Genomic DNA, 55,085 nt, shown 5'->3' on the forward strand with positions numbered 1-55,085 from the left:
CAAGGGTCTTGTGCTACACACTTGCGGTCGCCATGCGTGAGCGTACTGATCGAGCAAGGAGGGCAACATGTTCAAGCATCTTCTGCTGGCGGTCGATGGTTCTGCGTTGGCCGAAGCGGCCTTCCACAAGGCGCTCGTATTGGCGCGCGAAATGAACGCCCGCGCCACCGCGGTGCGAGTCTGCCCGAATTACCACGTGCTGACCTATCAGGTTGAAATGCTGACCGACACCCGCGAGGAGTATGTCAAGGCGGCGTGGGAGGAAGCGACGCGATACCTGAATGGCATCGCACGGGAGGCTGGCGCCGCCGGCGTACCTTGCGAAACGACCTATGCGGTCAACGACCACCCATATGAGGCCATCATCAAGACCGCCGAAGACAAAGGCTGCGACCTGATCGTGATGGCATCGCATGGCCGGCGCGGGGTACAAGGCGTGCTGATCGGCAGCGAGACACTGAAGGTGTTGACCCATAGCAAGATCCCCGTACTAGTTTACCGCTAGAGCCATGGCATTCAGGCACGTTCGTCGTTCGCTGCAAGAAGACGGCTTCGCGCTGAGCACCCATCCGATAGACGGTGCGCCACGGCTGGATGACGAGTCGATACGAGGAGCAGCCTCTTGCACCGAGCTTGGGAAGCAAGGAGAAGCGACGATGGAACTGCTCGTGGAACAAGTGGAAGTCTGGGTGGCGAGTATCCCGGACAAGCCGGGCGGCCTGGCCGGGGCCCTGGCGACCTTGCGCGATGTAGGGGCCGACCTGCAACTGATCATTGCACGGCGTAGTCCAGACCAGCCCGGCGATGGCGTCGTGTTTGTGACACCGCTGCAGGGGGATCGGGAAATGGTGGCGGCTGCCGTGGCGGGGTTCAATGTCGCGCAGAAGCAGCACTGCGTTCGCGTCCTGGGCAGCAATCAGCCGGGGCTCGCCGCTGCGTTGACCGAGGATCTTGCGGAGGCGGGGATCAATCTCCGTGGATTTTCAGCGGCGGTGATCGGTACGCAATTTGTCGCCTACGTGGCCGTTGATTCGCAGGCGGAGGCGGACCGGGCAGCGGACGTCCTCAAAACGGTTGTTTGAAGCAGCGGCCTCACGCACGACACGCGCGTGAGGCTGAACTGTTCCCCAAGCTTATCCAACGTGTAATCGGTCCGCAGCCCGGAGGTGAAGATTCGGTCGGCATCGGCGACCGCTGCGCACGCATGTCAGTCTTGTGATGGCAAATTGCCTACATCCTGGCGTGTCCTTCGCGCGTGGAATAACTTGGTAATCCGCTTACTCAGCCATGAAGCTCTTCCTTCTTATGGCTTCAGCGCCTGCGTCTCGTTGTTATCCTCCGCTTGTGGCCTCTTGCTTCAGACCAGCACGTGACGCGCCTCTACAAAGAAGCGCTGAATCTGTTGCTCAATGTCCGGATCGATCATTTTGTCAGGGCGGTTTCCGTTCGGGCAGGCAAGCCTTGGGGTCGTTCCAAACAAGCGACAAATCAACGGGCGCTCCGCATACACGCTGCATCCCTTGGTATCTAGATGAGGGCAACTCAGGTTTGCCAGCGCAGTCTCGTGCTCGGTATCGCTCTTAACGGGAAGCCTCGACATCTCTTCCGTAGAGGTTGTCACGGGTCCACAACAGTCATGACATCCTGGGGTGCATTCGAATGCGGGAATTTGTGAGCGAAGAAATCTGATCTTTCGACTATTCATTGGTGCAGGTATTAGACAGTCGGTAAGGGACGAGCTGACGTAGTGGAGGTTGCGCGCTGCGTATAACCGCACGGTGTGCCGCGGGCTTGCTCAGCTATCGTTCTCCGGTGGTAGTCCGAGGAACGCCGACGCTTCTTGCATGGCGCTCTCGGCCAGTTCGCGGGCCCCTTCGCCTCCACCGGGTGTCATTACGCCGACCAGCGCTGCGTAGAGCAAGTGGATCATGTCAACGGCACAGTGGTACTGTTCTTCGCTCATGCTTTTCCCTCTACGAAACCATCGAGCCGTGCTGTCAGCTCAGGTTTGCGCAACTTTCGCAATGCCTGCGATTCCAGTTGGCGGATGCGCTCGCGCGTCAGGCCGAACTGCGCGCCAATTTCATCCAGCGTAAAGTCCGTCTGCAGCCCAATGCCAAAGCGCATGCGCAGGATCTTTGCCTCGCGCGGTTTTAGTCTTGCCAGGAGGGCTTCCAGTTCCTGCTGGAGCGCCTTTTGGATCGTCGCGTCCACTGGGGAGATCGTCTCCTCGTCAGCCAAGGTGTCTCCCAGTAGGGCGTCCTCGCTTTCACCCAATGGTGTTTCCAGCGAGATCGGCTGCTTGACGACATTCAGGATAGATTTGATCTGCTTCTCGCTCATCGCCAAACGGGCGGCCAGCATGGCCGGCGTTGGCATGGCGCCGGTTTCCCTGAAGATCTCGCGCGAATGCCGGTTGATCTTGCCAATGGTCTCGACTAGATGCATGGGGATCCGGATGGAGGGTGCCTTATCGGCGATGGCACGGATGACCGCCTGCCGGATCCACCAGGTGGCATAGGTTGAGAACTTGTAGCCGCGCCGGTAATCGAATTTGTCCACCGCGCGCATGAGTCCAAGATTTTCCTCCTGGATGAGATCGGGCAACGGCAAGCCGCGATTCTGATATTTCTTGGCAATCGAGACCACCAACCGGAGGTTGGCCCCGATCATCTCTGTCCTGGCTTGTTGGGCTTTCTTCTTCGCTTTCGCGACCCGTTTGGCGGTTTCCCGCAAATGTCCCGGCGGCATCGCGGCGCGAGCTTCCATGGCACGCAACTGTTGCTGAAGCGCTCGCACTTCAGGCGCCCATCTGACCAGGTGAGCGCGGATGGCAGGGTTCTCGGCCGCGAGCGCCTTCATCCAGTCATGATTCGCGGCTTGATCCCTGAATTGCTCTAGAAACACTTCGCGCGCCATGCCACATTGGTCGATCAGGATCTTGGCGACGCGGCGCTCCGTTTGACGAACCTCCTCGATCAACGCCTCAAGGATCTGAGTGAGGTCCGCAATGGCAGGCGGGCTAAAGCGAAATGCCGCGAGCTCGGATTGGATGGCGGCCAGCACCCTGACATATAGGAGGGGATCGGGCTTCGGGCAGCGAGCGACACTGGCGAGCTCACCGGCCCGGCACCGGATCGCCGCAAACCTTTCAAGGGCAATGCCCCGCCAGCGCAGTGATTCGCTATCAGAAGACTTCGTCGGCACCGGATCGCCATCGTCGAGCCCTGTGTTGTTCTGCACCTGCGCTCCTGATTGCAGGCTACCGCCTGCCTCGGCTTGCGGCTCAACCATGTGGTCGACCAGATCATCAAATGCCATCTCATCGCAGGCAACCCGGTCGGCCATCGCCAGGAGTTCAGAAAGCACAACGGGGCAAGCCGCCATCGCCGCCATCATTTCCGCCAAGGCATCTTCAATTCGCCTGGCGATCGCCACTTCCTCTTCGCGCGCGAGAAGGGGGATCGCACCGATTTCTCGCAGGTACATCTGCGTGGGATCCGTCGTGCGCGTCATTCGACCGTCGCTTTGGATGATGGCTGCCGCGGCCTCCTCTGCGGCATCCTCGTCGTCCGTCGAGGGGGCCGCGTCCTGCGTCAGCCAAGCTGCGCCTTCCGCTGGCGCACGGTCGACGACCTCGATGTCGAGATCTGCCAAGATCTCCAGGGTCCGCTCAAGAATGCCCGCCGCGTCTTCGCAATCGGAAAGCTGATCGCTCAGCTCGCCACGCGTTAGAAAACCGCGCTCTTTGCCAAGGGCGATCAGTGCAAGCAGGTTGGTGCGTAGGTTCTCGCTCATTTCATGCGCGCTCACCGCGCGATCCTGGACCTTGCACCCGCCTGAAGCGGGCGCAAAGCGCGTCATTATTGCCGCCGGCGGCGGCTAGGCCGTAACTTGGGTGTGGGAATGGAGACGGCTGCGCCTGATCGCGCCATCGTTCCTGGAGCCTCACCGCCCGGGCAGATGTCGCACGAGCCAGACCGATGCCGACACCGCAGCAATGGCCCAGAGCGCCACGATCACCATCGCCGCAACGTAGCTGACGGGGCGATTCGCGGCGGCTGCAACGGCCGCACGATGCTCGCGCATCACCTCAAGCGGAATCCATCGTATCGCCAGCAACAAGCCGAGAGGCACCACCACCACGTCGTCCAGATAGCCAAGCACTGGGATGAAATCGGGAATCAAGTCAATGGGCGACAAGGCGTAAGCGGCGACCAGCTAGGCCAGCGCCCTCGCATACCATGGCGTGCGGGGGTCTTGCGCGGCCAGCCACACCGCGTGCACATCTTCTTTGACTGCGCAAGCCCAACGCCGGGAACGCGCGGTCAAATGCGGCAGAAGGTCCCGGCGCCACAAGTGCAGACGCACATCGTCGAGCACCGGGACGGCAGCGAGGGCGAGCAGCAGGGTTGCCAGCATCAGCGTGGCGCTGAACCCGACGTGCTTGAACCCCAAGGCGCCGACGACGCCACCGGCAAAGAACAAGGCGACCAGCGTGATGAGTACCCGTAGCTTGTGCCGATTGGCGAGCACCAGTGGCTTACCGGGGTCGGCTCTGGACAGGTTGCAATAGAACAGCTTGCCGAGTTCGATACCGATGTCGGTGACCATGCCGGTCACGTGCGTGGTGCGGATCTCGGCGTTCGACAGCTTGGTGACCATGGCATTTTGCAATCCCATGATGAAACAGAGCACCATGACCGTTGCCGGTACGAACAACCATTCGTGGTGCTCGAGATTGCTGCCAAGCAGGCCAAAACACACCAACAGCGCAGCTTCCAGCATGAGCGGCAATGCGTATTCGCTATGCAGCCGCTCGCGCCGAGCCCAGTTGATCAGCACTGCTGAGCAGGCGGCACCCGCCAGAAACGACAGCAGGGCCCCAAGGCCGTCCAGCATCAGCCAGAAACTGCCCAGCGCCAGGTTGTCGGCCATGGCGGACACGATCCCCGACATGTGCGAGGTGTACTGCTGAACGGCCAGGAAGCCGCCCGCGTTGGTCGCTCCGGCAACAAAGGCCAGGTAGCAGGCCAGTTGCCGGTTGATTCCGGGATCGCGCTCCTTCCCAGTCAGCTTACGCAAGTACAGGATTGGCATGATTGCGTTGGTAAGGAGGTCTGCGCGTGGTGGAGGGGCCTGTCAATACCGGACTTGCGACCTTGCCGGGTTGGGCCAGGAGGCGCGATCGGACGCTAGGCGCTCGCCGCGTTTCAGGCGGCGAGCGGCCGCAGTCAGGTTCAGCGAATGCGCCGTTTGCAGGATGCGCGCACGCGCCGTCAGCGCGTCCAGGGAGGGCAGCTTGCGCACGCCTTTCCAGGCGAACAGGGTGTAGTTAGCACTGTCTTCGGCAAGGGAAAGCGCCATCGACTTACCGAACACGGCGCTGACTTCCTCCAGGTAGAGCGGAATATCGGGATCGCTCTTCCCCCCTGAGCAAGGCGGCGATGGTGACGATCGCGGCGGCCTCGTCCACGCCGTCCGCCTGGATGCACAGGTGTGTTCCCACGCGGGCGGTCAGGCGCATGACCTCAAGCACGTTCTTGGCGTTCGCGATCCAGGGGCCGCTGGTGAGTCGGATCTCGCGCTCGAACTGATTGGCCGTGAAAGCCAGTCGCGCGGAATTGCGTCCTTGAAATCCGTCCCTGGCAGTTGCCTCTAATGTCACCTCTACCACTGTGCCCTCATCAAAGAATAGTGAACTCCAGGACTCCTACGCGCAGGCACCGCCTGTGCGCTACTCGGCACGCGTCTAATGCCTGGACTTTCAGAGTCATGGCGGGATGGCATCCGGGGAGCGCGGCCAGTGTCGTAGTTGTATGTAATGATAATGCAGTTATCACACAATGACACTCCAGCACGTATGGAATCCAAGACTGCCCGCCTGACCGTACTGATCGATCCGGTGAAGAAACAGGCCTTTGAGGCGCTGTGTGCCGCCCAGGACCAGACACCGTCTCAAGTTGTTCGCCAGCTGATTCGCGACTATTTGCAGCAGCACGAGGCCACCAGGCCGAGGGTCGGAATACCCAGGGCGGCGATGCAGGAAGGCGAAAGCTAGCCAGCAGAAATCAGCAGCCGGCACTTAACTGTGGCTGTTCTCACGCATTGTCTGGATCAGGATGGTGTCGCGGCGTGGGCGACGCCATGCATCGGGCCTACCGCTATCGCGGACCAGACGGGGTGCTAGGGAGATGGGGCGGGGCCCCGAAGGGGCGTGGCTTCACCCCGACCACGACGTAGGGGGCTGCAATGCTGCGCTACCCTGTACGAATTGAGCCGGACGGCGACGGGGTTCCTGGCGACCTTCCGCGACATCCTGGAGGCTGCCACCGGCGCCCCCACGCGCGAGGAGACGCTCGAGTTGGCCGAAGACGCGCTGGTTACCGCGATAGATTATTACTTCGAGGATCAGCGCCAGGTGCCGCTGCCTTCCGCTGCGGAACCGGGCGAGAACCTGGTGGCGCTACCGGTCAGCCTCTAGGCGAAGGTGCTACTCTTGAAGCGGATTACCCGGGCCGATCTCGCGCGGCGCATGCACCCCCGTCCGCGTGCCGCAGTCACTTGGTGGGGGCGAGCGAGCCAATCGCACAAGCGCTCAATCTCCGCCGTAGTCTTGCCTAGCCGGGATCACCCCTCGCACACCGCCGCGCGGGTTGCCCACATCGCCCGCATAGCGAGGAATCAGGTGGATATGAACGTGCATGACGGTTTGTCCGGCGTGCACGCCTATGTTGACCCCGACATTGAATCCGTCGGGATGGAATTCGGCCTCAAGGCGTGTCCTCATTTCCCGCACCAGCGCATGCAAGGCGGCAAACTCCGCTTCCGTCGCATCGAAATAGTCAGCGAAATGACGGTTCGGGATGATCAGCGCATGGCCAGGCGCGACCGGGTACCGGTCATACCGGACGTGGGCCAACGCGTTGCTCGCTATGATCCCATCTGACGTGCAGAACGGACAGGGGTCTATGTGCAGGTCGGCCTGTGAGAGATCGTTTGGCATGAGCAAGTCTCCCTGTCATCTGTTGAGAACTCGTTGCCAACGCGGCTCGGGAGTTCGCGGCGGCAACCCTATCGATCCCATGGTAGGCCAGGCAGCCGACAGCGCCAGAGGGCTCCTACTCTCATAATCCGGAGTCAACCGGTTGAGCCCGATCGCGCCATATGGGCTCAAACGTCTAAATGCAATTAATCGCCAGGACTGCCAGCCAACACCCTTGTGGAGCTAGCAAGCGGCTTTCCGACCGGTCACCGTGTCAATCTACGGCAAAGGACGATCCCCCCTAGTTGCACGCGGAAGGCTGGCCTCGGGCTGGCTGTCGCGGCAGCGTAGCAGCGCCTGGTCGCTGCCGGGCGTGGCCATGGCCGCCACCTGCGGCGCAAGGTAGCGCAACACCCTGACCGCCAGCGCGCTGGTAAAACTGTAGCGCGCCGCATAAGGCTCGCGCACATGAACCGTTACGGTGCCGAAGTAACGCTCGCCCAGCGTGAACACAAAGGTGGCTGAACGTGTGACCGAGCGCGACGCGATCAACCGTCCGCCCGGCCCGTACACCTGCAAGCGCTGGTCACCCGTGCCGGTCTTGCCGGCCACCGGCAGCGGCGCCGCGCCCTTGCCCGGCACCACGAAGGCACCCAGGATGGACCTGGCGGTGCCGCGCTCTACCACATCAAGCATTGAGCGCCGCACCACCGAGGTCAGCTCCGGCGGCAGGAGGCGCTTGCCCGGGCCAGGCTGCAGCACGTACCGCGTCGAATACGGCGTGTTGGCGGCAAAATCGAGGCTGCGCACGCTGGCCGATTGCGTGGTGACGCCGCCATTCAGGATGATGCCGGCCAGCTCCGCCAGCGCCGCGGGCCGGTCGCCAGAGGCGCCGATGGCGGTCGCATAAGACGGCGTCAACGAATCGAAGGGATAGCCCAGCCGCTGCCAGCGCTTGGCAATGCGCTGGAATGCGTCCTGTTCCAGCAACGTGCGGATGCGGTTGTCCTGCCCGAACTTGCTGTGCGAGCGGAACAGCCAGCGGTACACGTACTGCCGCTCGGCGGTGCTCTCGTGCAGGATCTGCGACAAGGTGGCATCCGGATGCTTGCCCAGGTATTCCACCATCCACAGTTCCAACGGGTGGATGCGCGAAAGGTAGCCGCGGTCGTTGAGGTTGAACCTGTCATGGCCGTACTTGCGATAGAGCGCTGGCAGGTCTTCTCCCGCGAGCTGCTTGTCCGACAGGCGCGAGCGCATGATCCGGATAAAGCTTTCCTGGTCCAGCTCCGGGCGGGCGCTGAGCAGCGTCACCGACATGCGCACCGCGCTCAGGTGAGGCGAGCTCATTTTCACGCGGCCCAGCAGGGTGGCCAGCCTCTGTTCCGAATCCCTTCCGCGGTAGCGCTGGTAGAAGCCTATCATGTAGGCGCTGCCTTCCTGGTCCGCAAAGCGCTCCAGGTAGGCGCGACGCTCGGGCGAACCGAGGTCCTCGAAGATGTTTCTGACGTCCGGCCGGGCATGGAAAATCTCGTAGCGCACGATGTCGCGCATGATCCGGATGAAGACCAGGTTGACCGAGTGCTGGAAGCCCTCGCGCACGGTCATGTTGCGCTCGCCCTCCCAGCGCTCGAAATTGGAGAAGCTCTGCATCCCGCCCCCGGTGAAGAAGCCTTCACCGGTGCTGCCCGAATACTTACGCTCCATCGCCGCTTCCAGCATGGGCGTCAGCTCGCGCTCGGCCGGCGTGCCGGTCTTGACAAGGTAGTCGACGGCCCAACGGCTGAGCACATCCTGCTTCGCCAGCTGCACACCAGCCAGTTCGGCGCGGCTCATGCCGGCATAGCGCGCGTGCAGCTCGGTGATGATCTCCAGGTAGGTCACCAGCGTGCGCAGCTTGGCGGTGGACCCCAGGTTGAGCCGGCCACCGCTGTTGATGTCGAAAGGCTGTTCGATGTTGTCCGCCTGCACCCGCACGACACTTGCATTGCCCATGCGCTCGTACAGCGTGAAGCTGGCGATCAGTTGCGAAGGGTCGTCCTGCTCGCGCAGCAGGTTGTGGCCATACAGCCCCATGGTGTGCGCGTCGGCCTTGTCGTGGATGCGCATCAGCACGTCGGTGGCAATGCGCTGGGCTTCGCGGTTGATGGTGCTGTCCACGGTCAGATCCAGGCGGTCCATGTCGTAGCGGCTGTCGACCCCGGTGAGCCGGCCAACGTCGGCGCGCACCCGGTTGACCGCCTTGCGTGTGACGAAGGGCTCCTGCGCGGGCTTCTCTGGCGGCGCAGCCTTGTCCAGCGACTGCTGCAGCGCGGCGTCGCGCAGCTCGGGCGTGATGACGCCGTTGGCCGCCAGCAGGCGCAGGTAACTGCCGGTCAGCGTCTCCAGGTTGGTGTCGTCGCGGCGCAGGTGGTACGAGGGGCGGCGCTGCGAGATGATCAGCGACAGCGCGCGCTTGAAGGCTTGGGCCTCGCGGCCGGTGGGCGCGCGCAGGTCCATCTCCTTCATCAGCCGGTTGGCCTCGCCGAAGTCTTCGCCGTACCATACCCACAGTGCATCGCCGATGCCGTTGACCTCGCCGAAACCCACGCGCGCGGACAGCGGCACCGTGTTGAGGTAGTCGACCACGATGCGTTCGCGCGCACGCCGCGTATCCGGCCCGTCCAGATAGGCGCGAAGCGAGGCCGACGCCATCTGTCGGAATTTCTCGGAGATGGATTGCGTTCGGCCCTCCGGCGAATGCCGGTATTTTTCGATCTGGGTGGCCAGTGTGCTACCGCCTGGGGATTCATAGGCCTTGTCGACCAGCCGGACGGCCTGGTCCATCACCGCGCGCGACAAGCGCTTCCAATCCAGCGCCGGGTTCAGGTTCGGGTACTCGGGGTTGAGCAGCCCCTGGTTTTCCACGAACAGCAGCGAGTTGACCAGCAACGGCGGCACCGCGACAAAGTCCTCGTATTGCCGCTGCGGGTAGCGCTCCAGCACCAGTGTCAGGCCGTCGCAGTCACGCAGGACGAGGCCGGCCTGGTTCTTCTCGTGGTACGGGGGAAAAATGCCATGGTCCATCAGCTGGACCAGCTCGGGCGACATGCGCGCCTGTTCGGCCGGCACATAGCCGTGCCGCCCGAGCCGTTGCGCGAAGGCCGGCAGGCGCCCGTAGCCCAGGCGTACGTCGTAAGGACCGGAATGCGGGAAGCGAATGCTGTCGCTGGCGCCTGGCTGGACCTCGAACGTCAGCTGCCTGGTGAAGCGGCCGAAGTAGTACGCCTGCCATTGCGAATTGCGCACCTCACTGATGGCGAGGCTGTAAACGACATACCCGCCTCCACAAACGGCGGCCGCCAAGCCAGCGAAAATCCAGCCACGTCGTGACACGTTTCGGCAATCCCATAATGCCGAGCCCCGCCGCCGGGGTGGTCATGCCGCCGGCTCCAAGCGCAAGCGAGGCGCGCCGGAGACCGGCGCGCACCGCTCTATTTATATATTAGCAGGAGGGGGCGCTGTTATAAGATAAGCGTGCACGTGCAAGCACTGTTGCTAGCTCAGTCAAGGCCGGCTGGCGTTCACGCGTCGGCCCGCATTTGCGGCAAGTCGTGTCCGACCCGACCACAGCAAACCTCGCGGCAATTTCACTGTTGCTGTAGCGACATGCGTTCATGGCTTGAATCGCGTGGCGGTGGCTGGAGGGAAGGTAGCAATGCAGGTAGCTTGCCACGATGGTGCCGTGACCATAGATGGCTTTGCCCTGTGCGGTTTGGCGATGCTGGCTCATTCTAGGGATGCTCTGCACAAACGCGAATCGAGTGTGCTTGGCCGTTTAACAGGAAGCTGAATGCGCCACGACGCCAACCTGTCAGCCCGGGGCGAAGCTGTCTGGCACGCGCGGAGCAGCACTCGCGGGCTACGCGCGAGGCATCGGCATGAGCCTGAAACGCGCTCATGCCTCAGCAGCCAGCAGTTTGCCGCGCGCCATCCACAAGTTGGACAGCGCGAACAAGGTCATGACTTGCGCGGTGTTCTTCCTCAGCCCTCGATAGCGGACCTTGGTGTAGCCGAACTGCCGCTTGATGACCCGGAACGGATGCTCGACCTTGGCCCGGATGCCCGCCTTGATTCGCTCGACTTGATCGACGAGCGCGCCAAGCGGTTTGCTTTGGTCCAGAACGCGACGTTTGCCTGGCTTCATCGCCACGTGCCAGTTCACGTCCGCCCGCGCGTCAGGACGCTTCTCCACGCCCTGATAACCCGCATCGCCAAACGCGTCGGTTTCCTCGCCATGCAGCAGGCTGTTGGCCTCAACCACGTCGTTGATGTTGCCAGCCGTGCCCCGCACCGTGTGCACCAGCCCGCTTTCGGCGTCCACGCCAATGTGCGCTTTCATGCCGAAATACCACTGGTTTCCTTTCTTACTCTGGTGCATCTCCGGGTCGCGTTCGCCCGACGCATTCTTGGTCGAACTCGGTGCGCTGATCAGCGTCGCGTCCACCACCGTGCCCGCGCGCAGCATCAATCCCTTGTCGCGAAGGATGTCGTTTACCAGCGCGAGAATCTGAGCGGCCAGCTTGTGCCTCTCCAGCAGGTGACGGAACCGCAGGATGGTGCTCTCGTCGGGCAGCCTCACCGTCCAGTTGTCCAGCCCGGCGAACTCCCGATACAGCGGCACGTCGTGCAGCGCTTCTTCCATCGCCGGGTCCGACAGGCCGAACCATTGTTGAAGAAAGTGGATGCGCAGCATTGCCTCGACCGCGAACGGGGGACGGCCGCGCTTGCCCTCCGGGGCGTACGGAGCGATCAGCATCACCAGATCGGCCCACGGCACCACGCGGTTCATCTCGTCCAGAAATTCGCGCTTGCGGGTGCGCTTGGTCGACAAGTTCAGTCCAAGGTCAGTTTGCTTCATGCGCTACATGCTCGCTGGCTCGACGATTCATTGCAAGCACATCCGCCGGCTAATTGTGCAGAGCATCCCTAGGTCTTGCTGGTCCAGCCGATGCGGTGCCGTTCCCTGGGTGGCCTCATGCCGCGCATCCTCTTCGCTGTGCAGGTACGCGCTGGTGGTGGCGATCGAGGCATGACCAAGTTGTCGCACACAAAACCCAGGTCGACCTCCTGGTCGGTCATGTGCGAGCCGGCAGTGTGGCGCAGCCAGTGCGCGGAGGCGCAGGCCAGCACCGCAGTCTGCCCCCCACTCGGGCCCTCGCGCCCGCAGGCGTGCGGCCGCCATGGCAAACACCTCCTTGAGAATCAGGAGCAGCGCCCCGCGTGACAGGGCCTTCTCGCGACCCTCGCGACCCGTCTCACGGCCGATCACCGGCAGCACTAGCAGGCGCGGCTCCCCTGGCTGCGGGCTAGGCCGCGCAGCTGCTGACAGAACTGCTGCAGCACTTCCGCGGCCGTGCCCATGCTGCCCTTACGCACTGGGCTGTAGAGCTTGTTAGCCGTGGGCGTGACGCCGTCACGGAAGAACAGGAGGCCGCAGACCGCGCGGTACAGCGCGCGGGTTTCGGGGAAACGCCCGCGCAGCTCGGCCCAATCGGCCTGCAGCGCAGCGTCGGTCAGATCCAGGTCGGCAGCCGGCATCGATCATGCGGCGTGTCCAGAAGTCACCCTGGAGTTCTTGACGCTGCCGGCTCGACGGGCGGAGACGCACTCTCGTGCTGCGCGACTTTCTCTGGGAGCTGATGGCGCCACTGCGCATAGCATTCCAGCCCGCAGAAGTAGGCGACGTAGTCGCATGCCTCAGGGACGATCGCCTCGGACTTCGGTACCTCCTTCATGCAGATCTCGCAGGGGACGAGTTCTATGGGTGGGTCAGGCTTGCTCATGGCGCTACTCCCAGCACCGCGGCGGAGATACTTCACGGCAACGGCGCATTGACGTCGACGGCCAGATGGCCAGCCAACGGATCCAGGTTGGGCGAGAAGATCGAGTTCGTTATCGATCAGTGAGCCTGTATTCCATATTAAGCATCCTCTTTTGAGGAGCGCCGTGGTTGATCTGCGTCAAAGCGAGGCCTGTGCGAGCAATCGGGGCGTCGTGCTGGAGTGGGGGCCTGATCCTGGAGGACGCCCGCCAAGGTTCCGACCCCAATGCCCTGGTCGTTTCAAACCACGCGGGCTGGCAAGCCCCGGGAGCGACAAATCGGCGCCGCTATTGCTTCGTGAGTGAGCACTTGGGGCACCGACTATGTTGCGGCCGTCTAGCCGAGGCCAGTGGTGGCGAGGGCACCCCACGGTGCCCATTGCGTCCGATTGACGCGGACCGGGGCTGTCGAGGCGCCGGGGCCCTGGCCGGCCGGAATCACGGCTGCTCCTTTGCGCTGCCCCCCTGCACGGTGTCCAGGTCGCCCGCCGCTTTGCGCTGCGCCTGCTCGGCAGCGGTAAGCCGATCGGCGAGCGCCGCGGCCTGGGCTTCAAGCCGGGCCCGAGCTCTGCTGAGGTTCGTGCCCTCGGAACGTCCGATGCTCGAGCCATGCCGAGGCTTCTGTGGACCACCTAAACCCGAATGACGAGGTCGGAATACTTCCAGACGTGTTCGTCTGCCGATAGCAGTCGCAATGGTTCAGTGATCGCCTGGGCGATCAGCAGCCGATCAAACGGATCTCGATGGTGGTTTGGCAGATGACGCACTGCGGCGGCATGCGAGTTCGTCACAGGAAGCTCGCGAAAGCCTGCGGCGGTGATTTCAGCGATAAGTTCGTCGACATTGACGTCGATCTTTTCGAGGCCTGCCTTGATGGAGATCTCCCAGATGCTGGCCGCACTGATGAAAACCTCCTCGGCATCCAAGATCAGTCGCTCCGCGGCCTGGCTCAGTTTGGGGTCATTCGTGACCGCCCAGAGGAAAACATGAGTATCGAGAAGGATGCGCATTACCGTCCTTCGAAGGCCGCGAGCAAGTCGTCAGGGAGCGGGGCATCGAAGTCGTCCGCCATGCGGATCTTGCCCTTCAGCCCACCAAGGCGCCGCGGGCTCTTTGGCTTGTCGAACGGCACGATCCGGGCCATGGGCTTGCCTGCCTTGGCGATCACGACCTCTTCGCCTGCCGCCACCTCTTCGATGAGCCGCGAAAGGTGCGTTTTCGCCTCATGAATGTTCACCGTCTGCATGTTTCACTCCCGTGAATGGACTTAGTCTAGTTTAGTCAAGCCGGTTCGACAAGATCCTGTCAGGGCCATTAACCGAGGGCTTGGATTCCCCGAATTCACTAGACATAAGCGCAGTTATGTCTAAAGTATCCTCGCTGGAATTAGCTTTCATGCGTATTACGTAGTAATATTTATCATCATTTGCCCGGATTTTTATCCCATGCCCGCTGCCGACCTGGATCTGACCGACGCCGCGCTACAGGCCGCGATGGCCCACGACATTGCCGAGCTGCGCAGCCGCTTCCCCGAAACCCGTGCGCTCTATCGCGAGGTCTGCGGGCTGCTGTTTTTTCGCTACGGCGTGACGCCCACCGCCAACAAGCTCTACAGCCTGGTGCGCAAGGGCAGCATGGGCACGCCCGCCGAGGTGCTGCAGGCGTTCTGGCAGGAGCTGCGCGGGCGCACGCGCGTGACCATCGACCATCCGGATCTGCCGGACGCCCTCAAGCAGATCGCCGCCGGGGCGGTCCAGACCATCTGGCAGGCGGCCAACGAGGCCGCGACCGCGGAACTCGCGACGCTGCGCGCGGAGGCGCGTCACGCCGCGAGCGAAGCGGAAGCGCAGCGCGATGCGGCGCGCGTGGAGACGGCCGGCGCGCGCGAGGATGCCGCAGCGATCGCCGCCCAGCTGGCCGAAGTCCGGCAGGCGCACGATAGGGTGCAGGCGGACCTGGCCGCCGAGCGGCAGGCCCATGCGGCGACGCAGGCCCGGCTCGAGGCGGGGCGCACGGAACTGGAGGCGGGCCGGCGCCAGCTGGACGCCTTGCGCACCCAATTCTCGACGGAGCTGGAGCGGGCGCGCGAGGCCGTGACGCTCGCGCAGGAACGGGCCGAAGCCAGCGAACGGCGCAGCTTGCGTGAACTGGACCAGGAGCGCACCGCGCGCCAGAAGAGCGAGCGCACCGCCGAAGACCTGCGCGCCGAACTGGCGGCGGCACGCAGCGAAGCGCGCGATGCGGCCGTGGCGCAGGCGGAGGGCCGCGCGAAGCTCGAAGCGCAGGCCGCGGCGCTGGCTGAGCGGCTTACCGAGCGGCTCGCGGTAGCCGAGCAGGCGCAACGCAAGGCCACGGGCGACCTGGAGGTCGTGCAGGCGGAACTCGCCGCGGCGCAGCGCCGGGCCGAGCGCGGCGAGGCGGAAGCGGCGCTCGCGCGTCAACTGCTGGCCACCTTGCGCGTCGCGCCGCGCGAACGTGGCGGAGTACGACGGCGCAAGGCCGGCAGTTCGGCGGCGACCGCACAGGATGATCAGGGCGTAGATCAGGGGGAAGGGCCGGGCGAAGAACGGGACGACGAGCAGGGGGCGCTGGCGCGGCCCGGCCACCCGGAGGACGTCAACGTCAGCCGCGACGGTAACGACAGCAGCGATGACAGCAAAGACTGAGCGCGCGGATGCGATCCGCTGGATCCAGGCGCAAATGGCCGACTACGGGCTGACCCTGGAAGACCTGGACGCAGTGGGGGGCTTCGAGCCGCCGCCGCCGCCGCCGGTGGTCTGCTATCGCAACGCGGAAGGGCTGACCTGGGACGGGCAGGGCGAGATGCCATCGTGGCTCAAGCGGGCGGTCAATGCGGGGCAGAGCGTGGAGTTTTTCCGGGTCGACTAGCCCCGACCAATTGCACCATGTGATTTCATTGCGGGTGCACACGCAGTGTGTAAGGTTGCTGGCGCATTTATGTGAACGGGAATTCTCGGGGGCGGCCAAGGAACCCAGCCTGCGGCAGCTCGCACTCATCGCCAGGCTGCACAACAGCAGCGCGACCAAGTTGCCCAGCGACTACGAGGTGCCAGTTAGCGCCAACCGGCGCGCCCATAGTCGAGTGCGAGGATCGACAGATAGGAGTGTGAGGCGCGCGCATCTGGGCAATGCAGCACGCTCTCACCCTAGCCAAGCTGCAAAACTTAGTCCACGAACTCGACAGCTCCGTTGCCTGCGGCCGCGATGCGGACAAGGCTGTCGGTGCCGTGAATCGAGGCTCCTACTACTGTGACGCGCGATCCCTTCGCGCCTGCTGCCGCAGCGATTCTGATCAGGTTGTCGAGTGTATGGACGGTAGCGTCAACTCGAAACCCACCCCCTGCCGTAGCTATGCGGATCAAGTCGTCAACCGCGCGCGACGAAATGTTCATGTCTTCTCCTCCATGTGGCCTGAAGAGGGATGCTGCCACGTTAGAAGCCGCCGCACCAATAGGCCTGCGACCGAGATTCGCCCAATCCGCTATCGTAAGCTTTCCAGTTATGAGGAATCGATCGAGTTGCAGGTTTTTGATATAAGGCGTGGCAGGATCGCGGCCGCGTGATTGAGAGGCCAATGAGGCACCCAGAATGCGCGCATGGCTTCCGATCCTGGGCCCGCGATCTCCGTCCTTCAATTTCGAATTGCTCTGCGCGGTCTGAGCCCGCCGGTTTGGCGACGCGTCCTCGTTCCTGAGCACTTGACGCTCGGACAATTGCACAATGTCATCCAGGTAGTCATGGGCTGGGCCGACGAACATCTGTACACATTCAGCATTCGTGGCAGGCGTTACGGCGAAGCCCATGAGGGCGTCTTGCAGTTCTCCACCGTGGCAAACGAACTGCCGCTGACCGCGTTTCGTCTCCGCGAACACGAAGGATTCGTCTACGTGTATGACTTCAACGCGTGGTGGTGCCACGAGATTCGCATGGAGCGGCGTTTGCTGCGGCAACAGCCTGGCCAGTTGCCCCGTTGCGTGGCGGGTTGCGGGCCTTGCCCGCCCGAGGACATTGGCGGGATCGAGAGGTATCTGGAGGCCAGGGACGAACACAATGAATATGAGTCCCTCGATTGGCTCGAGTCGCTGCGCGAGCGGCCTATCGTGTTGGAAGACCTACGCGACGAGGTCGGCCGGTGGCTGACTTGGCTGGATCGTCGCTTTGATCGTCAGATGGTCAATGATCGGTTGCGAGAGCTCGAGGGGTAGACTGGTCGGCGCAGCTTCCAAGGGGGGAGGGCGGCCATGCGTATCAGCTTGCAACTCGTAGTGCAGGACGATGGAGGCGTGCCAGCCACCGTCACCGAGATTGCCCAGTTCGAGAGAGACGGCATGGATGTGGGCTCGCTGGGCCTGCATCTGGAAGAGGCGAATCATTGCTGGGTCGGCTACAGCGCACGATGAGGCCACCGACGCCCGGCAGCAAACGGAGGTTGCTGCGAGCGTCCGCTCGCCCAAGATCCCGGAGCCCAGTCCGGTCCGCGCGGTCGGCATTGACGGCGGCTACCTTCGGCGGGCCGGCCACCGGCGCCGCCAGGATGGCTGGTTTGAAGTGATCATCGGGAAGTCCCTGCGGGATCAGGATGGCGCCGTTAGCCTTATTCACCTCGCCGAGTGGCGCCGCATGCGTCAGTAAGCCATCCGGGTCCGCCGAAGCGCAGCGTGGACCAGCGTGTACAGGTTTACCACCTCCAGCCGGTCGTACTTTCCGGCCAGCGCCCGCTGCAGGCATCGGGTGATGGTCGGATCGTTGACCTCGTGGTCGGCGGGTTGAGCATGATGAAGCCCAGGCTCCGCCGGCTGGCATCCCACTCGCGCCAGAGGCGATAGCGGTACTGCTCGCAGTCGGACACGATGGCGCCGGCCTCGCCGTCGAGTGTGTGGCTGGTCAAGTGCTTCATGCTACGATTTCCCCATCCAGAGCGGAGGTCGTCATGACAATCGAAAGCTACCAGGGCTACACCGTCCGCGGCTTTGCAAAGCAGCTTGGCGATGGATCCTTCGAGGCATCCGGTGCAGTTGAAAAGGATGGGCGCCAGCTGGAAGGCTCTCGGACCCCTTGGGGTACTACCCCTCGTTTGAGCGGGCTGCGGCAGCCGGGATTGTCTGGGCGAAGGCCTGGGTGGACGCGCACAGTTGAGCCTGGCAAGGTCCCGATCCGCTAGGCAGCGGGGGCAGGCATGAGCGAACGGATTCGCTGGATCACTGAGGAGTACCGCGGCATGTATGTCCACGCGATCGCCTTTGAGATCGCGGAGATTGGCCGAATGGAACCGCCCCCAGGGCAAAAGTGGGCTACATGATTGCCATCCGCTACACGGCTGACCGGGACGACGACATGATCTACGGGCCGGCAGGAGACCGCAGCGACTACTTCACCCGCACGGCGGCGGAGCAGGCCGCGCTCTATTACGGCAAGCGGGCGATCGACATCATTCAAGATCTGCCTAACACGCTCATGCTACGATTCCTCCATCAAGCCAGAGGAGTTGAAAAATGCCAAATTCCTTCTCGATACATTCGCCGAAGCCGTCCGACGACGGGGAGCGGGTGTACTTCACCATCGAGGCGGATGGAGCTAAAAGTAAAGGCTATATTTCGCGCTCGGCTCTTGATGAACTGGCCGGTGGCCATATTGGCGACCTCGGGGAGGTCTTCGACAAGCATCGAGATCGGATCAAGGAAGCGGCCCACCTTAAGTGGTTGGTGAATCCTTCACTCGATCCCATCGTGCTCAGTAGCGACGATTTTTGAGTGGCTCAATATAGCCTCATGAACTCCACCACATGGATCAAGCCTTCCGCAATCGTGTCCGCGTCGCTGCAGTCGTTCAGCCGCCCCACACGGACGTTGGTCCCCCAACACCAGGCGGCACGCACCGCGCGGTATGTGGATTGACGGCTTCCAGCGGATGGCTTCGACAGGCGGGATGTTTTGGTATCCAAGCGGTACGCACGTGGGGTAGACCGCTCGGAAGACGGTCGGGCCGGGGTCGAGAGCGGCTGGCTTTGCCCGCGTCTCGCGCGCCCAAAGTCGATCGCCGGCATAGGCGTAGCGGCAATATCCGTTCTCGCGAAGCGCAACATAGTCGGGCGTGAAGCCGTCGCGCCTCGTCTGCGTCTTCCAGCCGTCCAGGATGGCGCGCACCATGGCGTCGGTGAACAGGATGGGGTGTTCTTTGGTCATGCTAGGATCCTTGGCAGCATTGGGAGACAGCCATGGACCGCGTTACCGAATATCGAGGATTCGAGATTCATATTGACCTTGTGAGCACATCCGAGGACATGTTCGATGTTTGGTTCCAGATCGAGGGCCCGATGAGGCCTCCGGGAGTTGCTGCACTCGGCAAGCGAATCAAAGTCCACGGCGGCCCGTATTCTCGTCGCTGGGCATATCTTGTCGCCGAGGTAGCAGGCAGAGCCGCGGTGGATGTAGTTCTTGGCGTGGAGGAATAGGTTCACCCCGCAATCCCCATCCGCCTTGCTTCCTTCGCGTGCTACGCTCCTCTGGAGCGATAGGGGACAAACCATGGCGAACTTCGAGACCGATGCCGAAATACTCGAGTGGATTGCTAAACACAGCGAGGACGAATTCCGGCAACACGTAGAGCGCCACACGTTTGGCGACAGGCGTTTAGAGTACGCGCGTGCATATCTCGATAGGATCGACAGCCAGCGAGCGCAGAGGCGCGAGGAGCGAGCGCTTCTGGCGACGGAGCAGGCAGCGGGGGCGGCGCGGGACCAAGTCGAGACTGCGCGACAAGCGCTCCGCATTTCGAAATGGGCTCTCGGTATAGCTATCGTTTCCGCATTTGTGGCCGTGGCCGGTTTGGTCGGAAAATAGGCCTCCGCAGTCTGTGCCACCGACAGAGCCACCGCCACCGGCCGTACCCACACCGGCGTGGCTGACAGCATGAACGTCTCGCCTGACTCGGCCAGCAGCAGGGTGGTCCCCATCACCTCCGTGATCGCGCGCGCCGCGTCCGGCGGCACAGCGTTGCCGATGCGCTCGCGCCAGCCCTGATCGCTCAGGCCGTCCAGCTCAAGATATTCCTCGGGCTCAACGAGGGACTGCAGGCAGGCCAATTCCATCGTTGTGAAAGGGCGGTGCCAGGTGCCGTCCAGCGCGCGGACGATGGCGATCAGCTTGTCGTTCGCGGAAGGAATGCGCGCGTCCGCCACCGACCACCGGCCGTTGTCGTGGCCAGCCGCCGTCGACACCGCGCCGCTTGGCTGATCCCACGCACGCCACCACACCGTAATGCCCGCCGGTCAGGTAGTTGTCGCCGAGCTGCCCGCGCATGCCCGGTCGCGGGCCCGCCACGGCGTAAGCACCTTGGCCCGGGTCATTGCGCGCGATGATCGTGCCGGCAGGTTCGTCGAAACCTGTCACCTTGTACTTGCCAGCACCCTCGAAGCCGGATGATGCGCGCGGGTCCTGAACGCACTGGCCGGTGCCGTGCGCGCTGGTGATGGCCCCGGCCTGTGCCCACGGCACGATCCTGAACTCGTTGTTGTGCTTGGCTGGGCCAGCGTGGCGGGTATCGGCGACGCTGAACGTGCCCTGACCTGGCGAGGTGCCGGCCGTGATCGCACCCGATGCTTAGCCCCAACGGAGGCCCCCGTGCTGCCGATACTGCGCAGCATTTGCCGGTCTGCGCGGGTCCGCGATTGATAATGTGCCGTTGCTGGGCAGCGATTCTCCTGCCACAGCGCCAGCATGCTCGTGCCAGTCCAGCACACCCAGGGCGCTATTTCGACGCTCGGGCACGATTAGGTAGTCGCGCAGGTGTCCGTCTTCCACCGCCAGCCGATTTAGGCTGCGCCAATCGCTGCCGGCCTCGACAAACGCCAGCCGCACCCAGGTCTTCCACTGGAAGGGACGGCACGCGGTGCATCGGGCCGCCGACCAGGTCTCCCGGCAGGGGCATACGGCCAAGGGCCGTGCCAACGCCCTGCAGGCAGTGGGTATGCGGCTCGTAGCGGAAGGCCGGCACCTTGGCGATGTGCCGGGGCCACCAGCAGGAAGCGCTACCGGCTCTGCGCCAGGCCGCCGATCTCGCCGCAGTCGTGCGTCGCCTCGTTCACCGCGTAGCCGTAGTGGCGTAGGATCTGACCGATCTGACCCAGCAGGTGCCGGCCGCGCGTGGCCAGTCGCGGGACGTTCTCGAACATGATCAGCTCGACCGGGTCATCCTTCCAGGCCTCGCACATCAGCCAGACGAAGCGCAGCGTCAGCTCGTTCAGCGCCTGATACTTCGGCGTGCGGCTGAGCGACTCGGAAAGCAGGCCGGAAGCGCCTTTGCATGGCGAGGAGATGAGCACGCAGTGCGGGTGCTCATGGTTGGCCACGATAGAGCGATTTGCTCTTCTTCATCGCTCCATCTTATCTGAACGACCGGCCAATGTGACATCACCATTGCACCCCAGCCTGACGCCCCTACAAAATGGCCTGGCAGGCATTGCGCCGCGCACCCGCCGCCCGCAAACGCAAACCGGTCCTCCACCGCTGGCACTACACTGAAATGGCAATCCACAGCAGTCTTCGCTGTCCGGATCTCTTTGCTTTTCTTCGGATCGTCGTCAACGCAAGGCTTGAGATGAACCGTCTCCGATACTCGGTGAGTCTGTCCTACGAAGTCATGGATCCCATGGCGGACTTCCTTCTGAACATTGAAGCCGCCAGGACTTCCCGGCAGGTCGTCGTTGCCGAGCAATTGACGCTCCCTCCGTCAATTCAGACCACCCACTACACGGATGCGGTGCTGTGCAACCGCCTGCTTAGAATGCGCGCACCCAAGGGTCACCTTGCCATCCGCTATGAGGCAGTCGTCGATATCGATCATCGCCTGGACGACTGCGATCAGTTGTCAGAAGTGCCTGTCGCCGAACTACCGTTCGATGTCTGGCACTACCTGGCGCCTAGCCGATATTGTGAATCTGACCGCCTAATGGAATTTGCGATGCGTGAGTTCGGGGGCATGCAGCGCGGCTATGCCCGCGTCTACGCAATTCGGGAGTGGGTGCGCAATCACGTGCGCTTTCTCTCGCGCTCCACCAACGAGCGCACGTCGGCGGTCGATACCATCGTGGAACGCACCGGTGTCTGCCGCGACTTTGCTCACCTGATGATTGGGATCTGCCGCGCCCTGAGCATTCCGGCGCGCATGTCCAGCAGCCTGGACTATGGGGCAGATCCGACAATGGGGGCGCCGGATTTTCATGCGGTGGTAGAAGTGTACTTGTCCCACCGGTGGTACCTGCTCGATCCCTCTGGCGTATCGATCCCGACGGGGTTGCTTCGTATTGGCACCGGCCGGGATGCCGCTGACATACCTTTCGCGGCGATATTTGGCAAGGTGGAATCGAAGCGACCCTTTGTCGAAATCCAGGCTGTGACAGAGACAGCGGCCGGGATCGAAATGCCGATGTTTACTGCAAAGGCTATCTCCACCTGGTAGCCGGAGCTAGTTGGCCGCTGCTACCGGCCTCGTGGTCCGTTGCGCATCAACGCTTGTTTCCCTTCATGCTCTCGGTTTCCATGGCGGCCTTCCATTCCTCATAGGCCTCGATGGGCTCCATGGACTGATCGACGAACGCGGCGGCGCGCTCTGCGGGCGACCTGCTTCGTGTCGGGTGCGTTACTCCTAATCCGGTGCAGATACCGACAGGCGCTGATCGACCATAGCGCCGCCGACGGCAAAGTGATACAAGCTTTGCCAAGCGTGATCCTTGATTCCGAGCATGGCGTGCATTTCATCATCGAAAAAGCAGCCAATCCCCGTGGCCCGCTTTCCGGTCGCTTCGGCTTCAAGATAGAGCGCTTGGCCGAGCATGCCACATTCCCAGAAAAAATGGCGATAACGCCATGGTTGTTTCAGGGCGATTTCGAAGTTCGCGAGCATCCCCAGCGCAAAGGAATCGGCGGCAATATCTTGGTGACAGCAGATCAACTTTGCCACCTCGCGCAAATCGTATGGCAGCAGAAAATAGAGTGGCAGATGGTCCGGTCCAGTCTTTTGCCACAGCCATTCCGGCCGCATAGCCTGTTTGAGGCTCGGCAGCGCCCCAGGGGTCCTCACTAGCACATACAAGCCCGGCTCGAGGCCGTCCACGCGGTGCACCAATAGCGCCGGATGCACAGCGACAGGAGACACCAGCGCATTCCACGGCGGCGTGTCGCGACGTACCAACAGGCACGCTAGCATGGTAAACAATGCCGCAGTGGTGATGCGCGTCGTACCGTCGAAACTCGTAGCGCTGCGGCGCTGCCGAGCGATCTGGGCAAAGCTCAGATCGAGGGCGGGCGTCGCAGACCACGGAGACCACAGGTGCGGCTCAGGACTTGGAAAGGTCGATTCGCAAGTACGAGACTTGTGCGTGGCGCGATGGATCGAATCGATATCCGGCCACCTCTCATGTCCCGCGCTTAGCCGATTCGCGTATCCGTGCCAGTGTGCCTTATCCAAAGCAACCCACAGGCGCTCTAGTTCAGGTTGTGCTTCAGGATTGCCGATCCAAAGCAGGACATCCGGCACCTCTGGTTCGGCTGCTCCGAAATCCTCGCTGCGGTCCAATCCAAGCAATGTGGCTAACGCATCGTCCGCAACCGCCTCCACCAGCCGCGTCTGCCAGCCGAGAGCCGCCGCCGCGTAACTTACTGCGGCGATAGCATGCCCGCAGTCATGCTGGCAGTAGCGCCAGGCGCGCATTCCGTATTTCCACGCCTCGCGCCAGTGGATCGAGCTGAGGCCGACCAGGATACCGCCGTTCGAAAACGCCTCGGTCCATCGCGGATCATCGACTCCAGCGCGATGTTCAAGCACGTGGTCGCGGCTCAGGTAATGGTAGACCCCGCCAGACAAGCCCGGCAGCGCTGGACACAGGAGATAGCCCTCGGTCGGATGCAGATTCCCACTCGAAGGGTTGCAGCGCAGTGCCCACCGCTGAGCGCCATAAGATTTCCACGCTGACAGGCCGAGCGAGAGTTCGAAAAGGATTGCCAGGGTACGAAGACTGAATCTCTGCGCGGGCGGAAGAGTGCCGGAGCGCAGCTCGTTGTAGCGTGCGGCCAGGGTGTCCGCAGCGAGCGGCAGAGCAATCCGCGGTGTGCCGTGAAACACCCGGAACGGGTCTGGCTGGGTTGCCCAGTCGAGTCCTCGGGGGCCAGGGGCATAGCTGTTGACACGGTGCTTGCTGCGTTCGTGATATTCAAGCAGCGCCTGCGATAATCGGCCCATGTTCCTTCAGCCCAAGAATGCGCGCCGCACCCCGCTACCATGCCAGATGGCGCGACGTTGCCGCGCGCGGTCGTCATCAAGTTGGACAGGGCGCGTTGAGGCCGGCTGCTCTAACCGTCGCCGCTCCTGCCTGGCGCCCAGCTCTGGCCCAGTCTCCACAAAGTCCGAAAGAACTCCCCCGGGGGCAAATCGCTTGAGGTGGTTTTCGGTGTTCTAGGCTGCAGACGTAAGATTGCGCAGCTTTCCAGCCTGAGCCACAAATTGCCTGACCCGGTCATCTGCGCTGACGGTCTTACCTCAAGGCTGGGCGAGCGGTGACGATGGTCTTCCCGCGGCCGGCCGATTGGGTCGATATCGCATCAGTGTCTACACGCTTCCTGATTAAAAAGGGGGCGTCGCGTTATGCTTCTCGTGGGGTGTTGAGAGATAGCATACATCGCGTTACCGAGTATCGTGGGTTCTATCGAGTCAGCCGTCAACCAGGTGGTCAGCAAGCGGTTCGTCAAGCGGCAGCAGATGGCTTGGCAGCCTCGGCACGCACACAACCTGCTGCAGGTCCTGACGACCGTGCTCAATGACAAGCTCCGGTCGTACGTTGAACGCTGGTATCCATCGCCGGAGAAGCAGACCACCGCCTTGCCGCTTGGTCAGCCCCCGATTTGACGCAGTCCCTAAATGAACCGTACGACTTTCCTGGATTCCCCGCTTGGGGTGCTCCCTACGCAGGCAAGTGCCGTTGGGGCAATTCCTTGGAACGCTGGGTCCTTCAAGCCTGATCGCCTTTCTGGATCATTTCTCTGTCAGGGTCAGCAAGATGTCGGCATACCAGGCGGAGTTGAAGCCGAGGGCTTCATCCAGTTCGAAGTCTCGCGAGCCAACGTCCAGCCGCGCCGAATGAATGCCGAGCAGCATCCACGGCAGCGTGCGCATGAATGAATCGGTTCTGGACGTCCGCATGACCACCGGTGCTCCACTCGTGCCGCGATGCGTCCTGGCATCGGTCAGGAAGTAGCCTTTCCCCTGAAAGCGCATCCCGAACGAAGATGAGATGACCGCCTGCCGTACCACGGGCAAATGATGAAGCGTGTCATGAAAGTCCAGCGGGAAGCCGACAATCAGTAACGAGGTGCCCGCTTCGATCCGGTCGCGCGGCCGAATTGTGGCCGGGCGGAGGGGGGCGCCAGCCAATTTGATCCGAAAAGCGCCAACTATAAATTTGTGCGATGCAAAAAAGGCGGTCCGGACACCTATACTGGAACTGAAGAGTAGAGGGGGAACAATAACCACCTAATAGGAGGTGGAACCATGTTTAAGAAACTCGTACTGTTCGCTGCTTTGGGTACCGCACTTGGCGGCGCGGGGCCTTATGCCGGAACGATGGGGCCGCGTGACCCCTATACCGATGGAGGGAAAGCTACAAAGTTTGACGTCTACACCGATGGCGCGGCGGTCACGGACAAGCGCGATGTGTTTTCCGATGGGGCACGAATCACCAACCGCGACGGGTACAACGACGGTGCATAACTAGATGGCTGTCCGGGAACGCTTTTGAAGGCTGTGTTCCCGGAACAGAAGTTGAAACAAATGACGTAAGTGGATCGCCCGCACGCTCGCCCCCAATGCGCGCTGGCTTTGCGCCAGCACGGCACGCCCGCAGAGCCGCGCGACCTGCTCGTCCACGCAATATTCGTTCGGCGTTGAGATCGTTCAAAGGTGGCCGCTGAAATGCGGCGCAGGCGGTCGCAATATGTAGTCCTCCTTGTCCGCTATCGTACCGACCGCGGACCGGAGTGGTGTCAGCCTTTGTTTGTTGACACTCTCCCACGGCGTAGAGTCGACGACGAATCATCGGACGATCCAGGATGATTTTACGCGTCGGAGTATCGCCAATCTCAGGAGTGGGATCATGAACCCCTACAATCTCGACGTCGATAGCGAAAGCCCGCGCGCGGCGATTCTCGGCACCATTGATCCGCAAAAGTCGGGGCCAGGTCCATTCGTGATGGCTGCGGATACGTTGGAAGACAACCTTGTCATCGGCCCCGGTGGCGATACGCTTGGTACGGTCAATCACATCATGCTCGACGTGGTCAGTGGGCGTGTCGCGTATGCCGTGCTGTCCTGCGGTGGATTCCTCGGGCTTGGCGAAAAGCTGTTCGCAATTCCATGGTCTGCGCTGACGCTCGATACGGAACAAAAGTGTTTCGTGCTGGGCGTTGATAAGGCGGGGCTTGAAGCAGCGACAGGCTTTGATAAGGAGAACTGGCCCCGTACTGCAGATCCTCAATGGGGTACCAATATTCACGACTACCGCGGCAAGTCCCCGTACTGGAAGAACTACCGGTACGAACGTGGGGCGCATCCCTGACTCCCGGTCGGATCACCACATTTTCCCAGGCGCCGGTGGCGGATGACCAGGCGCAGCCCAAATTTCGCAAGTTGAATCATGCGCACGGTGCTGTACTTCTGGCTTCATGATGCTGTGATCGCAAGAAGTATTCAGGCTGAACTCATTACGCCCCCAGCGTCCCCAGTTCGGATAGTCAGGCCACGTTTTGGCATGATCTCGCGTGGGAAGGAGTTCCTTTATCGTCATCCGAACTCTTGCGGATGCAGCGCCAGCGCCCCGCGTGACAAGGCCTTCTCGTCGTTCTGAGGCCGATGACCGGCAGCACCAGCGGACGGGTCTCCCCGGGCTGCGGCGTCGGCGGCAGCCCGTGCGCGCCGCGGTAGCGCGCCAGCTCGGCGATCAGCTCGTCGGTCGCGGGCACCAAGCCCGGTCTTGTTGCCCTTGCCGGTCACCTCCAGCCACCAGCGCTCGAGGCAGAATTAGTGGGCGCCACGACATGGAGGGGCCGGAGAATCTGATCCCCAACGTGGGCGACTTCGTGTCCCTACACCTACCCGATGAACACAACCAATTCTCCGGCAAGGTGAAGTCCCGGCTCTTCCGCTACATCCAGCCGGTCGAGGGCCAGGAGATCTTTTGCCATGTCAATATCGTCGTCGCGGAAAGCGTGACGACTGGGGACAGCTGATCAAGGCGTAGCGCCTAGCGCTTTTTGCCGGAGACGAGCGACGCACTGCTTGCGTCCTACGGCATCGAGCGCAAGCTCCAGATCGAAACCCAGGTGTCGTGGAGCATCTGTGCGTTCGTGGAAGCGGGGCTTGCCGTGGCGCTGATCGATTCAATTACCGCACTGGACTATCACGGCACCGGCGTTTGCTTCCGGATGTTCGAGCGCCCGTTGACGACGGAGTTCTCCGTCCTGTTCTCGGCGCAGCGGGCGCATTCGATCCTGCTCAAATCCTTTGTTGCCCATACGCGCGAATTTGCTGTCTTGGGGTCAGCTCGGACCGGCCCACTTTGTTTTAGCGGCGTACCGTATATTTCCGAGGCCGTACATCGGCAGATTCGTTCTGGCAATCATACCCACCTGAAGTTCGGCATCACGTCGCTGTGCTCGTCAATACTGACGCAGCCCAGTTCGTTGACCATCCGCTTCGTGGATTCCTTGGATTTCGAATCGCAACTGGCAATCATCAGCAACTGGCCCGGTGCCATTTGCGCTTTCTGCCGCCCCAACTCGAGGCGACCGACTTTGACGCCGACCAATCCGCCGATCCACCAGCCAATCATCGCGCCTAGCGCGATAGCACCAACATACGCAATGGCAGTGGCGCCCGTACCGGCAGAGACTCCGTATTTGAAAATTACCAGCGCCGCGACAATCGCGCCGACAAAAATTCCGGTGATCGCCGCTTCTTCGCGATACGTGGTCTGACCGACGTCAACCCTCGGCAATCCGTCAACTGGCTGATTGTCGCGCTGGACAAACCACGGTCCCGCGACTAGTGCAGATGTACCGGCCAGCTCGTCTAATCGAGCTTGCGCCAGCCTCGCCGTGATGGCGTCCTTCAGCCTGAAATACAGCAGCGTACGCATGGTGTTACCTCACTCAATTTCAACTTCCACTTCCGGCGAACCGGCGGATGTTTGCGGAATGATTACGGCCCAGGCCCGAGGTTTCAGAGCAGAGCCCCTTGACCGTGGGGCAGGACGGCGACCGCAGGTTGGGCCAGCCTTCGTTGACAGCGCGATCCCAGTCAATCAGTAGCATGGCTGCCTGATGCCATTGGGTTGCCACCAAGCGGATGAATCCAAATCTCCGGATGCTTCCCTTCGGCAACTGGCCGACCTGTCGGTCGCGCAGTAGGCGCGTGGCGGGAATGGCCCGGTAGGTGGTTTTCGCAGAATTGTTTGGCACGATATTTCCTTTACTGCTTGCAGGGCTGGCTGTGTGGCGGCCGATGTGACCAAGCGCCACCGCTGTGGGCTCCGATCTTCCATTGCGAACGGGTAATCATTTCCATCCGTCCCGAATTGCCGAGGATCTTTACGGCATCATCGTCACGATGAGATCGCGGCCCGGCCGGCCCGAAACGCGGAAGAGCAGCAAAGAAGGCGGCAATCAACCTGGCGATCGGTATTGCGGCAAAGGATCCCAATCGCCGGACATCGATTGCATCGATTCTGGCGAACGACCGAATTCCTTGGTTACTGGGGGAGCGAGCGAGCAGCGGTCGCCGCGTGGCATCTTGCATGAAATTTCCAGGAATCCCCGAGAGTGACTTCAGGAGTCACCAGTCCTAAGACGTTGTCGAGGGGGAAGGCCCGGAAACGAGTGGTAGGCGAACCAGAAGCACGTAGCTTCAGGGACGCCGCGACTATTAGTATAGATGTCCGTTGCATCTCAGCCCAATGCCCTTACAAAACGGCCTGGCAGGCGTTGCGCCGCGCACCCGTGGCGCACGCAAACGCGGACCGGTCGTCCACCGCTGGCACTACACTGGAATGGCAATCCACAGCAATCTTCGCTGTCCGGATCTCTTTCCTTTTCTTCAGATCGTCGTCAACGCAAGGCTTGAGATGAACTGACTCCAATTCTCGGTGAGCCTGTCCTGCGAGGTCATGGATCCCATGACGGACTTCCGCTGAAGATTTAAGCGGGCCAGGACTTTTCGGCAGTTCGCCGCTTCCGAGCGATTGACGAGGCGCTTGTCCTTCGCACCGATCGGTGAATCGATTAACACCACTGGCGAGGGGGGATACCGTGTCGGTCGCCCCGTTGTGAAAGTGGCTCGCAAGGCCATGCTTGCCATGCAAGCGCTACGACACCGTGCGCAAAGATTTGGCTTTGCATGCTTGACACCCACTTGACGCTCCCCGTCAGTTTTGCCAGTTGTCGACTGGGATCGCGCCGTCAATGAAGGCCCGAGGGGAGTAACGGCCAGGCCGGAGTGAGGTAACTCTATGCGTACTCTTCTATATTTCACGTTGAATGATGTGGCCACCGCAAAATTGGCACAGGCGCGGCTCGGCGAGCTGTTCAACAGGTCTGAACTCGTCGGAGGACCGTGGTTCGTCCAGGGCGACAATCAGCCCGTTGAAGGGCTGCCGAGGACGGAACTTAGCCAGACCACGTATCGTGAAGAGACAGCGATCGGTGGCTTTGTTGTGGGTGTTATCGCGGCAGTGCCAGTGATACTCGCGTACGGGGTTCCCGCCGACCCGGCTGCGAGCGTTGTCGCCTTCGTGGGTGGCCTCATGTTTGGCGGCATGATTGGCTGGTGGATTGGCGGGCTGGTTGGCGCCAGGATCCGGCGCTTCGGTCTGGCGAGTAAAAAGCTAAGACTCACACCTGGAGAAATGCTGATGGTCGTCAGCTGCGATTCGAAGTCCAAGGACCTCATGAAGCGTACTATTCAGGAACTGGGTGGGGTCAACGTCGACGAGCACAACGACTTGCTTCCGAACTTCAGATGGCTATGAGCGCCGGTGAGGTGGGTCTTACGCCGCTCCGAGCCGGAGTCCACTGTAGCGAGTTCGCAAGTGACGTGTGTTTTTGCTCTGCCGAAATCCGGGGAACATAGTTCTGGGGGTGATACGAATGGTGAGTGATCTCGGCTCGACTATGGATTGGCTTACTGAATACCGAGGATTCGAAATCCGTGTTGCCCTTGTCAACACGTCCGAAGATATGTTCGACGCCTGGTTTCAGATTGAAGGTCCGATGAGGCCGCCTGGGGTCGCTGCGATTGGCAAGCGAGTGAAAGTCCACGGAGGACCGTTTAGCCGACGCTGGGCGCATCTCATCGCGGAGCTTGCAGGTAGGGCAGCGGTGGATGTGATTCTGGGTGTGGATGAGTGATTTTTCGCACCAACCCGCCTTTGCCGGTGAGGTATCGGAATGGTTGTACGCCATGGAGACAAAGATGCGTCGGGATGTCATCGTTGGAGACCATCGCGTTTCGATCTTGGCAGAGCCCAAACACGATCCACGGAGACCGGCGAATGTCGCCGGGTATTCAGTTCGGTACAAGATAACTCGCACGGACGGGCGGCCAGTTAGAGAAGGCTTCGTGTCAGTGCAATCGTATGAACTTAATGTAGGCACTGATCTCTTCTCCACCGCCGAGGCCGCACTCGACTATGGCGAGGCGAAGGCTCGAGAGGACGTCTCGACGTTCTAGGCCATTAGACAACCGCTCAGAGAAAAGGTGGGGATTAATGACTCCGCAGCAGCGGCCCGTCGGCAGCCATGCTTTCTACGCCTAATCAACATATTGTCTGATTGACCTCCAGGCAGGAATCATCGTCGATGTCGAGGACGCCGACCAATCGAACGAACGAGGTGAACTCGACCGAGACGATGATGGATCGGGTGGAGCAGCGCTTTGCATTCAAGCCTTCTCACCTGGTGGGCGACACTGCTGCTTTCTGAGCGAATGGCCTGTCCTGCCCCGCGCATGTCCTTGACGCTTCGCAGTGACAGGGCACGACCAGGTCCTGGGTGCGGAGCAACTTCATTGACACGGACACGCCCGTTAGGCTGGTACCGCAATGCAAGTTTGCCGGAGGAATCCATCATGCCTACACCCGCCGTCAAAACGGATTCCGCATTCTGGCAGCTCCCTGTCTCGGCGCTCTTGGAACAGGTGGCCACAAGCCCTGACGGACTGAGCAGCGCTGTGGCGGCTTCGCGCCTGGCACAGTTCGGCCCAAACCTGATCCATGGGGAGCGAAAAAGAGCGCTGATCCTTCAATTTCTGACCAAGTTCCGCAATCCCTTGGTCATCATTCTCCTCACTGCCAGCGCCCTTTCCGCTTTCACTGGCGACACCGTCAGCTTCTTCATTATCGGTACCATCGTCATCATCAGCGTGTCCCTCGATTTCGTTCAGGAATACCGGGCTGGTCAGGCGGCGGATCGACTGCGCCAGTCGGTGGCAATACGGGGGCAGGTGCTGCGGGACGGCAAGCCCCTTGAGATACCGCTTGCGGAGTTGGTGCCCGGCGATGTCGCGCTCCTTACCGCCGGCGACCTGATCCCCTGCGACGGCAGAGTGCTGGAGGCAAAGGACTTCTTCGTCAACCAGGCGCTCCTTACCGGCGAACCATATCCGGTGGAAAAGACCCCCGGTGAATTGCCGGAAGAGACAGAGATCCTCTCGGCCAGCAATACCGTGCTGCTGGGGACGTCGGTGATCAGCGGCACGGCCAGAGTGCTGATGTGCCGTACCGGGCAAAATACGGCGCTTGGTGAAATTGCCGACACTCTGCTGGTCACGGCCCCGCCTACCGCCTTCGAGGAGGGGACCCACCGCTTCGGGAACCTCATCATGCGCATGACGATCCTGCTCGTCCTGTTCGTCCTTCTTGTCAACGCCTTCTTTCACCGCCCATGGCTCGAATCGTTCCTGTTTGCCGTGGCCCTGGCCGTCGGGCTGACGCCTGAACTCCTCCCCATGGTGGTCTCCGTGACGCTGTCGCGAGGCGCACTGCGCATGGCAGCCCGCAAGGTCATCGTTAAGAGGCTCGCCTCGATCCACAATCTGGGCAGCATGGACGTATTCTGTACCGACAAGACCGGCACGCTGACCGAGGCCCGGATCCACCTGGAGCGCCACCTTGACCCCCTTGGCCGGGAAAGTCAGCGGGTGCTGGAACTGGCCTACTTCAACAGCTTTTTTGAAACAGGGCTAAGAAGCCCCCTGGATGACGCCATCCTGGAACACACAGAAATCGACGTGAGCGGCTGGCGCAAGATCGATGAAGTGCCGTTCGACTTCGAGCGCCGCCGGGTGTCGGTGCTCCTCGACAACGGGACGACCCGACTGCTCGTGGTCAAGGGAGCGCCCGAAGACATCCTGCGTCTGTCAGTCAGCTACGGGTTGAATGGAGAGGCCGATCTGCCCCTGCATGAAGCGGCGCGCAAAGGGATCGACGCGCAATTTGAAGGTCTCAGCAAGGAAGGCTTCCGGGTGCTGGGAATCGCCTCACGGCAGGTGGGGATGGACCATCCCCATGCCGTGGTCGGCGATGAAACGGAACTGGTCTTTGCTGGCTTCGCGGCCTTCCTCGATCCCCCCAAGGAGAGCGCCAAGGCGGCCCTGGCAGAGCTCGCCGCCGATGGGATCGCGGTCAAGATCATCACCGGCGATAATGAACTGGTCACACAGCATGTTTTCTCCCAACTTGGGCTCCCGGTAGTGGGTGTGCTTACCGGTGCGCAGATCCAGCAAATGGATGACCCGGCACTCGCAGCGCGGGTGGAGCAAGTGAACCTCTTCTGCCGTGTGGCGCCTACCCAGAAAAACCGGGTCATCCTGGCGCTAAAACAGCGCGGTCATGTGGTCGGGTATCTCGGCGACGGGATCAATGATGCACCGTCGCTCCATTCCGCCGATGTGGGAATTTCAGTGGACAGTGCCGTGGACGTGGCGAAAGCGGCGGCAGACATGATCCTGCTGGAACGAGACCTGGTAGTCCTCCATGCCGGCGTCCAGGAAGGACGGCGCACCTTCGGCAATATCATGAAATACATCATGATGGGAACCAGTTCCAATTTCGGCAACATGTTCAGCATGGCCGGCGCCTCGCTGGTTCTGCCTTTCCTCCCGATGCTGCCGGTGCAGATCCTGCTCAACAATCTCCTCTATGACGTATCCGAACTGCCCATTCCACTGGACCGGGTAGATGATGACTACTTGAGCCACCCTCGCCACTGGGACATGAACTTCATCCGCAATTTCATGTTGATAATCGGCCCGGTCAGCTCGATCTTCGACTTCCTTACCTTCTACATTATGCTGACGGTCTTTCATGCCGGCGAGAGGCTCTTCCATACCGGCTGGTTCATTGAGTCCATGGCCACGCAGGTGCTGGTCATCTTCATCATCCGCACCCGAAGGAATCCCTTCAGGAGCTACCCGAATCCGTGGCTCATCGCCTGTTCACTGTCGGTGGTGGCGGTGGCCGTGCTGCTGCCGTTCACCTCTGCAGGCGTGCATCTCGGTTTCGTCGCGCCGCCGGCATTCTTCTTCCTCATCCTCGCTGCCATGTTGCTCTTCTATCTGTTGGCGGTGGAAGGCATGAAACAATGGTTCTTCCGCCGCTTTGCAACAGCGTGATGCAGAAGGGTGGATTCTTATCCCAGCTACGCCATCCTCCACCGCAACATCTGAACGGCATTATCGGTCGCACCCGTTTGAACCCCACCACAGGGATCTCGGCCAAAGGAAAACTGGAGGCGGTGTGGCACGAGAAGGTGTTCTGCCGGGTACATGCGAATCTGGATATGCCTGCTTCCAGGTGAGCATCCAATCGGGCAGGTAGTCCTATTTCACCCGCCGTCTCAATAGTTGTTCATCGGGCGCGCCCGACCCCGAAGGATGAAGCGGGCTTGCGGCCCATGCGTTGCGATGGGATGGGCATAAGATGGCGTCTGGTAACGGCAACGAGGTCGGCTTTCGCGTGGTGCCCCGAGCCCGTTCAATAGTTGGACCCGCAGCCCTGCGAGCACCCCGAATTGCGACCACGGGTGGTAACACCCCGGAACGCGCCTAGTAGATTTCGACGACGAGGGCTGCTGCCGATGCCGTTGACTCTGGCAGGAGGCTCCATGCAAGTACTCTATCCCCGTTGTGCCGGACTCGACGTCCACAAGGACACCATTGTGGCCTGTGTGCGCTGTGTCTCGGCGCCCGCACATCACGAAGTGCGCAGCTTTGACAGCACCACCGCCGGCCTGCTGGCGCTGGCCGACTGGCTGGCGCTGCACGGCTGCACCCACGTGGCCATGGAAGCCACCGGGGTGTACTGGAAGCCGGTGTGGCACATCCTCGAGGGCAACTTCGAGTTGGTGCTGGCCAATGCCCAGCACATCCGCAACGTGCCCGGCCGCAAGACCGACGTCAATGACGCGATGTGGATTGCCGATCTGCTCGCCCACGGCTTGATCCGATCGAGCTTCGTGCCGCCGGCCGCCATCCAGGAGTTGCGCGATCTCACGCGCACCCGCAAGCAACTCGTGCGCGAGATCTCCCAGCACAGCCTGCGTATCCAGAAAGTGCTCGAAGACGCCAACCTCAAGCTGGGCAGCGTGCTCTCGGACGTGCTGGGACACAGTGGCCGGGCCATGCTCAAGGCGATTGTCAACGGCGAGGCCGATCCCGAGCGGCTTGCCGCGCTGGCCCAAGGCAACGCCCGAAAAAAGCACGCCGAACTGTGCGAGGCGCTGCGCGGACGCATTACCGAACACCATCGCACGATGCTCAAGCTGCATCTGGATATCATCGGTGCCCTGGAGCACACGCTCGCCGAGCTCGACGCCGTCGTGGGAAAAGCGCTGGCGCCGATCCGACAACGCGCCCGCCTGCTGACCACGATCCCCGGGGTTAGCGACTTGACCGCTCAGGTCCTGTTGGCGGAGATCGGCGTCGACATGACGCGCTTTCCCGATGCTGGCCATCTGGTGTCTTGGGCGGGCCTGTGTCCGCGCAATGACGAGAGCGCCGGCAAACGCCGCAGCACGCGCGTGCGCAAGAGCGGTACCTGGCTCAAGACCGCCCTGGTCACCGCCGCTTGGGCCGCGGTGCGCGTCAAGACCAGCTATCTCCGTGCCCAGTTCCTGCGCATCAAAGCCCGGCGCGGCGCCAAGAAGGCCATCCTCGCGGTGGCTGCTTCCATGCTCACCGCCGCTTACCACATGCTCCGGGATGGTGTGGAGTACGCCGACCTTGGCCCCGATTACTTTGACCGCCATCATGCCGAGAAAACCATTCGACGCCTGCTCAAACGTCTCGCCGACCTTGGGTGCCACGTCGATCCCATCGCTCATGCTGTCTAACGCTTCTTAGTAGCATGCAGGATCTCATTCGGACTTATCGAAGATGCCGGCCTCGAGATCTTTCCTGAAATGCTGAACCCAATCGGTTTCATAGCCGATGGGGTATTCCCTTGTAACTTGTGTTGATCGTCTGGTTACCGTGACGTAGCCCTGCAAACCGAAGTTCTCGTCGCCTTTTGGGTCGGTCGTATCCGTTTCCAGGAGTTCGAAATCATCTGCTGCCAGACCATTACGCTGCAAGGTCGCAAGAAAGTCCTGTTGTTCATCCAGCTCGATCAGTCGCATCGTCGATCCCCTCACTGTTCAAAGGGGCGAACACCGGAACGCTCTTTCAACGATTCCATTTCCATGTCAGCCCTCCTACGCGTGGGCAGCCATGGGTGATGCCCACGACTCGCTCGGCTTACATCACGTCACCTTGACCTCAATGCGGCTTGGTTGCGCGTATTCGGCTTTCGGGATGCGCAGCTTGAGCACGCCGTGGTTGAACTCGGCGACGACCTTTTCGGCGTCTAATTCCTTGGATAGCGTAAACACGCGCCGGTAACGGGGCAGGGAAACCTCCGCGTGACTGGCTTCCATGCCTTCCGGCAGATCCAGGACGACTTCGCCCTTGATGGTCAGCATATCGCCTTGCACCTGCACGACCAGCTTGTCCTTGGGCACACCCGGCAAATCGGCGTACAGGGTGATGCCTGCGGCGTCCTCATACACATTCACTGGCGGCATCAGGGCCGCTTCAGTGCTGCCAGTGTCGGCTTGCTTGGTGACAGCAGTAGTTTCGCTCATGGCCAGATCCTCCTCGCTCACTGGATGCTGATTTGGCGCGGCTGCGCGGCTTCGAGGCGCTGGATGCTGATGTGCAGCACGCCGTCGCGGTACTTGGCCTCCACCGCATTGGGATTCACGTCGTTTGGCAGGCTCACCACACGGCGGAAGCGGCCAGCGAAGCGTTCATCGATATGCACGGAGGTTTGCTCGTCCTTGTCGGGGAGATCGGACTTGCGCTCGCCGACAATGGTCAGCACGCTCTTCACTAGCTGCACGTCCATGCTGGCCGGATCGACGCCAGGGGCAAAAGCGTAGATTTCCACCGAGTGGGGGGTGCCGCCTACATTCATGGCCGGAAAACTGACCCGACCGCGAATGCTGGGAGACAGCCCGAATGGCTGCTGCCACTCGCGCTGTAGGCGTTCCAGTTCTGAGAATACGTCATGGGGAAACAACGATCGATACAACATGTTTGCCTCCATTCGCTTCCGCGCGGGCGCCATATTCTGACGCCCCCGGTTGCAATGGTAAGGCTTCACCTGGGGATTTCAAGTTCTTGATTTGACTGATATTCGACATCATTCTTCCGAGGACAAGGGCAGCCCTCGAGACCGGAAAAGGGGAACACGCATGGAGTTCCAGGACTACTACAAGACGCTGGGGGTGGCACGCGATGCCACGGCGGAGGACATCAAGAAGGCGTTCCGCAAGCTCGCGCGCAAGTTCCATCCGGACGTTTCCAAGGAGTCGGATGCAGAACTGCGCATGAGGCAGCTCAACGAGGCCTACGCCGTGCTCTCCGACCCGGAAAAGCGCGCCGCGTACGATCAACTGGAGCGAGGCTATCATCCTGGCCAGGAGTTCCGTCCGCCGCCGGACTGGAACACCGGCTTCGAGTTCTCTAGTCGGGGCTTCTCGCCCCAGGAAGAGGCCGATTTCAGCGACTTCTTCGCGGAGCTGTTTGGCCGTGTCGGGGGCAGACACCGCGGCGTCCATGCACATGGTGGCAGCTTCCAGTCACGCGGTGTGGATCACCACGCCAAGGTCCTGCTGGACCTGGAAGACGCCTTTACCGGCGCCACCCGTCAACTTTCGCTGCGGGTGCCAAGCATGGACGCCCACGGCCTGGTGCAGCTCAGGAGCCGGACCCTCAGCGTGAAAATTCCCAAAGGCGTGCGCGAAGGTCAGCTCATCCGTCTGGCCGGGCAGGGTGCGCCGGGGATCGGCGGTGCGCCGGCGGGGGATCTTTTTCTGGAGGTGCATTTCAAACCGCACGACCGACTGAAAGTGAAGGGGCGAAATCTACACCTCACCATGCCGGTGGCACCGTGGGAGGTGGCGCTGGGGGCCGTGGTGCCCATCGATTTACCTGGGGGCGAACTGAAGGTGCGCATTCCCCCTGGCGCCCAGAGCGGCAGCGAGCTACGGGTGCGCGGCAAGGGCATCCCCGCTAATCCACCAGGCGATTTGCTGCTGGACATCCAGGTGGTGTTGCCGCCGGCAAACACCCCAAAGGCGCGAGAGCTTTATGAAACCATGGCGCGGGAATTGGCCTTTAACCCGCGCCCGGATAGGAGAGCCTGACCCATGCGTGATGATGACGTGCTGATCGGCTGCTTGATGGAAGATGCTTGGCTGACTCTGGAGCAGGTGGCGGCAGCCTGCATGGTAGAACCAGATTGGCTCAGGCTGCATGTAGATGAGGGCCTGTTCCCTCATGCCGTAAGTGTCGCTGGCATCTGGCGGTTTTCCAGCGCCAGCCTGCTACGGGCGCGGCGCATGCGGCAGTTGGAGCGTGACTTTGACGCCATACCGGAACTGGCCGCTCTGGTGGCCGACCTGCTGGAAGAAATGGATGATCTGCAAGCGCGGATGTGTTGATGACGCTCGCGTCAACTGCAATGCCCTCGCCTTGAACTATGCAGGATCGCTTTGACTTCGGCCGGCTAATGGGTGTCGCAGTAAGGGTGACATGACGCTGTCCCGCCCGGTCACGTACGCACAGTGGGCCAATCGCCCATGGATCGAAACGCTGCGCGACCGGATGGCTACGCTGATCGGATCGCGGCTCTGACGGGGCATGCGTGGTTGAGCCGCGATACGGTGCCCCTTCGTCATCCGCCGACGCCTGAGGCCGGCATCGGCCGACACTCCGCCTCTCTCCCTCAGATGATGCTATCCGGCACGCCGTCCGGCTTGCCGGATAGCAACCGGTTTGTGCCCTTCGGGCCGCACCGCATGATGACTCTGTGACACATCCTGACTTTCGCCTTGCGCCTGCTCCATCGTTCACCTATTTATTTACCATCCACATGGATGGCGTGTGGATGGTTGCAGGATGGTCTATAGGTGATTTGACCGCTGCTTCCATCGCTTGCCAACGCTTAACGACGAAATGACCTCTCACAAAACCGATGCGGCACAGCTGACGAACAAGCCGAAGGCAGGTGATACGGAAAAAATCACCATCAACCTCGGACCGGTAGACCTCGGGCAGATCGACCTGCTGGTCGAAGAGGGCTTTTACTCGAACCGCTCAGACCTGATCCGGACCGCCATCCGGAACCAGCTCGCCGCGCATGCGGTGGTCATCCAGGAAACGGTGAGCCGTCGGGCGTTGGTACTCGGGCTGCAGCACTTCACGAAGAAGGACCTGGAAGCTGCGCGCGCGGCCAATGCAAGACTCGATATCCATGTGCTGGGACTGGCCAGCATTGCCTCGGATGTCAGTCCGGAGCTTGCGCTGGCGACCATCGAATCCATCGTGGTGCTGGGCGCCTTGCACGCGCCAGCCGCAGTCAAGGCTGCGCTGGCCGGGCGCATACGGTAGTTCGCGGCAATTTCGCCGCCCCCTGGTTCGCCAGGTTGCCTGGATACAAGCATGAAAATGAATGACGCGTTCCTCGCCTCGATGCATGAGGCCATGCAGTTGCTGCAGACCGCAGGCCCGATGGAGGCCACCGTGGCCATCCAGCGGGCACTACGCCGGCATTCGTCCGTGGAAGTGAGAGCCGCTACGGCGGCGCCGATGCCTGCACAGGTGGTTGAACGCCTGCTGACGCACGACACGGCTGCGGCCCAGACCGGCGGTGTCGCCGGTGAACCCGCCGATGCCGCCGCGGTGCATGCCCGCGGCACCGATGCCGCAGGCCCGGACAGCGCAGCGGCGCGCGCACCTGCTCCACAATCCCCGCTCGCCCGTGCGACTGCGCAGGCCGGGCACTTCAGCCAGCGGACCTTCGCAAACCACGCGGGCACCCGCTCGTACAAGCTCTACATACCGGCCGGCAGGCACAGCAAGCCGATGCCGCTGGTCGTGATGCTGCATGGATGCACGCAGGACGCCGACGACTTTGCCGCCGGCACCCGCATGAACGAACTCGCCGACAGGCTCGGCTTTGTCGTGCTGTACCCGATCCAGCCCGCCGACGCCAACGCATCGAAGTGCTGGAACTGGTTCCGGCCGGGTGACCAGCAAGCCGAGCGGGGCGAGCCCTCGCTGATCGCCGGCATGACGCACGAGGTCATCGCCAGCCACGGCATCGACACCCGGCGCGTCTACGTGGCCGGCCTCTCCGCCGGCGGCGCGATGGCGGCAGTGCTGATCCAGCGCTATCCCGGACTGTTCGCGGCGGCGGGTATCCATTCGGGCTTGCCCGCGGGCTGCGCGCACGACCTGCCGTCCGCGCTGGGCGCGATGCGGGGCGGCAAGGGCATCGGCAGGTCAAGGGCCGGCGCGCCGCTGATGGCGCCAAGCCGACCGATGATCGTGTTCCATGGCGATGCCGACAAGACCGTGCACCCGTCCAATGGCAGCCGGCTGGTGGCACCTTTCGAGCAAGGCGAAGCGCGCAGGGACAAGCAACGCGAGACCGTACGCGCGGGCCACGACTACACGCGGCACAGGATCACGACGCCTGCCGGCATCGATGCCCAGTACTGGGTGATCCACGGTGCCGGACATGCGTGGTCGGGCGGCAGCCGCCGCGGCACCTACACCGATCCGAAGGGACCCGACGCCAGTGCGGAAATGCTGCGGTTTTTCCTCGCACATCCGCGCGCGGACTGAAGCGCGCACGGGGCGGAAACGCGCCGGCTTCTCGGGGTCATCGTACTTTCCGTCCATTTTCTGGCGGTATGCACCGGAAACGGCTTATCTATCAAGAGCTTACAAATACGCTGGCGCCAAGTGATTCATTGCTTTGAGAAGCGTTACTACAGGCGGGTTTGCGGTCTGCTACCGCCATTTTTTTCCGGAAAGTACGATGACCCCTAGAAGGTGAAGGCAGCTTGAGCGGGCGACTCGAACGCGCTACGCTGGCATAGGTTCTCACCGCAGAGCTGCTTTCAGGTATAAGCCACCTTCGTGCAAAGGGTCGACACGGCCCGGAGCGCGAGCCTTAGCCTGGCGAGCCGTTGATGGTCGAGGAGCTTCGTCGGAACGCGCGTCGGAGCCAGATCGGGCGGCCTGCGCAAGTGGCCATTCCACCCACCATCTGATGCTCATGCTCCCCGTTCTCCCTGTCCCGAAGCTCATTCAATACCGGCCGCGCGCCGTCATCGCGCTAGTGATCGGCATCATCGCTGCATCCGTGGCGCCGGTGTCGCTGCGCCCGCTAGTGCGCGTCGTGCTCGGCTGGGACATCGCCGTTTGGTCGTATCTCGTGCTGATCTGGTGGCTGATGGCCAGGGCGCCACAAGACATGGTCAGGGAAATTGCCATTCGCGAGGACGAGACGGCCACTACGTTTCTGCTAGTCGTTTGCGTTGCTGCGGTCGCCAGCATTGCCGCTATCGTGCTCGAACTGGCCACGGTGAAAGATTTGGGGCTGGGTGCGGGGCTGGCGCATCTTGCTTTCACCGTGGCGACGCTGTTCGGCGCCTGGTTCCTGATTCCGACAATGTTCGCGCTGCACTATGCGCGGCTGTACTACGGCTCAGCGCAGGAGAGCACCGATGAGCCGGTACTCAGCTTTCCCGATAGCGCGCTTGAGCCGAATTATTGGGACTTCCTGTACTTCTCGTTCACGATCGCGTTGACCTCGCAGACGTCGGACGTGGCACTGAGATCGCGGCCCATCCGCAAAGCGGTACTTGCGCAGTCCGTGCTCTCGTTCTACTTCAATATTGCTGTATTGGGTCTGTGCGTAAACGTGGCAGCAGGTCTGATCAATCTCTGAAAGCAGACATCTGGCTTTCACCAGGCCTTTCTTTCACCGGTGGCACGGCCTGGTGCTGCAGAACGGTCACATTTAGGTCCAGCGCAGATGTGGCAGGAAGTCGCCGTGCTCGTCAATGCCGACTCCGCCCAGCTCGTATAGCAGCGTCTTGATCGTTTCCTTCTCGGAGGATTTGCATCCGACGATCATGATGATTTCGCCTTGCGACAAGAGTGCAGCGGCCCGCGCCAGCCGCTGTCGCGGCAACATTGAGCCGAACAGCGCACCAAGGAGCCAGCCACAGACGCCGAAGGCCACGAAGCCAAGGCCATAGGTGGTAAGGCCGCTCAGCGGGGCGGAATGGTCGCCGTAGTACCCTGCCAGCGCGAGGCCAAGTATTGCAAATATGGCATAGCCGGCGATCGAGCCTTCATGCCGGAAGCTGGTGTGCGTGGTATCCGCGCCCGGAAAGCTCTCGACCGGCCGCAGGCCCCGGCCCACGAACCAGGGGCCGGTCACATGGGCAGTCGCGTGGACGAGGGGAAGCAGTCTTGCCCAGCCGTCCCGGGCGGAAGCGGCATCCTTGAAGCGGAGGCAGAGTAGGGTACGCATGATGACACTCTCGAGTGCCCGGGCGTGCTGGCGCCCGGGAGGATGGATCGGCACCGTCGTCAGTGTGTCGAGTCCCGAAGGAACTCGCCCTTGGCCCCCGCTTAGCGCAGGTGCCCGCCAAACAGTCCGAAGCAGGCCGATGACAATGGGGTAGATGGCGACGATATAGTTAAGCAGCCGCGGAATGACAAGAATCAGGACGCCGGCGATCAACGAGATCAGAGGGCCAGCGCTGGTGATGAAGTTCGTGATGGCCCTGCGTGATTGGCGTAGATGGTGGCGGCGCTCTTGTCGGCGGCTGTCGGTGTTACAAGGCAGCCAGCTTGCTGACCTTGGTACCTTCGAGGCTGACGCCCGCCATCAGTCCGCTGTTGGTGAGCACGAAGGCCTCGACCGGTGCGCTGGCGGTGTTGGAGTCGATGTTGCCGTTGGCGCCAACTTTAAGCACGGCTACGGTGGCATCGCCGCCAACTGCCCAGCCTTCGCTGTTGCGGAAGCGGTCGAGCGCATCACGGGTCATGAACAGAAAGATGATGGCCTTGGACTGCGCACCGAACTGGAATCCGATGGAACCGGTGGTGGTGCTGTAGTAGCCCACCGTGGTGCCCCGTACGCGCAGCGAGCCTTTGCCGTATTCGCCGCCAAGCCAGAAACCTGCCGCGATCACCGAAGGGAAGACCAGCACGCCCTGCGCCTTGCCGACGAGTTCATGCGAGCCACGGGCGGAGGCGTAGAGGCGGGTGAGCGTGGAATCCACTTCGGCGTCGATGCTGTGCCGGTCATCGGCCCGGCTGGCGGCACTCTCGGAAGAGGTGCCGGTGGTTGTGCAGGCCGGCAGGGTGGCGCCGATGGCCACCATGGATCCGGCCGAGATCAATATGAATCGTCGCCGTTGCATGATTCTCTCCAGTGTTCGAGGTATGAATTCAGCCTACGTCAATGCGGATGGGATTGCGGGTACGACAGGGTACGGAGGTAGCGCGAGGCGAGCTTCGCGAATCGCTGAGCATCGTTTGTTTGCGCGGCGTCCGTTGCGTCGCGCCGCTGCCGCTACTTGCCTACCTGATTGCCGATGACGCCGCCTACGGCGGCTCCACCGACAGTTCCTAACGCGCTGCCACTGGTCAGCACGGCGCCCGCCACGCCTCCGATGCCTGCACCCACTACTGTATCGGTGTCTCGCCGGCTCATGCCGCTACAGGCGACTATGCCAAGTGCGGCGATAAGGATTGCCGCCCGTTCGAGGAATATTTGTGTGCGTTTCATTTCTTGCTACCTCCTGCGGCCACGCAGGGATCCGGGTATCGTTGTTCCATAGGTCCCGGGCATCCGGCTGCAAAGGCCTGGTCGCCTGCCTGTGTCGAGACAATGTTCTCCCTATGGGCGCAAGAAGTCGGTCCGCTGGCGTACGCGGGCGCAAGGGTGGCGCAGAGAAGCAAGGCTCAGCCGAACACGCGCGATTTCAGGTCGTCCTCGAAATCGACGGTCCATTGGGCAGTCCGGCTTCCGTCGTACTGGCGGATTTCCCTGCCGAGGCCTACCGAGATGGTGCGGCCGTGAGCCGGCACAGCACCTGCCGCGTCTTCAATTGCTGTCACGGTAAATCCGTCAGGTGCGACCCCGTTACGCAGACAGGTCTCGCGGAAAGCTTCCTGCTCCATGGGAGGGAATTGATTCAGCATCGTGTCCAGCATGGCTGTCTCCTGACGCCCGCACGTAACGAGGAAAGGCCGAAAGCGGGCAAAGGGCGGCCGGTCGGGCCGCAGCCTTTGCCATCGTGCCGGCGGTGTATTGGCTCGGGTGCTCGCCCTCTCCATATTCTGTTACTCAGCCTTCTTGATATCCTCCTTGACGTCGCCGTACGCTGCCTGCGTCTTGCCAAGATCCTTCTTCAGCGTTCCCGCAACTTGCGTTTGCTTGTTTCCGGTCATCTTGCCGAAGGCTTCCTTGATTTTCCCGGAGGCCTCTGTGACCCGGCCCTTCACCTGGTCCTTGTTCATGATGAATACCTCTATATCGGTGTTGCGAGCCAGATGCTGAGGCAACCTGGCCGTGCGATGGACGGTGGCAACCAGGTTGTCACCGAGCGCGTGCCCCCGGTTGCGCGCCCCTCAGATTGGATTTCGGCAATTCAGGAAGCCAGCGCGATGAGCCTGCCTTGCAATGGCGGCCCCTGCGTCCGGGACGCTCCCGACGCCCGCCTCAGAGTCTGCCTAGCAGCAACAGGACAAGGACCACAACCAAAAGTATCCCGAGTGTGCCCGATGGCGCATAGCCCCATCCGCTGCTGTACGACCAGGTGGGGATTGCCCCCACGAGGAAGATAGCCAAGACAATCAACAGTACGATTCCAAGTGACATGATGCGCTCCTGGTTCTGCAAAAACATGCCTTCCGCTGGTTCAGCCGGGCGGAGGGTAGCCGTTCTAGCGGATCGCGTTGTCGATGGCCATGCCATGAAATCGAGAACACCGATTCGAGGGATTCGCTGAAGTACTTGTCGCCGGTACGTTGTCTCGATAGCGACAGCTCTATCCTGCTCAAAGCGTAGTTCGGATGGGATCTCGTGTCAGTCCGGTGCCGTACGCTTGACGCGGCGCCGACACGGATTGACTGCCCGGATACGTGGGAGCTAGACCAGGACCAGCAGCGCGTGCTCGCCCCCATCAAGAGGGACACTAGCCTGGCCGTCCTTACAGGGGATGCTGACGCCGTCGAGGATCGCCTGCGAGACATCGCTGGCGCAGTGCAACGGCGTCTCCACGCTGATCTCATAACGGGTCGACGCCACGTTCACGGTGGCCTTGAAGCCCGGCCACGAGGCAGGAATGCAAGGGGCAATGACCAGCCGGTTTCCCTCTTTCCTGATGCCGAGGATGCCTTCCACCCCGGCGCGATACATCAATCCCGCGGCACCCGTGTACCAGGTCCAGCCACCGCGGCCGATGTGGGGCGGCACCGAGTAGACGTCGGCCGCAACCACATAGGGCTCAACCTTGTAGCGCTCGACCGCTACAGGTGTCAGCGCATGGTTGATGGGGTTGAGCAGCGAGAACAGTTCGACAGCCTTGTCGGCCGCGCCGAGTCTCGCAAAAGCGAGAACTGCCCACATCGCGGCATGACTGTATTGTCCGCCGTTCTCGCGCAGGCCGGGCGGGTAGCCCTTGATGTAGCCGGGGTCGAGAGGACCTTTGTCGAAGGGAGGGGTGAACAGCAGTGCCAGCCCGTCTTCGTGGCGCACCAGGTACTTTTCCAGCGAGGCCATCGCCGCACGGGCACGGGCGGGATCGGCCGCGCCCGACAGCACGGCCCAGGACTGCGCAATGGCGTCGATACGGCATTCCTCACGGTCTTTCGAGCCGAGCCAGGTGCCGTCGTCGAAGGTCGCGCGGCAATACCAGTCGCCATCCCAGGCCTCTCGCTCCAGCGCCTCGCGCAGCAAGGCCGCATGCGCCTGCCAGCGGCGGGCGCGCCCGGCATCACGGGTCTGCGCCAGCGGGGCAAACATGGCGAGGGTGCGTACCAGCAGCCAGCCCAGCCAGACACTTTCGCCCTTGCCGCCGGCCCCGACAAGGTTCATGCCATCGTTCCAGTCGCCGCCGCCGATCAGCGGCAGCCCGTGGTCGCCGGCGTGCGCCATGCAGCTGTCGATCCCCCGCGCACAATGCTCGAACAGCGAGGCCGATATATCCGAGACCATCGGCTGGAAGAAGGCGTCGGCCTCGGTGGGGCCCAGGATCTGGCCTTCCAGGAACGGCACCATCTCGTCCAGCACGGCGGTGTCATCCGAGCTGGCGATATAGCTGGCGGTCGCAAACGCGAGCCACACGCGATCGTCGGAGATCCGTGTTCGCACGCCTTGCCCAGAATGTGGCAGCCACCAGTGCTGGACGTCGCCCTCGACGAACTGCCGCCCGGCGGCGCGTAGCAGATGCCGTCGCGTTGCGTCCGGACTGGCAAGGGTGAGCGCCATGTGATCCTGCAACTGGTCGCGGAATCCGTAGGCGCCGCTTGCCTGGTAGAAGGCCGAGCGTGCCCGGATGCGGCAGGCGAGTGTCTGATAGAGAAGCCAGCCGTTGAGCATGATGTCCATGGCGCGGTCCGGCGTCCTGACCTGTACCGCGCCAAGCAGGCCTTGCCAGTGCCGGGTCACACTAGCCAGCGCCGCGTCGAGATCCGTCTCGCGATAGCGCGCAATCAGCGCGCTGGCCTCGGCAGCCGAAGCGCATTGTCCGATAAACGAAACGACTTCGACGGTCTCGTCGGCCGCGAGCTCGACATTGCACTGCAAGGCCGTACAGGGATCCAGGCCCGAACCGGTCGTGCCGGACAAGGGCGCCTTGCCGAGCAGCGCTGCGGGCGCTTCGGGGCCGCCATTCCGGCCAAGGAACTCGGTACGATCGGCGGTCCAGGCGGTCTGCCTGCCGCCAAGATCGGCAAAGGCCACGCGACCCGGAAACGCCGTGCTCCACGGATTGCGGATCAGGATGGCGCCGGTGGCTTCGTCGGGCGCCGTGGCGATGAACGGCGCCGAAGCACCCCGGGACGTGCCGAGCACCCATTCCGTATAGGCCGTCACGGAAAGCCGGCGGGAAACGCTGGAGAGGTTGCGCAGCGTCAGGCGCGAAATCTTGATCGGATCGTCCAGCGCGACGTACTGCAGCAACGCCAGCGCAATCTCGTTGGCCTCATGCGTGAAGCGGCTGTAGCCGTGCCCATGGCGGGCTGTATAGGTGCCGTTGTCCCGGATCGGCTGCGCGGTGGCGCTCCAGATCTGGAAGCTGTCCTCGTCGCGGACATAGATCGCTTCGCCGCACGGATCTGCAACTGCATCGTTGGACCAGGGCGTCAACTGGTTGTCGCGACTGTTCTCCGCCCAGGTGTAGCCGCTGCCGCTGGCCGACGCCTGGAAGCCGAAGCCGGGATTGGCGATCACGTTGATCCATGGGGCCGGGGTCGACTGGCCGGCGTTCAGCACCACCACATATTCCCGGCCGTCCTGGTCGAAGCCGCCCAGGCCGTTGAAGAACTCGAGCCCGGGCTGCGCCGGCACCGGCGGCAGTGAGTGTGGCGCGGGCTTGCGGCGCCGGACAGGTACAGGAAGTGGGGCCGCCACTGCGGGCAGGCGGGCGAGCTGGTCCGCGATGGCGCCGCGTCGGGCAATCAGCGCGACACGTGCGACTGACTGCAGCAGCGCGCGGGCTTCGGGCTGCATCATGTCGGCACGCAGGGTGTAGACCGAGCCGTGGATCGGGTCGTGGACCCCTTCCTCGCTCGCGTGGCTTTGCGAGTGGCTGCTGCGAACCGCGGTCTCGATCGCTATCTGCAGATCCTGGATATAGGAAGAGGCGCGCTCGTTGACGATGACCAGATCGACGGCAAGCCCCTTCATGCGCCAGTACTCGTGGGCGCGCAACAACTGGCGCACCTGGACGATGTCCTCGATCTCGTCGATGCGCAGGAGGACAACCGGCAAGTCGCCGGAAATCGCCAGCGGCCACAGTGCCGACTGCGGACCGGCCCCGCGCAGGATGGCGTTCGGCGGGGCCCTGAAGCGGGCATCGGCGTAGAGCAGGGGCGCAGCGAGGCGCTGGAAGTCGGCCGCTTCCGCCGCATCGACGTCAAGGTGGCGGAGCTCGACCTGGGCCTGCGTCCATGCCAGGGTCTTGGCCCGGTCGAAGGCGTTGCGGTCCTGATGCTTGTCGATCAGGTCGAGCAGGTCGGCATGCGACGTCGCAATGACAGTCCAGAAGGCCACCCGCGCGCTGCCCCCGGGCGCAATCCGCACGCGCTGCCTGAGCGAGAAGATCGGGTCGAGGACCGTGCCGACCGTGTTCGAGAGCGGCAGTCCGGCTGTGACGACTGCGCACGCAGCGGGCGTGCGGCCGCCTTCCAGGAAGCGTGCGCGGTCGGACTCGTACTGCGGATCGGCGACAACGTCGCCTTCCACCACGCTGAAGTGGGCAGCCCAGACCGGCGGCTCCTCGGGCGAACGCAGGCGGCGTGTCGCGGTCAGCGCACCGGACTCGGCCAGGTGGGCGGTCTGGATGAACATCCGGGAGAAGGCCGGATGTGCATCATAGGACGCGCGCGTGGCGAGCACCATTTCCGCATAGGAAGTGAGTTCGATCTCGCGTGGGCGGCGCCCGTTGTTGACCAGCGATACGCGGCGGACCTCGCCGTCGTCCTCGCCGGAAACCAGGACTTCCAGGATGGTTGTCAGGCTGCCGTCGTGCCGGACAAACTCGGCGCAATCTTCGGCGAAAACCACTTCGCCGCCGCGCTCGCCATCGGCGGCCGTCTGCGCGCTGGCAGACCAGGTGGTGCCACTTTGCGTATCGCGCAGGAAGATGAAGGAGCCCGAATCGTCGCGGGTGGCATCTTCCCGCCAGCGCGTCACGGCCAGGTCGCGCCAGCGGCTGTAGCCCATTCCCGTGGTGGTCAGCATCACGGTGTAGCGGCCGTTGGACAGCAGATGGGTGACCGGATTGCCAGTTGCCGGCGCCGTGAACCGTCGCACCGCAGAGTCTTGGGGCAGTACCGCTGCCGCCGAGGCCTTCACTTCCTCAGCGCGGGGATGCGCTACGGCGACGTTGCGCGGCATGCGTTCCTGCAGCAGCAGTTCGCAGGACTGGATCATCGGCTCGCGATGGAAGCGCGCGCGCATGCGGCCATCGTGCAGGGCGTTGGCGATGGCAACGATGGTCATGCCCTGGTGGTGCGCCATGAAGCTGCGCACAATGGCGACCGTCTCGCTGTCGGCCAGGCGCGCGCGCGTGTAATCCAGCGCCTCGTAGAATCCGTAGCATCCAAGGGCGCCGAGTTCGGCCAGGCGACGGTAGTTGTCGCATGCAGCCTTCGGATCGACCATGGCCGCCAGTCCCGTGGCATAGGGGGCGATCACCGCGTTCTCGGACAGGCCGCGCTTGAGCCCCAGGCCGGGCACGCCGAAGTTCGAGTACTGGTAGGTGAACTCCCTGTCGCGGGCGTTGTACGCCGATTCGGATACGCCCCAGGGAATCCCCAGCGACTGCCCGTAGCCCTGCTGGCGCGCCACCACCAGGCGCGCGGTCTGTTCAAGCAGGCTGCCGGCAGGGGCGCGCATCACCAGCGACGGCATCAGGTATTCGAACATCGAGCCCGACCACGAGATCAGTGCCGAGCCCTTGCCTAGTGGCGTCGCCATGCGCCCCAGCCGGAACCAGTGCGGGGTCAACACGTCCCCCTTGGCAATGGCGAACAGGCTGGCGAGCCGCGCTTCGGAGGCGAGCAGGTCGTAGCAACTGACATCGGGCCGGTTGTCGGCAAGCGAATAGCCGATCGACAACAGCTTGCGCGCCGGATCGAGCAGGAAGGCGAAGTCCATTGCCATCGCCAGTTCGCGCGCGGTATGGGCGAGCGCCGTCAGCCTGGCAGCCAGTGCCTGCGGTACTTCAGCCTGCTGCAGCTGGTCGCGCTCATGCTCGATGACGGCGCGCTGCAGCGCGCCGGCCCAGAAGGTCAGGTCGGCAACACGGTCATCGCCGGCGGCGGGGTGGTTGTCATGCACCAGCCTGACGACCTTGTCTGTGAGGGGCCCGAGTGCCGGTGCCCCCGTCGCTCCTGTTGCCATGGTGAGGGAGCCAGCGAGCACGGTGTCGATCTCGGCCAGTAATTCGCCAAGCTGTCGTCCGGGTTCGCTGTGTGCGAAGGGCAGCGCCGCCAGGGCCTCGTTTGCCAGCCGCGCAGTGTCCGCCAGGCCGTGGCGGGGATCTGGCGCTGCAGCGTTTTTCCATTCCTCACAAGCGTTGGCGACCGCGATCAGGTGCGCGGCCAGGTTGCCGCTGTCGACCGACGAAATATAGGCAGGATGCAGCGGCTGCAGGCTCAGCGTTTCGTACCAGTTGTGGAAGTGGCCCCGGTAGCGCGGCAGCTTGCGCATCGCGCCGAACGCCGCTTCCATGCGCTCGACCGATTCGGTGGTCCCGGCCCAGCCGAAGTCGCGTGCGGCGATGGCCGACAACAGGTAGAGCCCGATATTCGTCGGCGAGGTCCGATGCGCCACCACGGGCCTGGGCGTCTCCTGGAAGTTGTCCGGCGGCAGCATGTTGTCCGCTGGCGTGACGAAAGTCTCGAAGAAGCGCCAGGTGCGGCGCGCCGTGAGGCGCAGCGCCAGCGCGTCGGCCTCCGGCAGGGCGAGCCGGCGCGCAACGGCCGGCGCACGGCTGGCCCATAGAGCAAGGGCCGGCGCCGTCAGCCATAGCAGGACAAAGGGCAGCACAAGCGGCCATGACGATGGCAACAGTCCCACGCCGGCGGCGGCCATCGACAGCGCGAGCAGAGTGCCGCCGGCCATCTGCCGGTAAAAGCCGGCCAGGTCCAGCCGCGGGCGCGTGGCGGACTGCGCAGCCGTGGTCCACTCGAGCAGGTGGCGGTGCGTGGAATACAGCCGTGCCAGCGTTCTCGCGATGGCATCACCCGCGCGCCAGGTCTGGTCGGGCACGAACGCAAGCACCAGCAGGGTCTGCGTGGCGGCTAGCCGCAGGTCTGCGAGTAGCGCCTGCATATGGTTGCGCAGGCGCATACCGCTGCGGTGTCGCAGTCCGGACAGGACGCTGGGCAGGACGGCCGGAATCGCAAGGGCAGCCAGCGGCAGGGCAGTCGCCAGCGGCCCCGCCGGCCAGGGCAGGAACCAGCACAGCACCAGACTCAGCAGCAACAGGGGCGCGAGCAGCGAGCGGCGCAGGTTGTCCAGCATCTTCCAGCGGCCGATGGCCGGCACCGCGTGGATGCCCTTATGGTGCCCGAAGATCCAGCCAAGCAGTTGCCAGTCGCCACGCGTCCACCGATGCTGGCGCCTGGCCGCCACGTCGTAGCGCGCGGGAAACTCTTCGACCACCTCGACGTCGGAGGCCAGCCCGGAACGGGCGAACACCCCTTCGAACAGGTCATGGCTGAGCAGCGTGTTCTCCGGGACCCGGTCGCCGAGCGCCGCTTCAAAGGCATTGACATCATAGATGCCCTTGCCCGTATAGGAGCCCTCGCCAAAGAGATCCTGGTAGACGTCGGAGGCGGCCGCCGCGTAGGGATCGATGCCGCCCGGCCCGGAGAAGACCCGCTGGTAGAGCGAACCCTCGCGGCCAATCGGCAGCGATGGCGTGACGCGCGGCTGGAGAATGCCGTAGCCGCCCACGACGCGCTGCCGGGCCGCATCGAACCGTGGCTGGTTCAGCGGATGGGCCATCTTGCCGATCAGCCGCAACGCGGCATCGCGTGGCAGCCGCGTGTCGGCGTCGAGGGTGATGACGTAGCGCACGCCGGCCGGCACTTGCGGTGCCCGGCCGTCGACGGGCACGTAGCTGGTGTCGCTGGCGCCGCGCAGCAGCCGGTTCAGCTCATGCAGCTTGCCGCGTTTGCGCTCCCATCCCATCCACTGGCCTTGCGCGGCGTTGAACACGCGCCGGCGGTGAAGCAACAGAAAGCGATCGCCGGCGGGACCCGGCCCATGGCGCTGGTTCAGCCGTGCGATCGCTGCGCTGGCCACGGCAAGCAGCCGGGCATCGCCAGGCAGCGCCTCCCGGTCCGCGTCGACGCCATCGGTCAGCAAGGCAAAGCTCAGCTCGCCGCCTGCGCCAGCGAGGTGATGTACTTCCAGCCGCTCAATCTGCTCGCACAGGTCGGCCTCGCCGGTCAGCAGGGTCGGCACCACCACCAGCGTCCGCAGCGCGGGCGGAACGCCGGCCTTGAGCTCCAGGCCGGGCAGGATCGTCGCGCCCAGGCGCCCGGCAAGCGCGCGGTTGACCAGCGCGGTGGCGACCTCGCTGGCCGGCACAATCCAGCACAGCGCCAGCAGCACAAGCCAGCCGGGCGCCAGGTCGGCAGGCAAGAGCCATAGCGCGAGCGCCAGCAGGGCGGCCGTGACCAGCACGAGCGCGCCGACATAGCCGCCGAGGCCCAGCTGCTTGCAGCAGCGGCTGACCCACAGGCGGGGCGGCGCGCGAAACCCGATGGCACGTTCGAGCGCACAGCGGCCCGCGCCGATCAGGTGATAGCCCGGATCGACTCGGCGGCCGTCCTCGGTCGCGTCGACCCTATCATCCACTTCGTCCGCTGAGGACGCCGGTGTTGGCGTGGCGCTGAGCGCCAGCTCGGCAACCCTGAGCTCCGGGCACGAGGCGCCGCGCGCGAGTTCCTCGATTGCGTTGCGATACAGGTTGCGGGTCGGAAAATCCATCTCGGCAAAGTCGCTGCCCGCGCGCAGCCGCGCGTCGACAAGGCTGACGCTCTCGAACCACTCAGCCCAGTCGATATCAGACATCAGCCGCATGCTCGTGATGATGTTGCGCACTGTCACGTTGGAGGCGCCTTGCCGCTGCTGCGCGTGCAGCACCACCTCATCGATCGAAGTGCCCTGCAGCCCGAGGCGTTCCTCAAGCCAGCCCAGTGCCGGCATGGTTCTCGGGTCCTGGTCGCGCAGGCGTCTGGCGAGTTGCGCGGCGAACAACTCGGACAGCGGCGCAGCAGGGCGTGCAGCAATATCCGTTTCGAGTGCCGTGCGGGCGCCCCCTGTGGCCAGCAGCCGCGCGGCCAGCGCATCCGCATCGGCGCGGGCAACCCGGCCGGCGGTGATTTGCCCGGTGAGCCTGCGCAGGTTCTCGACCAGAACAATGCGCAGCGTGATCGCCACCGCCCAGAGTTCGCCGATCGTCAGCGGCTGGATGCGTTGATAGGCGGCGATGAAGCGGCGCAGGATGTCGGGATCGAGGTAGCTGTCAGTGTGGGCGACAAAGGCCCAGGCCAGCCCGAAGACGCGCGGATAGCCCGTGAATGGCCCCTCGGCGAGCTTGGGCAGCTGGCGATAGTAGCCGGGGGACAGGTCGTCCCGGATCTCGCGGATCTGTTCCTCGACGATGTGATAGTTGTCGAGCAGCCATTCCGCCGCCGGCGCTACCTCGGCGCCGCCTTCCAACTCGGCAGCGCTTGCACGATAGGCGGCCAGCAGGACAGCGGCATTGTCCCTGAGCCGGCTGCGCAGCGATGCCACGCGTGGCGGCGATGCTGTCACCGGCTGGGCTGCGGCGAGGCTTTGCGCGTGCTGCTCCAGCCGTTCGATGCCGAACAACTCCTGCCGCACCGGCGCTGTGCTGTCCCAGGGTGACGGCGCGGCGGACGCGCCGAATGCGCGCAGTGGGAAGGTGAGATTCAGCTTCAGGTTCATGGACGGGACCATGCAGCGGCCCGGGAAGCAAAAAGGCGCCGTGGCACCATTGTTGCCGCGGGAGCTTTGTGTCAGCCCTGGCCTTATTTCGCGATGCTTGAAAGAGGCGTAGCGCTGCGAAGTATGAGCCAGCGAGAGGGGAAATGCCGTCCGCAGGCGTACGGATCGGGACATTTATTCCATTGCAGTCAGATTGCCCGAGCGGGCAGGGCGAAACTTGAAAGCGCCCATCCGCTGAAGTCGGCATGCCTTACAGCGCACTCCTGTCTGGCATTTGCCTTGTCCACCCGCTGACCTATATTGACAAAGGCAAGTGATCCTCTACCGTCCCGTGGTCTTGGCGCCAAGCCCTGGGCAGGGCCGGATTCACTGATATCAACCTGTTATGAGCGGTGAGATGCAGTCATGAGCGTCACGCACGATCCGAAGTCCAATCACCTTCTCGCTGCGCTGCCGGCCGTCGACTGGGAGCACCTCGCACCACACCTGGTGCTGGTGGAACTGCCGCTGGCCCATGTCGTGTACGAGTCAGGAGATCAACAGGGCTATGTCTATTTCCCGACCGATTCGATCATTTCGCTACTGTACGTGATGGAAGACGGGGCCTCCGCCGAGATTGCAATCGTGGGCAATGAGGGGATGGTAGGGATTGCCATTTTCATGGGGGGCGAAACGACCCCGAGCCGCGCCATCGTGCAAAGCGCCGGGCACGGATACCGCCTGAGCGCAACGATCCTGAAGCAGGAGTTCGTGCGGGGCGGATCTCTGCAGCGCCTGTTGCTGCGCTATACGCAGGCACTCATTACCCAGATGGCGCAAACCGCAGTATGCAACCGCCATCACTCCATCGACCAGCAACTGTGCCGATGGCTGCTGCTGAGCATCGACCGATTGCCCTCCAACGACCTGACGATGACGCAGGAACTCATTGCCAACATGCTCGGGGTGCGGCGCTCAGGCGTGACCGAGGCCGCCTTAAAGCTCCAGGCCGCTGGCCTGATCCGCTACAGCCATGGGCATATTGCAGTACTCGACCGGATGGGCCTGGAAAAACGAGTATGCGAATGCTACGCGGTCGTGAAGCGAGAGTTCGATCGCTTGTTGCCTGACCTGTCGGCGCATTGAGGTGTTGGGGCACCTGGCACGCCGCCCTGCCTGCAAGCCGCCGTCATTACGAAATGGTGTATGTATTGCGCGCGCCCGGCATGTATATGTTTTTTGCCAACAGCAATATCCGTTCGCGATGCCGATCGAATGTGGCCAGAAAGGCAGCCTCTTCGGAAGCCACCTCCTGACTCAGGCGCAAAAGGAGATTGTCAGAGACTTGGAATGCGACCTCGCGGGCGTTGTCGTAGCCCCAGAAGCATACGCAGTGCCGCGCCGCATCGTAGCTGCGGCTAGGATTGGGGAAATTCAGCGCCATGGTGGACTCCTATGATCCAGTGATGGCACCGCCGGGCGCTCCTTGACTACAGGCATCCGCACAGCGGTGACAACCCAGTATGCGCCGGTTTCCTGATCCAAAGCGGGGTTTCGACCACTGCGCGTCTGGACCGCGGGGTAGCCGTTCTAACGTCGCAATGTCGTTACGTGCCTTTGGCTCGCCGTAATCAAGCGCAGTATCAATGGTTGGAAAGTGCTCCGTACCGTCTATCAGTTCGTAGGACTGCACGCTCAGGAGACCATCCCTGACCGGCCGCCCGTCAGCGCGCGCAATCGAATAGAGGGCAACTGCAGGCGCGACAGGATCGTACTTTTGCTCACTACGATCGAAACCTGATGGTCACCAACAGTGACACGTCGTTGCATTACCGTCCCCTTTTCCTGCTGGGGTTCTAGTTATTCGATCCTAGTGCACGAAGAGAGCCATGCGCAGGAGCGTGGCGGCCGAAGAGAAGTCTCCACCAGGAAGTGGATGTCCCTGCTCCTACATCCCCAGTCGGGCAAGGGCTGACGAACGAGACATCGACAGCCGCTCTTGCTGTGCGCAGGATTGTGACGTCGTCGTAGTCGCCGGGGGCGTCGATGGTTTCACGGGGCAGATCAGCAGGG

The 55,085-nt window shown here is 62.8% G+C and carries 52 protein-coding genes and 10 pseudogenes (1 of these 62 cut by a window edge); 25 read left to right on the top strand and 37 right to left on the bottom strand.

The genetic code is table 11. The features are described 5' to 3' along the window. Positions 1–67 precede the first annotated feature (67 nt). Both CupriaWKF_RS33190 and CupriaWKF_RS33195 read left to right on the top strand, forming a co-directional pair. On the top strand, positions 68–505 hold the full coding sequence (locus CupriaWKF_RS33190) for a universal stress protein (protein ID WP_276103561.1): 438 nt from the start codon (positions 68–70) through the stop codon (positions 503–505). A gap of 151 nt (positions 506–656) precedes the next feature. Then, a complete protein-coding gene (locus tag CupriaWKF_RS33195; protein ID WP_276103562.1) occupies positions 657–1,082 on the top strand; it encodes an ACT domain-containing protein in 426 nt (141 codons plus the stop codon). Between the two features lie 275 nt (positions 1,083–1,357). Here the strand turns inward: CupriaWKF_RS33195 and CupriaWKF_RS33200 are convergent, their stop codons facing one another. From CupriaWKF_RS33200 to CupriaWKF_RS33225, 6 genes and pseudogenes are all read right to left on the bottom strand, one after another. Then, entirely contained in the window at positions 1,358–1,705 is a 348-nt protein-coding gene (locus tag CupriaWKF_RS33200) for a YkgJ family cysteine cluster protein (protein WP_346348635.1), read from the bottom strand. 90 nt (positions 1,706–1,795) lie between these two features. Continuing rightward, complete coding sequence (locus CupriaWKF_RS33205) at positions 1,796–1,963, bottom strand: hypothetical protein (RefSeq protein ID WP_276103563.1); 168 nt, start codon at positions 1,961–1,963, stop codon at positions 1,796–1,798. Then, positions 1,960–3,813, bottom strand: coding sequence for an RNA polymerase sigma factor RpoD (rpoD, locus tag CupriaWKF_RS33210; RefSeq protein ID WP_276103564.1), 1,854 nt, complete (start codon positions 3,811–3,813; stop codon positions 1,960–1,962). The genes CupriaWKF_RS33205 and rpoD overlap by 4 nt, the downstream gene beginning before the upstream one ends. Before the next feature lie 135 nt (positions 3,814–3,948). Beyond that, a pseudogene (locus CupriaWKF_RS33215) lies at positions 3,949–5,100 on the bottom strand (DUF1275 domain-containing transporter). Between the two features lie 42 nt (positions 5,101–5,142). Beyond that, a pseudogene (locus CupriaWKF_RS33220) lies at positions 5,143–5,427 on the bottom strand (spermidine synthase); the annotation flags it as partial. Then, positions 5,372–5,677 (bottom strand): HPr family phosphocarrier protein, encoded by a 306-nt coding sequence (locus tag CupriaWKF_RS33225; protein ID WP_276103565.1) that lies wholly within the window; start codon positions 5,675–5,677, stop codon positions 5,372–5,374. The pseudogene CupriaWKF_RS33220 and the gene CupriaWKF_RS33225, both read right to left, overlap by 56 nt. 186 nt (positions 5,678–5,863) lie before the next feature. Here CupriaWKF_RS33225 and CupriaWKF_RS33230 point away from each other — a divergent pair, with 186 nt between their 5' ends. Together CupriaWKF_RS33230 and CupriaWKF_RS33235 are read left to right on the top strand one after the other, a co-directional pair. After that, positions 5,864–6,061: a CopG family transcriptional regulator gene (locus tag CupriaWKF_RS33230; protein ID WP_276103566.1), complete on the top strand. Its 198-nt coding sequence runs from the start codon at positions 5,864–5,866 to the stop codon at positions 6,059–6,061. 213 nt (positions 6,062–6,274) lie between these two features. Beyond that, positions 6,275–6,484 carry a hypothetical protein gene (locus CupriaWKF_RS33235; protein WP_276103567.1) on the top strand — a complete coding sequence of 70 codons (210 nt, stop codon included), beginning with the start codon at positions 6,275–6,277 and terminating at the stop codon, positions 6,482–6,484. A 114-nt stretch (positions 6,485–6,598) separates the two neighbouring features. Here the strand turns inward: CupriaWKF_RS33235 and CupriaWKF_RS33240 are convergent, their stop codons facing one another. The 7 genes and pseudogenes from CupriaWKF_RS33240 to CupriaWKF_RS33270 form a co-directional block, all read right to left on the bottom strand. Further along, entirely contained in the window at positions 6,599–7,006 is a 408-nt protein-coding gene (locus tag CupriaWKF_RS33240; protein ID WP_276103568.1) for an HIT family protein, read from the bottom strand. Positions 7,007–7,264: 258 nt separating this feature from the next. Next, complete coding sequence (locus tag CupriaWKF_RS33245; protein ID WP_276103570.1) at positions 7,265–10,360, bottom strand: transglycosylase domain-containing protein; 3,096 nt, start codon at positions 10,358–10,360, stop codon at positions 7,265–7,267. Positions 10,361–10,922: 562 nt separating this feature from the next. Further along, positions 10,923–11,885: an IS5 family transposase gene (locus tag CupriaWKF_RS33250; protein ID WP_276099037.1), complete on the bottom strand. Its 963-nt coding sequence runs from the start codon at positions 11,883–11,885 to the stop codon at positions 10,923–10,925. A 68-nt stretch (positions 11,886–11,953) separates the two neighbouring features. Continuing rightward, positions 11,954–12,338, bottom strand: a pseudogene (locus CupriaWKF_RS33255) (site-specific integrase); the annotation flags it as partial. After that, positions 12,338–12,565: pseudogene (locus tag CupriaWKF_RS33260) on the bottom strand (KfrA protein); the annotation flags it as partial. The pseudogenes CupriaWKF_RS33255 and CupriaWKF_RS33260, both read right to left, overlap by 1 nt. A gap of 914 nt (positions 12,566–13,479) precedes the next feature. Further along, the gene (locus CupriaWKF_RS33265; protein ID WP_276103571.1) at positions 13,480–13,857 is read right to left on the bottom strand and encodes a type II toxin-antitoxin system VapC family toxin; all 378 of its coding nucleotides are present in this window, start codon (positions 13,855–13,857) and stop codon (positions 13,480–13,482) included. Further along, positions 13,857–14,093 carry a type II toxin-antitoxin system Phd/YefM family antitoxin gene (locus tag CupriaWKF_RS33270; RefSeq protein ID WP_276103572.1) on the bottom strand — a complete coding sequence of 79 codons (237 nt, stop codon included), beginning with the start codon at positions 14,091–14,093 and terminating at the stop codon, positions 13,857–13,859. Before CupriaWKF_RS33270 ends, CupriaWKF_RS33265 begins: the two co-directional genes overlap by 1 nt. A gap of 199 nt (positions 14,094–14,292) precedes the next feature. Between CupriaWKF_RS33270 and CupriaWKF_RS33275 the strand changes: the two genes are divergently transcribed. Beyond that, positions 14,293–15,513, top strand: coding sequence for a DNA-binding protein (locus tag CupriaWKF_RS33275; protein WP_276103573.1), 1,221 nt, complete (start codon positions 14,293–14,295; stop codon positions 15,511–15,513). Next, positions 15,497–15,736, top strand: a complete 240-nt coding sequence (locus CupriaWKF_RS33280; protein WP_276103574.1) for an H-NS family nucleoid-associated regulatory protein — start codon at positions 15,497–15,499, stop codon at positions 15,734–15,736. Before CupriaWKF_RS33275 ends, CupriaWKF_RS33280 begins: the two co-directional genes overlap by 17 nt. A gap of 296 nt (positions 15,737–16,032) precedes the next feature. Here CupriaWKF_RS33280 and CupriaWKF_RS33285 read toward each other — a convergent pair whose 3' ends face one another. Further along, positions 16,033–16,260: a hypothetical protein gene (locus CupriaWKF_RS33285; protein WP_276103575.1), complete on the bottom strand. Its 228-nt coding sequence runs from the start codon at positions 16,258–16,260 to the stop codon at positions 16,033–16,035. Between the two features lie 204 nt (positions 16,261–16,464). On the opposite strand from CupriaWKF_RS33285, the gene CupriaWKF_RS33290 reads away from it, so the two are divergent. Both CupriaWKF_RS33290 and CupriaWKF_RS33295 read left to right on the top strand, forming a co-directional pair. Continuing rightward, complete coding sequence (locus tag CupriaWKF_RS33290; protein ID WP_276103576.1) at positions 16,465–17,073, top strand: plasmid pRiA4b ORF-3 family protein; 609 nt, start codon at positions 16,465–16,467, stop codon at positions 17,071–17,073. Positions 17,074–17,109: 36 nt separating this feature from the next. Continuing rightward, positions 17,110–17,443 (top strand): annotated as a pseudogene (locus CupriaWKF_RS33295) (hypothetical protein); the annotation flags it as partial. A gap of 50 nt (positions 17,444–17,493) precedes the next feature. On the opposite strand, the gene CupriaWKF_RS34450 reads toward CupriaWKF_RS33295, so the two are convergent. Further along, a complete protein-coding gene (locus CupriaWKF_RS34450) occupies positions 17,494–17,592 on the bottom strand; it encodes a hypothetical protein (RefSeq protein WP_346348649.1) in 99 nt (32 codons plus the stop codon). After that, positions 17,547–17,765 carry a DUF1643 domain-containing protein gene (locus tag CupriaWKF_RS33300; protein ID WP_276103577.1) on the bottom strand — a complete coding sequence of 73 codons (219 nt, stop codon included), beginning with the start codon at positions 17,763–17,765 and terminating at the stop codon, positions 17,547–17,549. Before CupriaWKF_RS33300 ends, CupriaWKF_RS34450 begins: the two co-directional genes overlap by 46 nt. 595 nt (positions 17,766–18,360) lie before the next feature. Here CupriaWKF_RS33300 and CupriaWKF_RS33305 point away from each other — a divergent pair. Further along, the gene (locus tag CupriaWKF_RS33305; protein ID WP_115215649.1) at positions 18,361–18,618 is read left to right on the top strand and encodes a DUF1488 family protein; all 258 of its coding nucleotides are present in this window, start codon (positions 18,361–18,363) and stop codon (positions 18,616–18,618) included. Here the strand turns inward: CupriaWKF_RS33305 and CupriaWKF_RS33310 are convergent. Beyond that, on the bottom strand, positions 18,580–19,050 hold the full coding sequence (locus tag CupriaWKF_RS33310) for a hypothetical protein (RefSeq protein ID WP_276103578.1): 471 nt from the start codon (positions 19,048–19,050) through the stop codon (positions 18,580–18,582). The genes CupriaWKF_RS33305 and CupriaWKF_RS33310 overlap by 39 nt on opposite strands. A 32-nt stretch (positions 19,051–19,082) precedes the next feature. On the opposite strand from CupriaWKF_RS33310, the gene CupriaWKF_RS33315 reads away from it, so the two are divergent. Then, positions 19,083–19,319: a hypothetical protein gene (locus CupriaWKF_RS33315; protein ID WP_276104103.1), complete on the top strand. Its 237-nt coding sequence runs from the start codon at positions 19,083–19,085 to the stop codon at positions 19,317–19,319. A gap of 405 nt (positions 19,320–19,724) precedes the next feature. Here the strand turns inward: CupriaWKF_RS33315 and CupriaWKF_RS33320 are convergent. Then, a pseudogene (locus CupriaWKF_RS33320) lies at positions 19,725–21,206 on the bottom strand (DNA cytosine methyltransferase); the annotation flags it as partial. Between the two features lie 257 nt (positions 21,207–21,463). Here CupriaWKF_RS33320 and CupriaWKF_RS33325 point away from each other — a divergent pair. Beyond that, positions 21,464–22,324, top strand: a complete 861-nt coding sequence (locus CupriaWKF_RS33325; RefSeq protein WP_276104104.1) for a transglutaminase family protein — start codon at positions 21,464–21,466, stop codon at positions 22,322–22,324. Between the two features lie 186 nt (positions 22,325–22,510). Here CupriaWKF_RS33325 and CupriaWKF_RS33330 read toward each other — a convergent pair whose 3' ends face one another. Beyond that, positions 22,511–24,103: a nitroreductase family protein gene (locus tag CupriaWKF_RS33330; RefSeq protein ID WP_276103579.1), complete on the bottom strand. Its 1,593-nt coding sequence runs from the start codon at positions 24,101–24,103 to the stop codon at positions 22,511–22,513. Positions 24,104–24,565: 462 nt separating this feature from the next. Between CupriaWKF_RS33330 and CupriaWKF_RS33335 the strand changes: the two are divergent. Then, a pseudogene (locus tag CupriaWKF_RS33335) lies at positions 24,566–24,766 on the top strand (hypothetical protein); the annotation flags it as partial. A 126-nt stretch (positions 24,767–24,892) separates the two neighbouring features. On the opposite strand, the pseudogene CupriaWKF_RS33340 reads toward CupriaWKF_RS33335, so the two are convergent. Next, positions 24,893–25,243 (bottom strand): annotated as a pseudogene (locus tag CupriaWKF_RS33340) (serine protease); the annotation flags it as partial. Between the two features lie 165 nt (positions 25,244–25,408). Between CupriaWKF_RS33340 and CupriaWKF_RS33345 the strand changes: the two are divergent. Next, positions 25,409–25,627 (top strand): hypothetical protein, encoded by a 219-nt coding sequence (locus CupriaWKF_RS33345; protein ID WP_140953156.1) that lies wholly within the window; start codon positions 25,409–25,411, stop codon positions 25,625–25,627. On the opposite strand, the gene CupriaWKF_RS33350 is transcribed toward CupriaWKF_RS33345, so the two are convergent. Then, positions 25,628–25,783, bottom strand: coding sequence for a hypothetical protein (locus tag CupriaWKF_RS33350; protein ID WP_276103581.1), 156 nt, complete (start codon positions 25,781–25,783; stop codon positions 25,628–25,630). 226 nt (positions 25,784–26,009) lie between these two features. Between CupriaWKF_RS33350 and CupriaWKF_RS33355 the strand changes: the two genes are divergently transcribed. Then, a complete protein-coding gene (locus CupriaWKF_RS33355) occupies positions 26,010–26,471 on the top strand; it encodes a PRC-barrel domain-containing protein (RefSeq protein ID WP_276103582.1) in 462 nt (153 codons plus the stop codon). A gap of 227 nt (positions 26,472–26,698) precedes the next feature. Here CupriaWKF_RS33355 and CupriaWKF_RS33360 read toward each other — a convergent pair. Next, positions 26,699–26,926: pseudogene (locus CupriaWKF_RS33360) on the bottom strand (integrase); the annotation flags it as partial. 65 nt (positions 26,927–26,991) lie between these two features. On the opposite strand from CupriaWKF_RS33360, the gene CupriaWKF_RS33365 reads away from it, so the two are divergent. After that, positions 26,992–27,141: a hypothetical protein gene (locus CupriaWKF_RS33365; RefSeq protein WP_276103583.1), complete on the top strand. Its 150-nt coding sequence runs from the start codon at positions 26,992–26,994 to the stop codon at positions 27,139–27,141. Positions 27,142–27,530: 389 nt separating this feature from the next. Here CupriaWKF_RS33365 and CupriaWKF_RS33370 read toward each other — a convergent pair whose 3' ends face one another. After that, complete coding sequence (locus CupriaWKF_RS33370) at positions 27,531–28,049, bottom strand: hypothetical protein (RefSeq protein ID WP_276103584.1); 519 nt, start codon at positions 28,047–28,049, stop codon at positions 27,531–27,533. Positions 28,050–28,381: 332 nt separating this feature from the next. Beyond that, entirely contained in the window at positions 28,382–28,708 is a 327-nt protein-coding gene (locus tag CupriaWKF_RS33375) for a hypothetical protein (protein WP_276103585.1), read from the bottom strand. 709 nt (positions 28,709–29,417) lie between these two features. Between CupriaWKF_RS33375 and CupriaWKF_RS33380 the strand changes: the two genes are divergently transcribed. The 4 genes from CupriaWKF_RS33380 to CupriaWKF_RS33395 all read left to right on the top strand — a co-directional run bounded on the left by CupriaWKF_RS33380 (position 29,418) and on the right by CupriaWKF_RS33395 (position 35,295). Continuing rightward, the gene (locus CupriaWKF_RS33380) at positions 29,418–29,936 is read left to right on the top strand and encodes a hypothetical protein (RefSeq protein WP_276103586.1); all 519 of its coding nucleotides are present in this window, start codon (positions 29,418–29,420) and stop codon (positions 29,934–29,936) included. 142 nt (positions 29,937–30,078) lie between these two features. Further along, positions 30,079–30,315 carry a hypothetical protein gene (locus tag CupriaWKF_RS33385; protein WP_039015610.1) on the top strand — a complete coding sequence of 79 codons (237 nt, stop codon included), beginning with the start codon at positions 30,079–30,081 and terminating at the stop codon, positions 30,313–30,315. Between the two features lie 718 nt (positions 30,316–31,033). Further along, positions 31,034–33,577, top strand: coding sequence for a magnesium-translocating P-type ATPase (gene mgtA / locus CupriaWKF_RS33390; RefSeq protein ID WP_276103587.1), 2,544 nt, complete (start codon positions 31,034–31,036; stop codon positions 33,575–33,577). Positions 33,578–34,068: 491 nt separating this feature from the next. After that, positions 34,069–35,295, top strand: coding sequence for an IS110 family transposase (locus CupriaWKF_RS33395; RefSeq protein WP_276100749.1), 1,227 nt, complete (start codon positions 34,069–34,071; stop codon positions 35,293–35,295). A 24-nt stretch (positions 35,296–35,319) separates the two neighbouring features. On the opposite strand, the gene CupriaWKF_RS33400 is transcribed toward CupriaWKF_RS33395, so the two are convergent. The 3 genes from CupriaWKF_RS33400 to CupriaWKF_RS33410 form a co-directional block, all read right to left on the bottom strand. After that, on the bottom strand, positions 35,320–35,580 hold the full coding sequence (locus CupriaWKF_RS33400) for a transcriptional regulator (RefSeq protein ID WP_276103588.1): 261 nt from the start codon (positions 35,578–35,580) through the stop codon (positions 35,320–35,322). A gap of 123 nt (positions 35,581–35,703) precedes the next feature. Continuing rightward, positions 35,704–36,084: an Hsp20/alpha crystallin family protein gene (locus CupriaWKF_RS33405; protein ID WP_276104105.1), complete on the bottom strand. Its 381-nt coding sequence runs from the start codon at positions 36,082–36,084 to the stop codon at positions 35,704–35,706. 17 nt (positions 36,085–36,101) lie between these two features. Next, positions 36,102–36,536: an Hsp20/alpha crystallin family protein gene (locus CupriaWKF_RS33410; protein WP_276104106.1), complete on the bottom strand. Its 435-nt coding sequence runs from the start codon at positions 36,534–36,536 to the stop codon at positions 36,102–36,104. Between the two features lie 160 nt (positions 36,537–36,696). Between CupriaWKF_RS33410 and CupriaWKF_RS33415 the strand changes: the two genes are divergently transcribed. The 5 genes from CupriaWKF_RS33415 to CupriaWKF_RS33435 all read left to right on the top strand — a co-directional run bounded on the left by CupriaWKF_RS33415 (position 36,697) and on the right by CupriaWKF_RS33435 (position 41,246). After that, the gene (locus CupriaWKF_RS33415) at positions 36,697–37,650 is read left to right on the top strand and encodes a DnaJ C-terminal domain-containing protein (RefSeq protein ID WP_276103589.1); all 954 of its coding nucleotides are present in this window, start codon (positions 36,697–36,699) and stop codon (positions 37,648–37,650) included. 3 nt (positions 37,651–37,653) lie between these two features. Beyond that, positions 37,654–37,947, top strand: a complete 294-nt coding sequence (locus tag CupriaWKF_RS33420; protein WP_276103590.1) for a chaperone modulator CbpM — start codon at positions 37,654–37,656, stop codon at positions 37,945–37,947. Positions 37,948–38,461: 514 nt separating this feature from the next. After that, the gene (locus tag CupriaWKF_RS33425; protein ID WP_276103591.1) at positions 38,462–38,896 is read left to right on the top strand and encodes a CopG family transcriptional regulator; all 435 of its coding nucleotides are present in this window, start codon (positions 38,462–38,464) and stop codon (positions 38,894–38,896) included. Between the two features lie 51 nt (positions 38,897–38,947). Then, a complete protein-coding gene (locus tag CupriaWKF_RS33430; protein ID WP_276103592.1) occupies positions 38,948–40,135 on the top strand; it encodes a PHB depolymerase family esterase in 1,188 nt (395 codons plus the stop codon). 436 nt (positions 40,136–40,571) lie between these two features. Then, positions 40,572–41,246, top strand: a complete 675-nt coding sequence (locus CupriaWKF_RS33435; RefSeq protein ID WP_140953510.1) for a DUF1345 domain-containing protein — start codon at positions 40,572–40,574, stop codon at positions 41,244–41,246. Between the two features lie 72 nt (positions 41,247–41,318). Here CupriaWKF_RS33435 and CupriaWKF_RS33440 read toward each other — a convergent pair whose 3' ends face one another. The 8 genes and pseudogenes from CupriaWKF_RS33440 to CupriaWKF_RS33475 all read right to left on the bottom strand — a co-directional run bounded on the left by CupriaWKF_RS33440 (position 41,319) and on the right by CupriaWKF_RS33475 (position 53,033). Further along, the gene (locus tag CupriaWKF_RS33440; protein ID WP_140953509.1) at positions 41,319–41,837 is read right to left on the bottom strand and encodes a hypothetical protein; all 519 of its coding nucleotides are present in this window, start codon (positions 41,835–41,837) and stop codon (positions 41,319–41,321) included. Between the two features lie 101 nt (positions 41,838–41,938). Further along, positions 41,939–42,089 (bottom strand): annotated as a pseudogene (locus CupriaWKF_RS33445) (DUF3096 domain-containing protein). A gap of 55 nt (positions 42,090–42,144) precedes the next feature. Further along, positions 42,145–42,735, bottom strand: coding sequence for a YSC84-related protein (locus CupriaWKF_RS33450; protein ID WP_039008240.1), 591 nt, complete (start codon positions 42,733–42,735; stop codon positions 42,145–42,147). 152 nt (positions 42,736–42,887) lie between these two features. After that, the gene (locus CupriaWKF_RS33455) at positions 42,888–43,103 is read right to left on the bottom strand and encodes a glycine zipper 2TM domain-containing protein (protein WP_140953508.1); all 216 of its coding nucleotides are present in this window, start codon (positions 43,101–43,103) and stop codon (positions 42,888–42,890) included. 176 nt (positions 43,104–43,279) lie between these two features. Beyond that, positions 43,280–43,531 carry a hypothetical protein gene (locus CupriaWKF_RS33460; RefSeq protein WP_140953507.1) on the bottom strand — a complete coding sequence of 84 codons (252 nt, stop codon included), beginning with the start codon at positions 43,529–43,531 and terminating at the stop codon, positions 43,280–43,282. 129 nt (positions 43,532–43,660) lie between these two features. Then, positions 43,661–43,837, bottom strand: coding sequence for a CsbD family protein (locus CupriaWKF_RS33465; RefSeq protein WP_276103593.1), 177 nt, complete (start codon positions 43,835–43,837; stop codon positions 43,661–43,663). Positions 43,838–44,039: 202 nt separating this feature from the next. Beyond that, positions 44,040–44,198 carry a DUF3309 family protein gene (locus tag CupriaWKF_RS33470; RefSeq protein ID WP_140953511.1) on the bottom strand — a complete coding sequence of 53 codons (159 nt, stop codon included), beginning with the start codon at positions 44,196–44,198 and terminating at the stop codon, positions 44,040–44,042. Between the two features lie 270 nt (positions 44,199–44,468). Continuing rightward, positions 44,469–53,033, bottom strand: coding sequence for a glucoamylase family protein (locus CupriaWKF_RS33475; RefSeq protein ID WP_276104107.1), 8,565 nt, complete (start codon positions 53,031–53,033; stop codon positions 44,469–44,471). 405 nt (positions 53,034–53,438) lie between these two features. Here CupriaWKF_RS33475 and CupriaWKF_RS33480 point away from each other — a divergent pair, with 405 nt between their 5' ends. After that, a complete protein-coding gene (locus CupriaWKF_RS33480; RefSeq protein ID WP_140950808.1) occupies positions 53,439–54,158 on the top strand; it encodes a Crp/Fnr family transcriptional regulator in 720 nt (239 codons plus the stop codon). Between the two features lie 46 nt (positions 54,159–54,204). On the opposite strand, the gene CupriaWKF_RS33485 is transcribed toward CupriaWKF_RS33480, so the two are convergent. Next, positions 54,205–54,456, bottom strand: coding sequence for a DUF1488 domain-containing protein (locus CupriaWKF_RS33485; RefSeq protein ID WP_140950809.1), 252 nt, complete (start codon positions 54,454–54,456; stop codon positions 54,205–54,207). A 412-nt stretch (positions 54,457–54,868) separates the two neighbouring features. Continuing rightward, positions 54,869–55,085 carry the 3' portion of a hypothetical protein gene (locus tag CupriaWKF_RS33490; RefSeq protein ID WP_140950810.1) on the bottom strand. The gene runs 152 nt beyond the window's last position, so 217 of the gene's 369 nt are visible here — the last part of the coding sequence; its start codon lies off the right edge, out of view — the gene reads right to left on this strand; the stop codon is at positions 54,869–54,871.

Source organism: Cupriavidus sp. WKF15, from assembly GCF_029278605.1.
Taxonomy (GTDB): domain Bacteria; phylum Pseudomonadota; class Gammaproteobacteria; order Burkholderiales; family Burkholderiaceae; genus Cupriavidus.

Bases quoted from the DNA above. Each gene is read 5' to 3' on its own strand.
- CupriaWKF_RS33190 (WP_276103561.1), top strand. From the start codon at position 68: ATGTTCAAGCATCTTCTGCTGGCGGTCGATGGTTCTGCGTTGGCCGAA.
- CupriaWKF_RS33195 (WP_276103562.1), top strand. From the start codon at position 657: ATGGAACTGCTCGTGGAACAAGTGGAAGTCTGGGTGGCGAGTATCCCG.
- CupriaWKF_RS33200 (WP_346348635.1), bottom strand. From the start codon at position 1,705: ATGAATAGTCGAAAGATCAGATTTCTTCGCTCACAAATTCCCGCATTC.
- CupriaWKF_RS33205 (WP_276103563.1), bottom strand. From the start codon at position 1,963: ATGAGCGAAGAACAGTACCACTGTGCCGTTGACATGATCCACTTGCTC.
- CupriaWKF_RS33230 (WP_276103566.1), top strand. From the start codon at position 5,864: ATGGAATCCAAGACTGCCCGCCTGACCGTACTGATCGATCCGGTGAAG.
- CupriaWKF_RS33240 (WP_276103568.1), bottom strand. From the start codon at position 7,006: ATGCCAAACGATCTCTCACAGGCCGACCTGCACATAGACCCCTGTCCG.
- CupriaWKF_RS33250 (WP_276099037.1), bottom strand. From the start codon at position 11,885: ATGAAGCAAACTGACCTTGGACTGAACTTGTCGACCAAGCGCACCCGC.
- CupriaWKF_RS33265 (WP_276103571.1), bottom strand. From the start codon at position 13,857: ATGCGCATCCTTCTCGATACTCATGTTTTCCTCTGGGCGGTCACGAAT.
- CupriaWKF_RS33270 (WP_276103572.1), bottom strand. From the start codon at position 14,093: ATGCAGACGGTGAACATTCATGAGGCGAAAACGCACCTTTCGCGGCTC.
- CupriaWKF_RS33275 (WP_276103573.1), top strand. From the start codon at position 14,293: ATGCCCGCTGCCGACCTGGATCTGACCGACGCCGCGCTACAGGCCGCG.
- CupriaWKF_RS33280 (WP_276103574.1), top strand. From the start codon at position 15,497: ATGACAGCAAAGACTGAGCGCGCGGATGCGATCCGCTGGATCCAGGCG.
- CupriaWKF_RS33285 (WP_276103575.1), bottom strand. From the start codon at position 16,260: ATGAACATTTCGTCGCGCGCGGTTGACGACTTGATCCGCATAGCTACG.
- CupriaWKF_RS33290 (WP_276103576.1), top strand. From the start codon at position 16,465: ATGGCTTCCGATCCTGGGCCCGCGATCTCCGTCCTTCAATTTCGAATT.
- CupriaWKF_RS33300 (WP_276103577.1), bottom strand. From the start codon at position 17,765: ATGAAGCACTTGACCAGCCACACACTCGACGGCGAGGCCGGCGCCATC.
- CupriaWKF_RS33305 (WP_115215649.1), top strand. From the start codon at position 18,361: ATGCCAAATTCCTTCTCGATACATTCGCCGAAGCCGTCCGACGACGGG.
- CupriaWKF_RS33310 (WP_276103578.1), bottom strand. From the start codon at position 19,050: ATGACCAAAGAACACCCCATCCTGTTCACCGACGCCATGGTGCGCGCC.
- CupriaWKF_RS33315 (WP_276104103.1), top strand. From the start codon at position 19,083: ATGGACCGCGTTACCGAATATCGAGGATTCGAGATTCATATTGACCTT.
- CupriaWKF_RS33325 (WP_276104104.1), top strand. From the start codon at position 21,464: ATGAACCGTCTCCGATACTCGGTGAGTCTGTCCTACGAAGTCATGGAT.
- CupriaWKF_RS33330 (WP_276103579.1), bottom strand. From the start codon at position 24,103: ATGGGCCGATTATCGCAGGCGCTGCTTGAATATCACGAACGCAGCAAG.
- CupriaWKF_RS33345 (WP_140953156.1), top strand. From the start codon at position 25,409: ATGTTTAAGAAACTCGTACTGTTCGCTGCTTTGGGTACCGCACTTGGC.
- CupriaWKF_RS33355 (WP_276103582.1), top strand. From the start codon at position 26,010: ATGAACCCCTACAATCTCGACGTCGATAGCGAAAGCCCGCGCGCGGCG.
- CupriaWKF_RS33370 (WP_276103584.1), bottom strand. From the start codon at position 28,049: ATGCGTACGCTGCTGTATTTCAGGCTGAAGGACGCCATCACGGCGAGG.
- CupriaWKF_RS33375 (WP_276103585.1), bottom strand. From the start codon at position 28,708: ATGCAAGATGCCACGCGGCGACCGCTGCTCGCTCGCTCCCCCAGTAAC.
- CupriaWKF_RS33380 (WP_276103586.1), top strand. From the start codon at position 29,418: ATGCGTACTCTTCTATATTTCACGTTGAATGATGTGGCCACCGCAAAA.
- CupriaWKF_RS33385 (WP_039015610.1), top strand. From the start codon at position 30,079: ATGGATTGGCTTACTGAATACCGAGGATTCGAAATCCGTGTTGCCCTT.
- mgtA (WP_276103587.1), top strand. From the start codon at position 31,034: ATGCCTACACCCGCCGTCAAAACGGATTCCGCATTCTGGCAGCTCCCT.
- CupriaWKF_RS33395 (WP_276100749.1), top strand. From the start codon at position 34,069: ATGCAAGTACTCTATCCCCGTTGTGCCGGACTCGACGTCCACAAGGAC.
- CupriaWKF_RS33400 (WP_276103588.1), bottom strand. From the start codon at position 35,580: ATGCGACTGATCGAGCTGGATGAACAACAGGACTTTCTTGCGACCTTG.
- CupriaWKF_RS33405 (WP_276104105.1), bottom strand. From the start codon at position 36,084: ATGAGCGAAACTACTGCTGTCACCAAGCAAGCCGACACTGGCAGCACT.
- CupriaWKF_RS33410 (WP_276104106.1), bottom strand. From the start codon at position 36,536: ATGTTGTATCGATCGTTGTTTCCCCATGACGTATTCTCAGAACTGGAA.
- CupriaWKF_RS33415 (WP_276103589.1), top strand. From the start codon at position 36,697: ATGGAGTTCCAGGACTACTACAAGACGCTGGGGGTGGCACGCGATGCC.
- CupriaWKF_RS33420 (WP_276103590.1), top strand. From the start codon at position 37,654: ATGCGTGATGATGACGTGCTGATCGGCTGCTTGATGGAAGATGCTTGG.
- CupriaWKF_RS33425 (WP_276103591.1), top strand. From the start codon at position 38,462: ATGACCTCTCACAAAACCGATGCGGCACAGCTGACGAACAAGCCGAAG.
- CupriaWKF_RS33430 (WP_276103592.1), top strand. From the start codon at position 38,948: ATGAAAATGAATGACGCGTTCCTCGCCTCGATGCATGAGGCCATGCAG.
- CupriaWKF_RS33435 (WP_140953510.1), top strand. From the start codon at position 40,572: ATGCTCCCCGTTCTCCCTGTCCCGAAGCTCATTCAATACCGGCCGCGC.
- CupriaWKF_RS33440 (WP_140953509.1), bottom strand. From the start codon at position 41,837: ATGCGTACCCTACTCTGCCTCCGCTTCAAGGATGCCGCTTCCGCCCGG.
- CupriaWKF_RS33450 (WP_039008240.1), bottom strand. From the start codon at position 42,735: ATGCAACGGCGACGATTCATATTGATCTCGGCCGGATCCATGGTGGCC.
- CupriaWKF_RS33455 (WP_140953508.1), bottom strand. From the start codon at position 43,103: ATGAAACGCACACAAATATTCCTCGAACGGGCGGCAATCCTTATCGCC.
- CupriaWKF_RS33460 (WP_140953507.1), bottom strand. From the start codon at position 43,531: ATGCTGGACACGATGCTGAATCAATTCCCTCCCATGGAGCAGGAAGCT.
- CupriaWKF_RS33465 (WP_276103593.1), bottom strand. From the start codon at position 43,837: ATGAACAAGGACCAGGTGAAGGGCCGGGTCACAGAGGCCTCCGGGAAA.
- CupriaWKF_RS33470 (WP_140953511.1), bottom strand. From the start codon at position 44,198: ATGTCACTTGGAATCGTACTGTTGATTGTCTTGGCTATCTTCCTCGTG.
- CupriaWKF_RS33475 (WP_276104107.1), bottom strand. From the start codon at position 53,033: ATGAACCTGAAGCTGAATCTCACCTTCCCACTGCGCGCATTCGGCGCG.
- CupriaWKF_RS33480 (WP_140950808.1), top strand. From the start codon at position 53,439: ATGAGCGTCACGCACGATCCGAAGTCCAATCACCTTCTCGCTGCGCTG.
- CupriaWKF_RS33485 (WP_140950809.1), bottom strand. From the start codon at position 54,456: ATGGCGCTGAATTTCCCCAATCCTAGCCGCAGCTACGATGCGGCGCGG.